At 66.6% G+C, this 56,538-nt stretch carries 50 protein-coding genes (1 of these 50 only partly in view); 31 read left to right on the forward strand and 19 right to left on the reverse strand.

All coding sequences use genetic code 11. The features are described 5' to 3' along the window. Positions 1-278: 278 nt before the first annotated feature. A complete protein-coding gene (gene tyrS, locus ACGFZ3_RS17835) occupies positions 279-1,490 on the reverse strand; it encodes a tyrosine--tRNA ligase (protein WP_392924279.1) in 1,212 nt (403 codons plus the stop codon). 167 nt (positions 1,491-1,657) lie between these two features. Between tyrS and ACGFZ3_RS17840 the strand changes: the two genes are divergently transcribed. Both ACGFZ3_RS17840 and ACGFZ3_RS17845 read left to right on the forward strand, forming a co-directional pair. Continuing rightward, the gene (locus ACGFZ3_RS17840) at positions 1,658-3,121 is read left to right on the forward strand and encodes a peptidoglycan DD-metalloendopeptidase family protein (protein ID WP_392924282.1); all 1,464 of its coding nucleotides are present in this window, start codon (positions 1,658-1,660) and stop codon (positions 3,119-3,121) included. A gap of 83 nt (positions 3,122-3,204) precedes the next feature. Continuing rightward, on the forward strand, positions 3,205-4,329 hold the full coding sequence (locus tag ACGFZ3_RS17845) for an anhydro-N-acetylmuramic acid kinase (RefSeq protein ID WP_392924285.1): 1,125 nt from the start codon (positions 3,205-3,207) through the stop codon (positions 4,327-4,329). 31 nt (positions 4,330-4,360) lie between these two features. Here the strand turns inward: ACGFZ3_RS17845 and ACGFZ3_RS17850 are convergent, their stop codons facing one another. The 3 genes from ACGFZ3_RS17850 to ACGFZ3_RS17860 all read right to left on the reverse strand — a co-directional run bounded on the left by ACGFZ3_RS17850 (position 4,361) and on the right by ACGFZ3_RS17860 (position 6,845). Further along, the gene (locus tag ACGFZ3_RS17850) at positions 4,361-4,588 is read right to left on the reverse strand and encodes a hypothetical protein (RefSeq protein WP_392924288.1); all 228 of its coding nucleotides are present in this window, start codon (positions 4,586-4,588) and stop codon (positions 4,361-4,363) included. 86 nt (positions 4,589-4,674) lie between these two features. Beyond that, positions 4,675-6,048 carry an AmpG family muropeptide MFS transporter gene (locus tag ACGFZ3_RS17855; protein ID WP_392924291.1) on the reverse strand — a complete coding sequence of 458 codons (1,374 nt, stop codon included), beginning with the start codon at positions 6,046-6,048 and terminating at the stop codon, positions 4,675-4,677. Further along, positions 6,045-6,845 (reverse strand): exodeoxyribonuclease III, encoded by an 801-nt coding sequence (locus ACGFZ3_RS17860; RefSeq protein WP_392924293.1) that lies wholly within the window; start codon positions 6,843-6,845, stop codon positions 6,045-6,047. The genes ACGFZ3_RS17855 and ACGFZ3_RS17860 overlap by 4 nt, the downstream gene beginning before the upstream one ends. A 163-nt stretch (positions 6,846-7,008) precedes the next feature. On the opposite strand from ACGFZ3_RS17860, the gene pyrE reads away from it, so the two are divergent. The 8 genes from pyrE (at position 7,009) to ACGFZ3_RS17900 (ending at position 16,413) form a co-directional block, all read left to right on the forward strand. Beyond that, on the forward strand, positions 7,009-7,668 hold the full coding sequence (gene pyrE / locus ACGFZ3_RS17865; RefSeq protein WP_392924295.1) for an orotate phosphoribosyltransferase: 660 nt from the start codon (positions 7,009-7,011) through the stop codon (positions 7,666-7,668). A 15-nt stretch (positions 7,669-7,683) separates the two neighbouring features. Further along, a complete protein-coding gene (locus ACGFZ3_RS17870; RefSeq protein WP_392924298.1) occupies positions 7,684-8,352 on the forward strand; it encodes a hypothetical protein in 669 nt (222 codons plus the stop codon). A gap of 170 nt (positions 8,353-8,522) precedes the next feature. Beyond that, a complete protein-coding gene (locus ACGFZ3_RS17875; RefSeq protein WP_068848713.1) occupies positions 8,523-8,615 on the forward strand; it encodes a potassium-transporting ATPase subunit F in 93 nt (30 codons plus the stop codon). A 12-nt stretch (positions 8,616-8,627) separates the two neighbouring features. Further along, the gene (gene kdpA / locus ACGFZ3_RS17880; protein ID WP_392924301.1) at positions 8,628-10,340 is read left to right on the forward strand and encodes a potassium-transporting ATPase subunit KdpA; all 1,713 of its coding nucleotides are present in this window, start codon (positions 8,628-8,630) and stop codon (positions 10,338-10,340) included. Positions 10,341-10,351: 11 nt separating this feature from the next. Further along, the gene (gene kdpB / locus ACGFZ3_RS17885) at positions 10,352-12,403 is read left to right on the forward strand and encodes a potassium-transporting ATPase subunit KdpB (protein WP_392924303.1); all 2,052 of its coding nucleotides are present in this window, start codon (positions 10,352-10,354) and stop codon (positions 12,401-12,403) included. Then, positions 12,400-13,056: a potassium-transporting ATPase subunit KdpC gene (kdpC, locus tag ACGFZ3_RS17890; protein ID WP_392924306.1), complete on the forward strand. Its 657-nt coding sequence runs from the start codon at positions 12,400-12,402 to the stop codon at positions 13,054-13,056. The genes kdpB and kdpC overlap by 4 nt, the downstream gene beginning before the upstream one ends. Further along, entirely contained in the window at positions 13,053-15,713 is a 2,661-nt protein-coding gene (locus tag ACGFZ3_RS17895) for an ATP-binding protein (protein WP_392924309.1), read from the forward strand. Before kdpC ends, ACGFZ3_RS17895 begins: the two co-directional genes overlap by 4 nt. After that, complete coding sequence (locus tag ACGFZ3_RS17900; RefSeq protein ID WP_392924311.1) at positions 15,694-16,413, forward strand: response regulator transcription factor; 720 nt, start codon at positions 15,694-15,696, stop codon at positions 16,411-16,413. The genes ACGFZ3_RS17895 and ACGFZ3_RS17900 overlap by 20 nt, the downstream gene beginning before the upstream one ends. Positions 16,414-16,629: 216 nt before the next feature. Here ACGFZ3_RS17900 and ACGFZ3_RS17905 read toward each other — a convergent pair whose 3' ends face one another. Genes ACGFZ3_RS17905 through coaBC form a run of 3 tightly spaced genes read right to left on the reverse strand, consistent with a single transcriptional unit; the run spans position 16,630 to position 20,716 of the window. After that, entirely contained in the window at positions 16,630-18,975 is a 2,346-nt protein-coding gene (locus ACGFZ3_RS17905; RefSeq protein ID WP_392924314.1) for a phosphomannomutase/phosphoglucomutase, read from the reverse strand. A gap of 14 nt (positions 18,976-18,989) precedes the next feature. Continuing rightward, positions 18,990-19,463, reverse strand: coding sequence for a dUTP diphosphatase (gene dut / locus ACGFZ3_RS17910; protein WP_392924317.1), 474 nt, complete (start codon positions 19,461-19,463; stop codon positions 18,990-18,992). Then, entirely contained in the window at positions 19,460-20,716 is a 1,257-nt protein-coding gene (coaBC, locus tag ACGFZ3_RS17915) for a bifunctional phosphopantothenoylcysteine decarboxylase/phosphopantothenate--cysteine ligase CoaBC (RefSeq protein WP_392924320.1), read from the reverse strand. The genes dut and coaBC overlap by 4 nt, the downstream gene beginning before the upstream one ends. Positions 20,717-21,098: 382 nt before the next feature. Here coaBC and ACGFZ3_RS17920 point away from each other — a divergent pair, with 382 nt between their 5' ends. The 3 genes from ACGFZ3_RS17920 to ACGFZ3_RS17930 all read left to right on the forward strand — a co-directional run bounded on the left by ACGFZ3_RS17920 (position 21,099) and on the right by ACGFZ3_RS17930 (position 23,623). After that, complete coding sequence (locus tag ACGFZ3_RS17920; RefSeq protein ID WP_392924322.1) at positions 21,099-21,662, forward strand: hypothetical protein; 564 nt, start codon at positions 21,099-21,101, stop codon at positions 21,660-21,662. A gap of 25 nt (positions 21,663-21,687) precedes the next feature. Beyond that, entirely contained in the window at positions 21,688-22,092 is a 405-nt protein-coding gene (locus ACGFZ3_RS17925; RefSeq protein ID WP_392924325.1) for a hypothetical protein, read from the forward strand. Between the two features lie 106 nt (positions 22,093-22,198). After that, entirely contained in the window at positions 22,199-23,623 is a 1,425-nt protein-coding gene (locus ACGFZ3_RS17930) for an ankyrin repeat domain-containing protein (protein ID WP_392924328.1), read from the forward strand. A 143-nt stretch (positions 23,624-23,766) separates the two neighbouring features. On the opposite strand, the gene ACGFZ3_RS17935 is transcribed toward ACGFZ3_RS17930, so the two are convergent. After that, positions 23,767-24,015 carry a hypothetical protein gene (locus ACGFZ3_RS17935; protein ID WP_392924331.1) on the reverse strand — a complete coding sequence of 83 codons (249 nt, stop codon included), beginning with the start codon at positions 24,013-24,015 and terminating at the stop codon, positions 23,767-23,769. Between the two features lie 115 nt (positions 24,016-24,130). On the opposite strand from ACGFZ3_RS17935, the gene radC reads away from it, so the two are divergent. The 6 genes from radC (at position 24,131) to ACGFZ3_RS17965 (ending at position 29,694) form a co-directional block, all read left to right on the forward strand. Continuing rightward, complete coding sequence (radC, locus tag ACGFZ3_RS17940; RefSeq protein ID WP_392924334.1) at positions 24,131-24,829, forward strand: DNA repair protein RadC; 699 nt, start codon at positions 24,131-24,133, stop codon at positions 24,827-24,829. 151 nt (positions 24,830-24,980) lie between these two features. Continuing rightward, positions 24,981-26,669, forward strand: coding sequence for an arginine--tRNA ligase (gene argS / locus ACGFZ3_RS17945; RefSeq protein ID WP_392924337.1), 1,689 nt, complete (start codon positions 24,981-24,983; stop codon positions 26,667-26,669). An 18-nt stretch (positions 26,670-26,687) separates the two neighbouring features. Further along, entirely contained in the window at positions 26,688-27,551 is an 864-nt protein-coding gene (locus tag ACGFZ3_RS17950) for an SPOR domain-containing protein (protein ID WP_392924340.1), read from the forward strand. Positions 27,552-27,710: 159 nt separating this feature from the next. Then, positions 27,711-28,607 carry a hypothetical protein gene (locus tag ACGFZ3_RS17955; protein ID WP_392924342.1) on the forward strand — a complete coding sequence of 299 codons (897 nt, stop codon included), beginning with the start codon at positions 27,711-27,713 and terminating at the stop codon, positions 28,605-28,607. 149 nt (positions 28,608-28,756) lie between these two features. Continuing rightward, the gene (locus ACGFZ3_RS17960; protein WP_392924345.1) at positions 28,757-29,098 is read left to right on the forward strand and encodes a hypothetical protein; all 342 of its coding nucleotides are present in this window, start codon (positions 28,757-28,759) and stop codon (positions 29,096-29,098) included. A 239-nt stretch (positions 29,099-29,337) separates the two neighbouring features. Further along, positions 29,338-29,694: a VOC family protein gene (locus ACGFZ3_RS17965; RefSeq protein WP_392924348.1), complete on the forward strand. Its 357-nt coding sequence runs from the start codon at positions 29,338-29,340 to the stop codon at positions 29,692-29,694. Here the strand turns inward: ACGFZ3_RS17965 and ACGFZ3_RS17970 are convergent, their stop codons facing one another. Beyond that, positions 29,695-30,444 (reverse strand): SDR family NAD(P)-dependent oxidoreductase, encoded by a 750-nt coding sequence (locus ACGFZ3_RS17970; protein WP_392924351.1) that lies wholly within the window; start codon positions 30,442-30,444, stop codon positions 29,695-29,697. A gap of 71 nt (positions 30,445-30,515) precedes the next feature. Further along, the gene (locus tag ACGFZ3_RS17975; RefSeq protein WP_392924354.1) at positions 30,516-31,010 is read right to left on the reverse strand and encodes a hypothetical protein; all 495 of its coding nucleotides are present in this window, start codon (positions 31,008-31,010) and stop codon (positions 30,516-30,518) included. Positions 31,011-31,167: 157 nt separating this feature from the next. On the opposite strand from ACGFZ3_RS17975, the gene ACGFZ3_RS17980 reads away from it, so the two are divergent. After that, complete coding sequence (locus ACGFZ3_RS17980; protein ID WP_392924357.1) at positions 31,168-31,638, forward strand: DUF1456 family protein; 471 nt, start codon at positions 31,168-31,170, stop codon at positions 31,636-31,638. A gap of 252 nt (positions 31,639-31,890) precedes the next feature. On the opposite strand, the gene ACGFZ3_RS17985 is transcribed toward ACGFZ3_RS17980, so the two are convergent. Next, the gene (locus ACGFZ3_RS17985; protein ID WP_392924680.1) at positions 31,891-32,565 is read right to left on the reverse strand and encodes a TorF family putative porin; all 675 of its coding nucleotides are present in this window, start codon (positions 32,563-32,565) and stop codon (positions 31,891-31,893) included. A gap of 207 nt (positions 32,566-32,772) precedes the next feature. Between ACGFZ3_RS17985 and ACGFZ3_RS17990 the strand changes: the two genes are divergently transcribed. Next, positions 32,773-33,162: a DUF6165 family protein gene (locus tag ACGFZ3_RS17990; RefSeq protein ID WP_392924359.1), complete on the forward strand. Its 390-nt coding sequence runs from the start codon at positions 32,773-32,775 to the stop codon at positions 33,160-33,162. Positions 33,163-33,195: 33 nt separating this feature from the next. On the opposite strand, the gene ACGFZ3_RS17995 is transcribed toward ACGFZ3_RS17990, so the two are convergent. Together ACGFZ3_RS17995 and ACGFZ3_RS18000 are read right to left on the reverse strand one after the other, a co-directional pair. Then, positions 33,196-33,939, reverse strand: a complete 744-nt coding sequence (locus ACGFZ3_RS17995) for a FadR/GntR family transcriptional regulator (RefSeq protein WP_068854509.1) — start codon at positions 33,937-33,939, stop codon at positions 33,196-33,198. A gap of 43 nt (positions 33,940-33,982) precedes the next feature. Next, positions 33,983-36,871 carry a TonB-dependent receptor gene (locus tag ACGFZ3_RS18000; protein ID WP_392924363.1) on the reverse strand — a complete coding sequence of 963 codons (2,889 nt, stop codon included), beginning with the start codon at positions 36,869-36,871 and terminating at the stop codon, positions 33,983-33,985. Between the two features lie 433 nt (positions 36,872-37,304). On the opposite strand from ACGFZ3_RS18000, the gene ACGFZ3_RS18005 reads away from it, so the two are divergent. From ACGFZ3_RS18005 to ACGFZ3_RS18030, 6 genes are read left to right on the forward strand one after another with little or no spacing between them, the layout of a single operon-like run. Next, positions 37,305-39,470: a chondroitinase-B domain-containing protein gene (locus tag ACGFZ3_RS18005; protein WP_392924365.1), complete on the forward strand. Its 2,166-nt coding sequence runs from the start codon at positions 37,305-37,307 to the stop codon at positions 39,468-39,470. Next, entirely contained in the window at positions 39,467-41,704 is a 2,238-nt protein-coding gene (locus ACGFZ3_RS18010) for an oligoalginate lyase (protein ID WP_392924368.1), read from the forward strand. Before ACGFZ3_RS18005 ends, ACGFZ3_RS18010 begins: the two co-directional genes overlap by 4 nt. Then, positions 41,701-42,990 carry an MFS transporter gene (locus ACGFZ3_RS18015; protein WP_392924370.1) on the forward strand — a complete coding sequence of 430 codons (1,290 nt, stop codon included), beginning with the start codon at positions 41,701-41,703 and terminating at the stop codon, positions 42,988-42,990. The genes ACGFZ3_RS18010 and ACGFZ3_RS18015 overlap by 4 nt, the downstream gene beginning before the upstream one ends. A gap of 39 nt (positions 42,991-43,029) precedes the next feature. Beyond that, entirely contained in the window at positions 43,030-43,785 is a 756-nt protein-coding gene (locus tag ACGFZ3_RS18020; protein ID WP_392924373.1) for an SDR family NAD(P)-dependent oxidoreductase, read from the forward strand. 29 nt (positions 43,786-43,814) lie between these two features. Further along, positions 43,815-44,996 carry a GDSL-type esterase/lipase family protein gene (locus tag ACGFZ3_RS18025; protein WP_392924375.1) on the forward strand — a complete coding sequence of 394 codons (1,182 nt, stop codon included), beginning with the start codon at positions 43,815-43,817 and terminating at the stop codon, positions 44,994-44,996. Then, the gene (locus tag ACGFZ3_RS18030) at positions 44,993-46,096 is read left to right on the forward strand and encodes a sugar kinase (protein WP_392924378.1); all 1,104 of its coding nucleotides are present in this window, start codon (positions 44,993-44,995) and stop codon (positions 46,094-46,096) included. The genes ACGFZ3_RS18025 and ACGFZ3_RS18030 overlap by 4 nt, the downstream gene beginning before the upstream one ends. Here the strand turns inward: ACGFZ3_RS18030 and ACGFZ3_RS18035 are convergent. Further along, positions 46,093-46,506 carry an NUDIX domain-containing protein gene (locus ACGFZ3_RS18035; protein WP_392924381.1) on the reverse strand — a complete coding sequence of 138 codons (414 nt, stop codon included), beginning with the start codon at positions 46,504-46,506 and terminating at the stop codon, positions 46,093-46,095. The two genes, ACGFZ3_RS18030 and ACGFZ3_RS18035, sit on opposite strands and share 4 nt — an antisense overlap. Positions 46,507-46,700: 194 nt before the next feature. Continuing rightward, positions 46,701-47,273: an Ax21 family protein gene (locus ACGFZ3_RS18040; RefSeq protein ID WP_392924384.1), complete on the reverse strand. Its 573-nt coding sequence runs from the start codon at positions 47,271-47,273 to the stop codon at positions 46,701-46,703. Positions 47,274-48,126: 853 nt separating this feature from the next. Between ACGFZ3_RS18040 and ACGFZ3_RS18045 the strand changes: the two genes are divergently transcribed. After that, on the forward strand, positions 48,127-48,486 hold the full coding sequence (locus tag ACGFZ3_RS18045) for a DUF1428 domain-containing protein (protein WP_392924387.1): 360 nt from the start codon (positions 48,127-48,129) through the stop codon (positions 48,484-48,486). 48 nt (positions 48,487-48,534) lie between these two features. On the opposite strand, the gene ACGFZ3_RS18050 is transcribed toward ACGFZ3_RS18045, so the two are convergent. From ACGFZ3_RS18050 to ACGFZ3_RS18065, 4 genes are all read right to left on the reverse strand, one after another. Beyond that, positions 48,535-49,212, reverse strand: coding sequence for a hypothetical protein (locus ACGFZ3_RS18050; RefSeq protein WP_392924389.1), 678 nt, complete (start codon positions 49,210-49,212; stop codon positions 48,535-48,537). Positions 49,213-49,222: 10 nt separating this feature from the next. Then, positions 49,223-49,930 (reverse strand): NrdJb, encoded by a 708-nt coding sequence (locus tag ACGFZ3_RS18055; RefSeq protein ID WP_392924392.1) that lies wholly within the window; start codon positions 49,928-49,930, stop codon positions 49,223-49,225. A 59-nt stretch (positions 49,931-49,989) separates the two neighbouring features. Then, positions 49,990-50,856, reverse strand: a complete 867-nt coding sequence (locus ACGFZ3_RS18060) for a histone (protein ID WP_392924394.1) — start codon at positions 50,854-50,856, stop codon at positions 49,990-49,992. 181 nt (positions 50,857-51,037) lie between these two features. Then, a complete protein-coding gene (locus tag ACGFZ3_RS18065) occupies positions 51,038-54,319 on the reverse strand; it encodes an LAGLIDADG family homing endonuclease (protein ID WP_392924397.1) in 3,282 nt (1,093 codons plus the stop codon). A gap of 257 nt (positions 54,320-54,576) precedes the next feature. Here ACGFZ3_RS18065 and ACGFZ3_RS18070 point away from each other — a divergent pair, with 257 nt between their 5' ends. The 3 genes from ACGFZ3_RS18070 to ACGFZ3_RS18080 form a co-directional block, all read left to right on the forward strand. After that, positions 54,577-56,004 carry a Do family serine endopeptidase gene (locus ACGFZ3_RS18070; protein ID WP_392924400.1) on the forward strand — a complete coding sequence of 476 codons (1,428 nt, stop codon included), beginning with the start codon at positions 54,577-54,579 and terminating at the stop codon, positions 56,002-56,004. Between the two features lie 111 nt (positions 56,005-56,115). Next, positions 56,116-56,478: a hypothetical protein gene (locus ACGFZ3_RS18075; RefSeq protein WP_068848632.1), complete on the forward strand. Its 363-nt coding sequence runs from the start codon at positions 56,116-56,118 to the stop codon at positions 56,476-56,478. Positions 56,479-56,484: 6 nt separating this feature from the next. Beyond that, positions 56,485-56,538 carry the start of a phage holin family protein gene (locus ACGFZ3_RS18080; protein WP_392924403.1) on the forward strand. It continues 453 nt past the right edge of the window, so 54 of the gene's 507 nt are visible here — the first part of the coding sequence; its start codon is at positions 56,485-56,487; the stop codon falls past the right edge of the window.

The raw sequence follows: 56,538 nt of genomic DNA on the forward strand, positions 1-56,538 counted from the left end.
GTTGTTGCCGATGCTGCTTCGTCGTGCGACCCGAAGGCCTTTTCGTCGAAGCGAGCCGCCTATTATGTCAGGCTTTTCGTTTCCGTCAACACCTTCTTTCGAAGAAGTTGACGTCCTGTTCCTTCGCGGCTGCCGCCTTGCGGTGGCCCCTGCGTCGGGGGAGGGAAAGTATGTCCCCAACCGCCTCGTTTGTGAAGGGGGTGCATGAACTTTTTTCACGGTTCTATGCATTCATTCATGCTGGGTCCACGCCCGAAGGCGCGAAACCCTTGCGCCGCTTAGGCGGCGACCAGCAGCACGCGTGCGAAGTTGCGCTTGCCGACCTGCAGCAGGCCTTCAAACCCGGGCACGAACAGCTGCTGGGCATCGTCCACCACTTCGCCGTCCACCTTCACCGCACGCTCCTTGAGCTTCCGCGAGGCCTCCGAGTTGCTCGGGGTGAGCCCTGCCGCAGTGAGCAGCGCACCAATACGCAGGCCTTCTGCGGGAATGGCCACTTCCTGCAGCGGCAACAGGGTCACATCGCCCTGCCCGGTCACGGCCGCGTTCCAGCCGGCAATGGCCAGTTCGGCCGCGTCGGCATCGTGGAAGCGGGTGGTCAACTCACGCGCCAGGCGCAGCTTCACCTCACGGGGGTTCAAGCTGCCGGCGGCGACCTGCTCGCGCAGGCTGACCGCTTCGGCCTGGCTGATCTCGAAGGAAAGCAGCTCGATCCAGCGCCACATCAGGTCATCACCGATCTTCATGGTCTTGGTCACCATGTCGATCGCCGGTTCGCTGATGCCGATGTAGTTGTTGAGCGACTTGGACATCTTGGCCACGCCGTCCAGGCCTTCCAGCAGCGGCATGGTCAGCACGATCTGCGGCTTCTGCCCGTAGTGCTCCTGCAGGCCACGGCCCATGAGCAGGTTGAACTTCTGGTCGGTACCGCCCAGTTCCACGTCCGCTTCCAGCGCCACCGAGTCGTAGCCCTGCACCAGCGGGTACAGGAACTCGTGCAGGGCGATGGACTGCTGGGCCGCATAGCGCTTGGCGAAGTCGTCGCGCTCGAGCATGCGCGCCACGGTGTGCTGGCCGGCCAGGCGGATCATGTCGGCCGCGCCCATCTTGCCGAACCACTCCGAATTGAAGCGCACTTCGGTCTTTTCACGGTCCAGTACCTTGAACACCTGCTCTTCGTAGGTGCGCGCATTGGCCAGCACGTCGTCCTTGCTGAGCGGCTTGCGGGTAGCGTTCTTGCCCGAGGGGTCGCCGATCATGCCGGTGAAGTCGCCGATCAGGAAGATGACCTGGTGGCCGAGGTCCTGGAACTGGCGCAGCTTGTTCAGCAGCACGGTATGGCCCAGGTGCAGGTCCGGGGCGGTGGGGTCGAAACCGGCCTTGACCCGCAGCGGACGACCGCATTCCAGCCGCTGGCGCAGCTCCTCGATCTTGAGGATTTCATCGGCGCCACGGCCGATCTGGGCAAGGGCTTGTTCAATCGAGGACACGTGCAACTCCCGGCGATGCCTTATTTACATGAATGACGTTAAGTACAAGTTAACCGCAAGCGCTTCACAAAAGCCAATAGGCACAAGGGTTTGACGCGATATTTATACCTGTCTATGTTACCGACGTTTGGGCCCGCGCTCCCGGGCCAGCCAGGAACACACCGACGATGCTGAATACCGATCAAGGCCGCGCGCGCAAGCAGCGCTTCAAGGAACGCCTTCACGTTCTCCACGACACCGCCCTGCATCGGAAGCTTCGACAGCATCTTCCCGCTGCCTTCAACGAGCGCTGGACCCGCCGCCACTGGATGCACGCCAGCCTGTTCGCCACCATCGGCGCGCTGGTGGCCACCATTGTCCCCGGCTTCTCGCACACCATCGAGTCTCCCTACTCGGTCAGCCACTCCACGCTGGCCCTGCCCTTGCCGCCGCTCTCCCAGGAACGCCTGCAGCAGGTGCCGGGCGACAGCTGGCAGGTCCTGCGCGTGCAGCGCGGCCAGACCCTGAGCAACCTGTTCGACGAGGCCGGCATTTCGCCCACGGTGATGCACCAGGTGCTGGAGCACCCCGGTGCGCGCGAGGCGCTGACCAAGCTGCGCCCCGGCGCGGAGATCGCCTTCGACCTGCCGCTGAGCGGGGAGCTGCGCACGATCCGCTTCGACCGCGATGCCGACAACCGGGTGGAGCTGTCGCTGAAGGGCGGGCAGATCACCGAGAAGGTCAGCAAGCGTGAGAGCTCCACCCGCCGGGTGGTGACCAGCGGCGAGATCACCAGTTCGCTGTACGCGGCGGCGCGAAAGGCCGGGCTGTCGCCGTCGGCCATCGCGACGATGACCGACGAGATCTTCAAGTACGACATCGACTTCTCCAAGGACCTGCAGCCGGGCGACCGCTTCAGCGTGGTGATGGATGAAACCTGGCGCGAAGGCGAGAAGGTGGACACCAGCAAGATCCTGGCGGCGACCTTCACCTCCGGCGGCAAGACCTACAGCGGCTTCCGCTTCGACCGTAACGGCAAGTCCGAGTACTTCGACGTGAGCGGGCGCCCGCTGAAGAAGAGCTTCATCCGCATGCCGATTCCGTTCGCCCGCCTGAGCTCCACCTTCGGGGCGCGCAAGCACCCGGTGCTGGGCAAGATGCGCATGCACAAGGGCGTGGACTACGCCGCGCGCACCGGCACCCCGATCATGGCCGCCGGCGACGCCCGCGTGCAGTTCGCCGGCGTGCAGCGCGGCTACGGCAACGTGGTGATCCTGGACCACGGCCGTGGCCACACCACCCTGTACGGGCACATGTCGCGCTTTGGCAAGATCAAGACCGGCCAGCGCGTGGCGCAGGGCACGGTGATCGGCTACGTGGGCTCGACCGGCCTGGCCACCGGCCCGCACCTGCACTACGAATTCCGCGTCAACGGTGTGCACCGCAACCCGCTGTCGGTGACGATGCCGCCGCCGGAGCCGCTGCAGGGCAGCGAGCTGGTCGCCTTCCGCGCGCAGACCGCCCCGGCGCTGGCCCGCATCCAGGGCATGGAGAAGCTGATCTACGCCGACGCCAGCCCGGCGCCGAACGCCGCCAAGGCCGCTACCACCACGGCCAGCGCGGCCAAGCCGGCCAAGGGCAGCCGTGGCTGAGTGCAGCGCGCGCACCCGCGCGCGCATTGACGGCGGCAACAGGTTGCGGAGAAGCTGCACGCACCCTGTTGAACCGCCTGGTCATGACTTCAGCTGATCTGCATACCCCGCTCTACCTCGGCCTGATGTCCGGCACCAGCGCCGATGGCATCGATGCCGCGCTGGTGCAGTTTCCCGCCGAGGGCGGCTGCCGTTTCGTCGATGGACTCACCCATGGCTGGGATCCGGCCCTCCGTGCCGTGCTGGTGGCGCTGGGCGAAGGCGGCGAGCTGGGCTCACTGGATACGCTGGGCCGGATCGATGCGCAGATCGGCATTGCCTTCGCGGCCGCCGCCAACCGATTGCTCGAACAGGCCGGGGTGAGCCCGGCGCAGGTGCGGGCGATCGGTTCGCACGGGCAGACCGTGCGGCACCGGCCGCTGGCCGACCCGGCCTTCACCTGCCAACTGGGTGATGCCAACCGGATTGCCGAGCTGACCGGCATCACCACGGTGGCCGACTTCCGCCGCCGCGATGTGGCCGCCGGGGGGCACGGGGCGCCGCTGATGCCGGCCTTCCACCTGGCAATGCTGGGCACGGCCGATGAGGACCGGGCGGTGTTGAACCTGGGCGGGATTGCCAACCTGACCCTGATTCCGCGCGTGGGCACGCCGCGTGGCTTCGATACCGGACCGGCCAATGCGCTGATGGATGCCTGGTGCGAGCGGCACACCGGCAGGCCGTTCGATGCCGATGGCGCGTTTGCGGCCAGCGGACAGGTGGATGAGGCGCTCCTGGAACGCTGGCGGGACGAACCGTGGTTCGCACTGCCACCGCCGAAGAGCACCGGGCGCGAGCAGTTCCACCTAGAGTGGGCCGAGGCCGCGCTGGGCGACCGCCAGCGCGAGGCGGCCGATGTGCAGGCCACGCTGCTGGAGTTGACTGCGGTGACGGTGGCAGATGCGCTGCTGGCCCATTTGCCAGGGGCGAAGCGGGTGCTGGTGTGCGGCGGCGGGGTGCGCAATGCGCAGCTGCTGCGGCGGCTCAGCGCGCGCTTGCCCGGGGTGGTGATCGAATCCAGTGCGGTGCACGGGCTGGACCCGGATTACCTGGAGGCGATGGGGTTTGCGTGGCTGGCGCAGCAAACGTTGAACGGGTTGCCGGGGAATCTGCCGAGTGTGACCGGGGCGCTGGGGCCGCGGATTCTTGGGGCGATTCACCTGGCGTGATGCGGTCAGGCGGAACTGTTTCCCGCCAGCCCTAGAAGGCTTTGACGTCCGGGAGGGCCTGGAGGGCGGCAATGGCGTCGGCCAGGGCGTTGACTTCCGGGTCGTGGAATCCGCTTCGGACTTCCAGTTCGCTGGCGAACAGGCCCTGCTCAAGCAGAACCAGGCAGGTGTGTTCACGGGTCCAGCCGCGCGCGACGGCAACCCGGCGGATCCGCTCGTTCAACAGCGGATCGATATCGCGCAGCACCAGATCAGCCATGTGTCTTCCCCCGTTGGCAACGCACCGCCCCCACGGCACAACGGGTTTGATGATGGCCCAGCCGGGGGGTGCGGGCAAGCACCCGGTCAGGTGGCCGCGCGCAGGTGCCGGCGCTGCTGCACGATCAACAGGGCGCACAGGATCACCACCGGGATGGCGATCAGCGCGGTGCCGACGAAGAACAGCGCGTAGCCCTCCAGCAGGGTGCGGCCCTGGGCCAACGACTGCACCGCCCAGCCGGAGAGACCCTTCAGTGCCTTGCCGGGCATGGCATAGAACGAGCTGAGCAGGGCGTACTGGGTGGCGGTGTAGCCGATGCTGGTCAGGCTGGACATGTAAGCGATCAGCGCGGTGCCGGCAAACCCGCCCGAAATGTTGTCGATCGCCATGGCGATGGCGAAGCTGGTCGGGTCCGGCCCGACGTAGGCCAGCCAGGCAAATGCCAGGTTGGATGCGGGGCCGAGCACGGCACCGACCAGCAACGTGGCCAGCACGCCCCAGCGCACAGAGACCAGGCCGGCGGCGGCAATGCCCACGAAGGTGGCGACCAGGCCCACCGAGCTGCGCACGGCGCCCACTGTTTCTTCGGTCAGGCCCAGGTCCACGTAGAAGGGGTTGGCCATCGGACCCATGATGAAATCGGCCATGCGGTACACGCTGATGGCCAGCAGGATCAGGATGGCGCCGCTGCGGTGCTCGCGCACGAAGGCGATGAACGGCCCCACCAGTGCATCGAACAGTCCGCGCGGGGTCCACAGCGGGGCGGCCTGGGTCTGCACGGCGATCTGCGCGCGCGCCGGTTCGCGCGCCATGACCACGGCGACCACGCCCAGGCCCATCAGGCCCGCCATGATTTCGTAGGACATCTCCCAGCCCACGCGGGCGGCGATCAGCAGAATCAGCGCATCGGTCACCAGCAGCGCGGTGCGATAGCCCAGCGCTGCAGTGGAGGTGAGCAGGCCCAGCTGCTCGCTGTTATCGGCGCTTTCAATGCGCCAGGCATCGATGACGATGTCCTGGGTGGCGGAGGCGAAGGCGACCACGGTGGCCATGATCCCGAACACCAGCATGTGTTCCCACGCGATGCCCAGGATCAGGATCTGGCCACCCTTGGGATGGACCACGGCCATGCCGACCAGGGCGGCCGCCACCACGGCCTGGGACAGCAGCATCCAGCCGCGACGGCGGCCGAAGCGACCCAGCAGCGGGGCGTCGACCTTGTCCACGATGGGCGCCCACAGGAACTTCATCGAATAAGCCAGGCCCACCCACGACAGGAAGCCGATGGTGTCCAGCTCGATGCCTTCCTTGCGCATCCAGAAGCCGAGCGTGTTGCCCACCAGGTAGATCGGCAGGCCGGAGCTGAAGCCCAGCAGCAGCATGGCCAGGACCTTGCGCTCGCGCAGGTTGGCCAGCACCCGCTGCCACGGGCGACGGGGCTTGGCGACCGCTTCGCTCATGGGGCGTAGTCCACCGTGAACGGGGCATGGTCGGAGAAGCGCTCATCGCGGTAGATGGAGCAGCCGCGCAGGCGTTCGCGCAGGCCGGGGCTGACGAACTGGTAATCGATGCGCCAGCCGACGTTGTTGGCACGCGCCGCGCCGCGGTTGCTCCACCAGGTGTAATCCTCGCCGGTGGGGTGCAGCAGACGGTAGGCGTCGGTCCAGCCCTGGCCGCCGGCCACGTCCATTGCCTGGCCGGCGTCCACGCACTGGCCATTGAGCCAATCGCGCTCGGGTGGCAGGCAGCCGGAGTTCTTCTGGTTGGATTTCCAGTTCTTGATGTCCAGCGCGGAGCGGACGATGTTCCAGTCCCCGCACAGCACGTAATCGCGGCCGCTGGCCAGCCACTGGGCCAGGATGGGGCGCAGCCACTCCATCACTTCATACTTGAAGCCCTGGCGCAGGTCGCCCGAGCTGCCCGAAGGAATATAGAAGGAGACCACGCTCAGGTTGCCATAGCGGGCCTCGATGTAGCGGCCTTCGTCGTCGAAGGGGGCCCAGCCCAGGGAGGTGATGACCTGGTCGGGCTCACGCTTGCTGTAGATGGCCACCCCGCTGTAGCCCTTCTTGGTGATCGCGTCACGGTAGAAGCAGTGGTGGCCATCCGGGCGGAACATGGGATCGGTCAGCTGGTCTTCCTGGGCCTTGGTTTCCTGGATGCAGAGCACGTCGGCATCCTGGACACGGAACCACTCGAGGAAACCCTTGGTGGCGGCGGAACGGATGCCATTGGCGTTGAAACTGATGATGCGCATGCTGACCCGGGTCTGGTACGTAACGGGCAAAGCATACCGGGTTGCCCGGCCCATCGGCTGGCCGGATCCGGCCATTGCAGGGTGCTGCGGCGGCCGGTCGCGAGCCTGAATTGCCGGTCATGCTTTAGGATCTGCGCTCCAAGAGAATTGTATAGAGCGTTAGATGAGCGACCACCGTCACCGTTTCCTGCAGTTGGCCCTGACCGCCGATGCCCTGCGTTTTGGCCAGTTCACCCTCAAGTCGGGCCGCCTGAGCCCTTATTTCTTCAATGCCGGCCGCTTCGATTCCGGCGCCAGCATGGTCCAGCTGGCCGCCTGCTACGCCGATGCCGTGGAAGCCACCGGGCTGAAGTTCGACGTGATGTTCGGCCCGGCCTACAAGGGCATTCCGCTGGCCACCGCCACCGCCTGCGAGTTCGCCCAGCGCGGCCGCGACCTGCCGCTGAGCTTCAACCGCAAGGAAGCCAAGACCCATGGTGAAGGCGGCAACCTGATCGGCGCGGACATGAACGGCAAGCGCGTGCTGATCGTGGACGATGTGATTACCGCCGGTACCGCCATCCGCGAGGCGCTGGGCATCATCAAGCAGGCCGGCGGCACCCCGGCGGGCATCGTAGTGGCGCTGGACCGACAGGAAATCGCCTCGGAAAACGACCGCCGTTCGGCCGCCCAGGCCGTGGCCGAAGAGGCCGGCATTCCGGTGCTGGCGGTGGCCACGCTGGCCGACCTGCTTGATTTTGCTTCCGGAAATCCGGAACTTGTCGGGTACCGGCAGCCGCTGGAGGACTATCGTTCCCGTTACGGCAGCCGTCCTACGCGTTGAGAGCAGGGGGCTCCCATGTCCAGGATTGCCACGTTCACCATCATCGGCCTGTTGCTGGCCGCGCCCTTGCTCACGGCCCAGGCCCAGAGCAAGCACAGCAACACGCCGGCAAAACCGAAGAAGCTGTTCTGCTGGAACGAAGGCAAGGAGCGGATCTGCAGCGATTCCCTGCCGCAGGACGCGGTGAACAGCGCCCGTGAGGAGTTCAGCGTCAACAGCGGCCTGCGCAAGGGCGGGGTGGACCGCACCCTGACCGAGCAGGAGCGCGCCGATGCCGCCGTTGCCGCCGCGCAGCACCAGCTCGACCAGGCCGCCGAAGATACCCGTCAGCGCACCGAGCAGGCCATGCTGTCCACCTACCAGGACGAGGCCGACCTGCGCCGGGTGTTCGTGGAGCGCACCGGAATTCTGGACAACAACGTGCAGACGGCCAACTACAACGTGGCCAGCCTGCGCGGCACGCTGGTAACGCTGCTGGGAGCCGCTGGCGACCGCGAGCTGGCCGGCCTGCCGGTGCTGCCCAAGCAGGCCGAGGACATCCGCCAGCGGCATGCCGAGCTGGTGTCGCAGAGGCGCATGCAGGCCTCCTACCTGCAACAGCGCAAGGCACTGGACGTGGAGATCGAGGAGACCCTGCAGCGGTACCGGTTGTTGAAGGGTGTTTCCACCGACCCGCGCGGGTAAGGGTTCACGAGGGCCGGCCAACGGCCGGCGCCACCAGGGGTGTACCGACGTCCGTCGGTGCACCTTTTTTTATGCACTTTTTACGGGTTGGGCGCTGAGCGGGCGTGGAGCGTTTACGCCGATGGGGAACACGATGGCGACCTTCCTTCCCTACTTCTGAGAATGCCCCCATGCCTGCCTGGCTGTCCTTCGTGAGCGGCGTGCTGGTGCTCGTTGCCGCCGCCTACCTGCTGTATGTCGTGCTCGCGCCCGAAAAATTCTGACCGGAGCCGACCATGACCGAGATTCTGTTGATTCTGCTGGCCAGCATCGTGCTGGCCTTTCCGCTTGGACTGTACCTGGCCCGGGTGATGCGCGGCGGGCCGATGCACGGCGACGCGCTGTTCGGCTGGATTGAAAAGCCGCTGTACCGCGTGCTGGGCGTAAACCCGGCGCGCGGCATGTCCTGGCGCGGCTACGTGGGCGCGTTCGTGCTGAGCAACGTGGTGATCGCCGTGTTGGTGCAGGCGGTCTTCATGACCCAGGCCTGGCTGCCGTTCAACCCCGACCAGATTCCCAACATGCGCTGGGATACGGCGCTGCACACCATGGTCTCGTTCCTGACCAACACCAACCAGCAGCACTATTCCGGCCAGGCGCAGCTGTCCTACTTCGCGCAGATGACCGCGATCACCGGCCTGCAGGTAGTCACCCCGATGATGGGGCTGGCACTGGTGGTGGCCACGCTGCGTGCGCTGTTCGGCACGGTGCCGGAAGGCGATGCCGCCGAACCCGCGCTGCCGGCCGACCGCCGCATCGACGTGGGCAACTACTATGCCGACGTGGTGCGTTCCTGCGTGCGCTTCATGCTGCCGCTGTGCCTGCTGTGGGCGGTGCTGCTGACCAGCCAGGGCGTGCCGTCGACGCTGGCCGGTGGCCCGACCGCCACGCCGATCGATGCGGCTGCGGGCATGGACGCGCAGAAGCTGCCGCTGGGCCCGGTAGCGGCGATGGTGGCGGCCAAGCAGCTGGGTGCCAATGGCGGCGGCTGGTACGGCCCCAACAGCAGCATTCCGCTGGAAAACCCGACCCCGCTGTCCAACGCGCTGGAGCTGATCGGCATCCTGCTGATTCCCGTCGCGGTGGTGTTCATGCTGGGCGCCTTCACCGGGCGCAAGCGGCTGGCCGCGCTGGTGTTCGGCTGCATGCTGGCGATGTCCAGCGTGTCGATCGCCGCCACGGTGTGGCTGGAGGGCCATTCGGCCGCGGCCGCGAGCCCGCTGCTGATGGAAGGCAAGGAAGTGCGCTTCGGTGCGGACGGCACCGGACTATGGGCAGCGATCACGACCCAGGTTTCCAACGGTTCGGTCAACGGCATGCATGATTCGCTGAGCCCGCTGGCCGGTGCGGTGCCGATGGTGAACATGCTGATCAACGCGATCTGGGGCGGCATCGGCTGCGGCCTGCAGCAATTCATCGTGTACCTGCTGCTGGGCGTGTTCCTGGCGGGTCTGATGACCGGGCGTACCCCCGAGCTGCTGGGCCGCAAACTGGAAACCCCGCAGGTGAAGCTGCTGGCGCTGCTGGTGCTGCTGCAGCCGATCACCATCCTGGCGTTCACCGCGATCACCCTGGCCATTCCCTCGATCACCGGCACCTCCAATCCCGCGTTCCATGGGGTCAGCCAGGTGTTCTACGAATACGTATCGGCATTCGCCAACAACGGCTCGGGATTTGAAGGGCTGGGCGATGCCACCCCGTGGTGGAACCTGAGCTGCACCCTGGTGCTGCTGCTGGGTCGTTACCCGGTGCTGGTGATCCCGCTGATCGTCTGCGCCCAGCTGGCGGCCAAGCGGCGCGCGCCGGAATCGGCCGGCACGCTGCAGATTGAAACCCCGACCTTCGCGCTGACCCTGATCGCGCTGATCGTCATCCTGACCGTATTGCAGTTCATGCCGGCGCTGGTGCTGGGCCCGGTTGCCGACCACCTGTCGCTGACGCTGCGCTGAGACGTGAAACCATGAGTACCTATCCCTTGAATGCAGCTCCTTCCCGCCGCCCACGCCTGCTTGATGCAGCCGGCCTGCGCCGGGCATTGCGCGATGCAGTGATCAAACTGTCGCCGCGCCACCTGGTGCACAGCCCGGTAATGGCGGTGGTGATGGTGGGCACGCTGGTGAGCCTGCTGGTCACGCTGACCGGCAACGCGCCGCTGGGCTTCGGCCTGACGGTGACCGCGATCCTGCTGTTGACCGTACTGTTCGGCAACTTCGCCGAAGCAGTGGCCGAGGCCCGCGGCCGCGGCCAGGCCGCCTCGCTGCGGCGTGCCCGCCAGGACCTCAGCGCGCGCCGGCTGGCCGCCGCCCATGCCGGGGCCACCGAAACCCAGGTGCCGGCGGCCGAGCTGCGCCCGGGCGACCATGTGATCGTCAGTGCCGGCGAGCTGGTGCCGGCCGACGGCGAAATCGTGCAGGGCCTGGCCACCATCAACGAAGCGGCGGTGACCGGTGAATCGGCACCGGTGCTGCGCGAGGCCGGTACCGACCGCAGCGGCGTGATCGGCGGTACCAAGGTGCTGTCGGACCAGATCATCGTGAAGATCACTGCCGAGCCGGGCCACAGCTTCCTGGACCGGATGATCGCGCTGGTGGAGGGCGCCAACCGGCAGAAGACGCCGAACGAGGTGGCGCTGACCCTGCTGCTGGCCGCGATGACGCTGACCTTCCTGGTGGTGGTGGCAACACTGCCTGCCATCGGCGCCTTCGTCGGGGTGAAGGTCGACCCGCTGCTGCTGATCGCGCTGCTGGTGTGCCTGATTCCGACCACCATCGGTGGGCTGCTGCCGGCCATCGGCATCGCCGGCATGAACCGTGCGCTGGCCGCCAACATCCTGGCCAAATCGGGCAAGGCAGTGGAAGTGGCCGGCGATGTGGACGTGCTGCTGCTGGACAAGACCGGCACCATCACCCACGGCGACCGCCAGGCGACCCAGTTCCATGCATTGGCCGGCATTGAAGCCTCGCAGCTGCGCGAAGCGGCGCTGTTGTCGTCGCTGGCCGACCCGACCCCGGAAGGCAAGTCGGTGGTGCGCCTGGCACGCGAACAAGGCTGCACCACGAGCGAACCTGACAAGGCGGAATACTTCGCCTTCAGCGCACAGACCCGCATGTCCGGCGTGGACCTGGATGGCGGGCGGCGCATCCGCAAGGGCGCGGCCGATGCGATCACCGCCCATGTGCGCGAACTGGGCGGCACCGTGCCGGCCGAGCTGGCCGGGAGGGTGGAACAGGTGGCGCGCAACGGCGCCACCCCACTGGTGGTGTGCGAAGGCCGCCACGTACTGGGCGTGATCGAGCTGAGTGACGTGGTCAAGCACGGCATGCGCGAGAAGTTCGCGCAGCTGCGCGCGATGGGCATCCGCACGGTGATGATCACCGGCGACAACCCGCTCACCGCTGCGGCCATTGCGGCCGAGGCCGGCGTGGACGACTACATTGCCGAGGCGCGCCCGGAAGACAAGCTGGCCCGCATCCGCGCCGAACAGGCGGGGGGCCGGCTGGTGGCGATGGTGGGGGATGGCACCAACGATGCCCCGGCGCTGGCCCAGGCCGACATCGGTCTGGCCATGAACTCGGGCACGCAGGCGGCCAAGGAGGCCGGCAACATGGTGGACCTGGATTCAGACCCCACCAAGCTGCTTGCAGTGGTGGAAGTGGGCAAGCAGCAGCTGATCACGCGCGGTGCGCTGACCACCTTTTCGCTGGCCAACGATGTTTCCAAGTATTTCGCGATCCTGCCGGCGCTGTTTGCCGGCACCCTGCCGGCCATGGCCACGTTGAACGTGATGCACCTGTCCAGCCCGCGCAACGCGGTGCTGGCTGCGCTGATCTTCAACGCACTGGTGATTCCGGCGCTGATTCCGCTTGCGCTGCGCGGCGTGCGTTTCCGCCCGGCCACGGCAACCGCCCTGCTGCGCCGGAACATGCTGGTGTACGGGCTGGGCGGCGTGCTGCTGCCGTTTGCGGCCATCAAGCTGATCGACCTCCTCCTCTTCCAGGTATTTGGCGCATGAACCGCTCCGCTGCTGCTTCGTTGTCCCGCCCGGCGCGTGCGCGCGCCGCCGCTGTCCTTTCGCTCCAGCACTCCGGCGCGCTGCGCCCGGCGATCGGGCTGGGCGTGGCCAGCCTGCTCGTGCTGGGCCTGGCCTATGCGCTGGCTGCCACCGGCGTTGGCGCGGCGCTGTTCCCGGCCCAGGCACAGGGCAGCCTGCTGCTGCACCACGGCCAGGTGCGCGGCTCGCAGCTGGTGGCGCAGCCGTTCGTGGGCGATGGCTACTTCCAGGCGCGGCCGTCGGCGGCCAGCTACGACCCGATGGCCGCCGCCGGCAGCAACCTGGCGCGCAGCAACCCGGCCCTGCAGGAACGCGTCACCGAGGCCACTCGCGCGGTGGCCCTGCGCGAAGGCATCGCCGTGGCCGACGTGCCGGGTGACCTGGTCACCCAGTCCGGCGCGGGCATGGACCCGGAGCTGTCGCCGGCAGCGGCGGCGGTCCAGGTGAAGCGCGTGGCGGCCACGCGCGGCCTGGGCGTGGAACAGGTGCAGGCTCTGGTCCAGGCGCACACGCAGGGCCCGCAGTGGGGCGTGTTCGGCCAGCCGCGGGTGAACGTGATGACGTTGAACATGGCCCTGGATGCAAGCCAGCCGGTGCACAATCCATCCCCATGACCGACTCCCGCACCCGACAGGCCGACGCATTGGTGGAAAGCCTGCAGCGCGAGGCCGGCGGCAAGCTCACCGTATTCCTGGGTGCCGCCCCTGGCGTGGGCAAGACCTACAGCATGCTCGGCCGCGCGCACGAGCAGCTGCGCCGCGGCGTGGACGTGGTGGTGGGGCTGGTGGAAACCCACGGCCGCGCCGAGACCTCGGCGCTGCTGGATGGCCTGCCGCAGGTGCCGCTGCTGCAGCGCGAGTACCAGCAGCATGCGCTGCAGGAAATGGACCTGGATGCGGTGCTGGCGCGCCGGCCGGCGCTGGTGCTGGTGGATGAGCTGGCCCACCGCAACGTGCCGGGCAGCCGCCACGAGCGGCGCTGGCAGGATGTGATGGAGCTGCTGGACGCGGGCATCGACGTCTGGACCACGCTCAACATCCAGCACCTGGAAAGCCTCAACGACGTGGTGATGCGCATCACCGGGGTGCGGGTCAGCGAAACCGTGCCCGATGCGGTGCTGGACCGCCTGCACGACATCGTGCTGGTGGACCTGCCGCCGCGCGAACTGATCGAGCGCCTGCAGCAGGGCAAGGTGTACGTGCCCGAACAGGCGGCGCAGGCGCTGCAGGCGTTCTTCTCGCCGGCCAACCTGACCGCGCTGCGTGAGCTGGCCATGCAGGAAGCGGCCGACCGGGTCGACAACAGCCTGCGCGAAACCCGCGCCGCACGCGGGGAAGGCAACCTGCCGCTGCGCCGACGGGTGCTGGTGGCGATCGATGGCGGTGGCCAGAGCGAGTATCTGGTGCGCGTGGGTCGGCGCATCGCCGAGCGCCGCGATGCACCGTGGACGGTGGTGACCGTGCAGCGCCGCCGTGAAGACGACAGCACCCGCCGCGAGATCGACGCGGCGTTCGCACTGGCGCGGCGGCTTGGCGGCGAGGCGGAGTTGCTGCACGGGCCCAGCATTGCAGATGCCCTGCTCGACCACGCCGCCCACAACGGGGTGTCCACCCTGGTGCTGGGCCGTACCCGCGAGCGCCCGTTCGCGCGCATGCTCAACCGCACGCTGACCCAGCAGCTGATCCAGCGCGGCGCGCATTTTGAAATCACCATCATCGGCACCCCGCAGGCGCGCGCGCGGGCGCGCCGCCATGGGCTGTCGATGCCGACGTTGAGCACGGGCCGCGATACCGTGCTGGCGCTGGTGGCCACCGCGCTGGCATGCCTGGTGGCGGTGGTCGCCGAGCGCTGGGTAGGCCTGTACGACCTGTCGATGGTGTTCATCGTCGCGGTGGTGGTGGTGGCCGCGCGCAGCCGCACCAGTGCGGCGGTGATAGCCGCGGCGTTGTGCTTCCTGGCCTACAACTTCTTCTTCATTGCACCCCGCTTCACCTTCGCGATCAGCGCGCGCCAGGGTGTGATCACCGTGTTCCTGTTCCTGGTGGCGGCGCTGGTGGCCGGGCGGCTGGCTTCGCGCCTGCGCATGCAGGTGGTGGCGTTGCGCGCGGCCAACCGCCACGCCAACGCACGCCAGGTGCTGGGCGGGCAGCTGACCCGCGCGGCGAGCAACGAGGACGTGGCACAGGCCGGCCGCGAAGCGCTGGAACAGGCGCTGGATGCACCGGCCTGGCTGCGCATCGGCGCCGACACCAGCACCAGCGGCAGCGCAGCACCGGGCGACACCGACCTGGCGGCGGCCGACTGGGCGCACCGCCACGGGCAGCCCAGCGGCCGCTTCACCGATACGCTGGCCGGTGCGGAATGGTGGTTCCTGCCCCTGCTGGATGGCGACGAGCGCAGCATCGGCGTGGCCGGCATGCGCTTCCCGCGCAGCGCGCCGCGCCTGACCCCTGAACAGCGCCAGCTGGCCGAAGCGATGGTGGATGACATCGCGCAGGCCGCGTTGCGCACGCGGCTGGTGGCCGACCTGGAAAAGGCGCACGTGAGCAACGAGACCGAGCGGCTGCGTTCGGCGCTGTTGTCATCGGTCTCGCACGACCTGCGTTCGCCGCTGGCAGCGATGATCGGCTCGGCCGACAGCCTCTCCAGCTATGCCGAGGCGATGGATGCCAGCGACCGCCGCGCGCTGCTCGATACCATCCTGGTGGAAGGCGAGCGGCTGGACCGCTACATCCAGAACCTGCTGGACATGACCCGGCTGGGCCACGAGGGGTTGCAGATCAACCGCGACTGGATCGGCGTGGACGAGCTGGTCGGATCGGCCGCGCGCCGCCTGCAGCGCTACCAGCCCGATGTGCGGCTGCAGCTGGATATCCCGAGCACGCTGGGCCCGATCTGGGTGCATCCGGCGCTGGTGGAACAGGCGGTGTTCAACGTGATGGAAAACGCGGCCAAGTTCTCCCCGCCCGGCGCGGCGGTGGACGTCCAGGCGCGGCTGGTGGACGGCGAACTGCGCATCGACGTGCTCGACGCCGGCCCTGGCATTCCCGATGACGAACGCGCGCGCATCTTCGACATGTTCTACAGCGTGGAGCGCGGCGACCGTGGCCGGCATGGCACCGGGCTGGGCCTGACCATCTGCCAGGGCATGATCGGCGCGCATGGCGGCAATGTGCAGGCGCTGCCGGGCCGCGATGGACGCGGTACCCTGATCCGCATCACGCTCCCCCTGCTGCAACCCCACCCGGCCGATGACCCCGACGATTCCTGAAAACTCCCCTGGCGTGCCGCCCGCGCGCGTGCTGGTGATCGACGATGAAGCGCAGATCCGCCGCTTCCTGGACATCAGCCTGCGCGCGCAGGGCTACCGTGTGCTGCAGGCTGCGACCGGGCAGGCCGGGCTGGAACAGCTGGTGGGCGAAGGCGCCGATCTGGTGATTCTGGATATCGGCCTGCCGGACATGGAAGGCCACCAGGTGCTGGCCGAGCTGCGCCAGTGGAGCCAGGCGCCGGTGATCATGCTGACGGTGCGTGCCAGCGAAACCGAGAAGGTGCTGGCGCTGGACAACGGCGCCAACGACTACGTGACCAAACCGTTCGGCACGCAGGAACTCATGGCACGGGTGCGTGCGCTGCTGCGCACGCGCACGGTATCGGCCGATGGAGTGCTGCCGCAGTTCGATGACGGCCACCTGCATATCGACCTGGTGCGCCGCGAGGTGCACCTGGACGGCGCGCCGGTGGCGCTGACCCGCAAGGAGTATGCGTTGCTGTCGCTGCTGCTGCGCAACGCCGGCCGGGTGGTGACCCAGCCGCAGATCCTGGCCGAGATCTGGGGCCCCACCCACCAGCACGACACCCACTACCTGCGCATCCTGGTGGGCAAGCTGCGCCACAAGCTGGGCGATTCCGCGCTGGATTCGCGTTACCTCTTCACCGAACCCGGCGTGGGTTTACGGTTCAAAGGCTGAAACCCCGACATCGCATCACGCGGTAGGGTCGGATCCCGATCGACCGCCGATGACGTTGATCGGCGCGGTGACGACGTGGATTCCGTCGAAACGCGTTCTTCGTTCCGGGTCATGCCATTACCGGACGTTGGCAATTTCATGGAAGTCGATCAGGATGCGACCCTACCAGCGACCTGCAGGTCGCCGGGAGGTACCGACCGTTGGTCGGTACTCCTTTTAGAACCCCAGTTCGACACCCGGCAGCAGCGGCTGCAGCTGTTCGCGGAACAGGGTCTTGATGCGCTCCAGCGCGGCGGTGTCATTGCCTTCGAAACGCAGCACCAGCACCGGGGTGGTGTTGGAGGCGCGCAGCAGGCCCCAGCCATCCGGGAAGTCCGCACGCAGGCCATCGATGGTGGACAGGCGCGCACCCGCGAACGGCGAATCCTCCACCTGTGCGGCCGACACGAACATCGACACCAGCGCATGCGGAGTGCCCGACTCCACCGGCACCTTCAGCTCCGGGGTGGACACGCTGTCGGGCAGCTCATCGAGCACTTCGGACGGCGTCTCGTCGCGCTGGGCCAGGATCTCCAGCAGGCGCGAGGCGGCATACAAGCCATCATCGAAACCGAACCAGCGCTCCTTGAAGAAGAAGTGCCCGCTCATCTCACCGGCCAGTTCGGCATCGGTTTCGCGCATCCTGGCCTTGATCAGCGAATGCCCGGTTTTCCACATCATCGGGCTGCCGCCGTTGCGCAGCACGTAGTCCGACAGCTTGCCGCTGCACTTCACGTCGTAGATCACCAGCGCGCCGGGATTGCGCTGCAGCACATCGGCCGCGAACAGCATCAGCAGGCGGTCGGCGTAGATGATTCTGCCTTCGCGGGTGACGACGCCCAGACGGTCGCCATCGCCATCGAAGGCCAGGCCGATATCCGCGTCGAAGCGCTTCACGGTCTGGATGAGGTCTTCCAGGTTTTCCGGGTCGCTCGGGTCGGGGTGGTGGTTGGGGAACGTACCATCCACATCGCAGTACAGCGGTATGACTTCGGCACCGATGGCCTCCAGCAGCGGCTGCGCCAGTTCGCCGGCCACGCCGTTGCCGGCATCGGCGACCACCTTGATCGGGCGGTCCAGCTGCACGTCATCGGCAATGCGCTGGATGTAATCGGCGTTGACATCGCGCTGCTGCAGGCTGCCCGGCGTGGCCGCCACATGCAGCTGGCCATCGCGGATACGCTGGTACAGCTCGGTGATGGCATCGCCGGAGAGCGTCTCGCCGCCGACCACGATCTTGAAGCCGTTGTAGTCGGGCGGGTTGTGGCTGCCGGTGACCGCCACGCAGCTGCCCGCGCGCAGGTGGTAGCTGGCGAAGTACACCACCGGAGTGGGGGCCAGGCCGATGTCGACGACATCGCAGCCGGCGCGGCGCAGGCCTTCAATCAGGCTGGCGCTCAGTTCCGGGCCGGACAGGCGGCCATCGCGACCGACCACGATGTCGCGCAGCCCCTGCACCTGCAGCACCGAGCCGATGGCCTGACCGATCAGCACCGCCACCTGCGGGGTGAGTTCGCGGCCGATCACGCCGCGGATGTCGTAAGCGCGGAAGATGCCGTCCGGCACCTCATGGCCGGGGCCGCTCGGCAGCGGCGGCGGCGGCGCCACGCCCGCACCTGACGCCACGGCGGGTTCCAGCAACGGTTCCTGCACCAGGCTTTCGCGCAGGGTGGGGCCATGGTCGGCCTCACTGGCGGTGGTACGGCGGCGCGGCAGCGGCACGCGGCCCTTGCCGAACTGCACCATGCCGGCAATGGCCAGCAACAGCACCGCCACGATGAGGGACGGAATCGCGCCCAGGCCCAGCGGGCCCGGCTCGATATCCGGCACGGCGGCGGCCAGGCGCAGGCCGCTCTTGCCGATCGGCCGGGCCAGGCCTTCCGCCGCCTCGGAAAGGCTGCTGTCGCCCTGCTCGATGATGTTGTGGCTGCCCTGGCGCAGTGCCAGGTAGCCCGCGGAGGGCACGCGCACCTGGTCGAAGGTGCCGGTCAGGCGCAGCAACGGCTGGCGTACGTAGATCACGGCCGGGCCCGCGCTGCCCAGCTGCACCGGCACGGCAAGGCCAAGACGCTGGCCACCGGCGTCGCGCACCACGCGCGCGACCACGGTGTCGCCGGCGATGGCAGCTTCCAGCAGGCCCAGACGGGCATACCCAAAGGCCTTCGGATCGGCATAGGCCTGGTCCAGGTCTGCGCTGAGCACCTGCACGTCTTCGGTGCCCGGCCAGCCTTCACGCACGGCCAGCGCGGTGGCATCGGCATCGCCGGCAGCCAGGGCGGTAGTGACCCGTTCGCTCTTCACCAGGTTGCGCAGCTGGGTGCCCTGCCCCTTCAGCGCGGCATCCACGCCCTGCACGATCTCGTCGCGGGACTGTTCCAGCGCCTGCCCTACCGAGGCCTGCCGCCATTGCCGCACCCCGCTCCAGGCAAACCACGCTGCAAGCAGGGTCAACAACCCCACCAGCAACAGACCATTACGCTTGCTTGTCAATCGCGGCTGTCCTTCCGCCGTTGCCTTGCTCATTGATGTTCCCCCTGTCAGCGCACCCCGGTATGGCCGAATCCACCCGTTCCCCTGGCGCTGTCGGTGAAAGTATCCACTACCTGCAGGCCGACGCGTGCAATGGGCAGCACAACCAGCTGTGCGATGCGGTCACCCGGTTGCAGCGTGAACGCCTCGCGACCGCGGTTCCAGGCGCTGATCAGCAGCGGGCCCTGATAATCGGCATCGATCAGGCCGGTGCCGTTGCCCAGCACGATGCCGTGGCGGTGGCCCAGCCCGGAGCGCGGCAGCACCACCGCGCACAGGTGGGGGTCTTCGATATGGATGGCGATACCGCTGGGAATCAGCGCCGTATCCCCCGGCTGCAGGGTCAGCTCGGTTTCCAGCGCGGCGCGCAGGTCCATGCCGGCGCTGGCTTCGGTGGCGTAGGCCGGCAGGGGCCAGGTATCGCCGAACCGGGGATCGAGCAGCTTCACCTGCAGTGCGTGCAGGGACGGGGCTTGGGTCATGCGTGCAACCTCTGGGCAATCAGGGACAACAGTTGTTCGGCCAACAGCGCCTTGGTGGTACCGGGGAACGCCTGCTCTCCGCCCTGCCAATAGGCGGTGGCTGCATTTTCGTCGCTTTCGAAGCCGCCGTTTGTGATGCCCACCTGATTGGCGATCACCAGATCCAGCCGCTTGTCGACCAGCTTGCCGCGCGCGTACTTCTCCACATCGTGGGTTTCGGCGGCAAAGCCGACTACGAGCTTCAGTGCGTTGGTCTGCTGGGCCACTTCGGCCAGGATGTCCTGGGTACGCACCAGCTCCAGGGTGAGGGTCTGGGTGCCGGCGGTCTTCTTCAGCTTCTGCGGGGCCACCTGGCGCGGGGTGTAGTCGGAGACGGCGGCGGCACCTATGTAGATGTCGGCCGGCAGCGCATCCAGCACGGCGCTGCGCATCTGCGCGGCCGAGCGCACATCCACCCGCTGCACCCCGGGCGGGGTGGCCAGGTGCACCGGGCCGCTGACCAGCACCACCTGCGCACCCTGGCGCACGGCGGCGGCGGCCAGCGCATAGCCCATCTTGCCGCTGCTGCGATTGCCCACGTAGCGCACCGGGTCCAGGTCTTCATAGGTGGGGCCGGCGCTGATCACCACGCGCAGGCCTTTCAGCTCCTGGGGGGATTCGGCCGCGTCGACCGGGCCCTGCACGGCGGCCAGCGCGGCCACGATGGCGTGCGGTTCGCTCAGCCGGCCCGGGCCGGATTCGCCTTCGGCCAGCGGGCCGTCTTCCGGGCCGACCACCTGGGCGCCGCGTTCGCGCAGCAGGCTGATGTTGGCCTGGGTGGCCGGGTGCAGCCACATGCGGTGATTCATGGCCGGGCACACGGTGAGCGGCGCGGTGGTGGCCAGGCACAGGGTGGTGACCAGGTCATCGGCATGGCCGTTGGCCAGCCGGGCCAGCAGGTCGGCCGTAGCCGGGGCGACGATGATGCGGTCGGCCCAGCGGGCCAGCTCGATATGCCCCATGGCCTGTTCGGCCGCGCTGTCCCACAAAGTGGTGCGGGTGGGCTGGCCGGACAGGGCCTGGAAGCTCAGCGGGGTGACGAACTGCTGGGCCCCGGCGGTCATGGCAACCTGCACCTGGGCCCCGGCGTCGCGCAGGCGGCGCACCAGTTCCAGCGACTTGTAGGCCGCGATGCCGCCACCCACGCACAACAACAGCTTCTGGCCTGCCAGCGGGCGCGCCTGCGCCGGGGAAGCCTGGGGGGAGTCAGCCACCTGCGATTTTCCTGTCGAACCGAGGCGATTAGCTTACCCGATGGGGTGTGCGGGGCTGACGCCCCAGGGGCATAAGGAGTGGGTTTTTGGTCATGAAGGCGGGCGGGTGGCGCACCCATAGGTACCCGGACGCTCTCGATGCCCCCTTAGAGCAAGGATCCTTTGATAAGGCCCGCCGCTGGAAAAGACTTCTTTATCAACCACCCGGGCCTGGGAACTCCAAGATCAAGCCTCATCGGTTCTTGCGCTAACCCAATCTCGACTCCGAGCCAATCCCGCCATGTCGATTTGACTCGTTCTTAATCCGCACCTAAATTTCAAGGACACTTCCCGGCCGCCTGAAGCGCAAGTGGCCGTCACTACGGCAAAGGACTGACCCGTCATGCGTGTATCCCCCAGGCACCTGCTGCCTGCGCTGCTGTTGTGCAGCCCGCTGCTCGCCCATGCAACAACGCAGCAGAGTGGCGACTATTGGATGATCTACAAACAGGGTGGTGCCAACATTCACGAGATCGTCGTTGTGGATGGCGACCCGGCGCACATGGCCAAAGCGGACAACGGTTCTGTCTCGCTGGTGGTGCATCGCCTTTACGAGGGCATCGACAAGCCTGTCATGACCACTTATGACGCCCAGATCGATTGCACCGGCAATCGCATTCGCGTTCAGCAGGCCAGCGACCTTCAGTGGGACATGAGGACAACGACGCCTGTCAAATTCTCTTCGGCTTGGCAGACGGCGCCTGAAGCGTGGTTGGCGAAGAGTCGGGATTTCGTCTGCAAGCCAAGCGAGCGCGCTGGAAAAGAGATGACGTCGCTGGGCACGATGCATGTGTTCGGCATGGTCGACAAGGTCAACGGTCAGTTCAAGCTGCTGCAGCGGGAACAGAGCTGGATACCGGTATTGAAGTTGATCGACAACGCGTTCGAACGCATGCCCCAGAATTGAAACCGCGACCCAAGGAAACGTACAAATGAAAAGGATGTTCGCGCCAGCCATGATGATGGCCCTTCTGGGCGCCTGCTCCAGCATGCCCAACATGCCAGACATGCTTGCCAGCTCTGCGTGGGAAGGTCGACCCGTCACCGAAGCCATTGATCAGTTTGGCAGCCCAGATCGGATCGACAGCCTGGTTGATAAGCAATGGGTGGTACTTGTTTACTACAAGAGCACCTCCTACAAGCGACGGGAGGCGCTTGGCACCTACACCGGCCCACAGAACGGCCAGCTCGTTCATGTCGAGTCGTGGGGGGATGTGACGTACGATTCCGGGTGCGAGATCCATGTCGCCATCAACAGGGCAAGGCAGGTGAGCAAAGTGTCCACCAAGGGGGGCTACTGCGGGTCCGTAGACGTCAAGCCGCAGAAGCGGACATAGCGTTGGCAAATCCCGCTGTCATCCTTCAACTTGACGACTTGTCCAGTTCACAGTGAGCGTGCGTTGTTAGCATTGGCCGCAGTAGATCAAGGATCATGAACTGCCTGTGGCCACCTCGTCTTCCCCTGTTGTACTGGACACCTCCCTCACCTGCGAGGACGCGTTCGCGGAGATCGAACGACACGTTCGTGCCGGCGTGCATCCCGACCGCATCCGGCTGCGCCATAACGAGCGCGCCCTGTACTGGGTGTGCAACAACAGCCTGCTTCACCACGACGGTCCGGACGAGGCTACGATTGCGCGGCGCATTGATGCGCACCTGGCGCTGATCTCCCTGTTGCTGGCGGCGGGGGCAGACCCCAACAAGGCGGCCGGCCGTGGCGCCACGCCCCTTTCGATTACCTGCCGCGACTTGATCTTCAGCCCAGCCGCGTGGGCCCTGGAGAAACTGCGGCGGCTCCTCGCCGCCGGCGCGAACCCCCGCCTGACCAAGGATTCGCCGATCTGTACCGTGCTCGGCCTGCGCGACATGCGCGGCGAAGTGTGGAACTCCGCGTTCGATGCGGATGCGGATCCGGCGGAGATGGGCTGCATCTTCGACGCCATCGACGCGCTGCTGCAGGCCGGTGCCAGCATTGAAGCCATGGACCACCGGCAGATGTACACACCCGTGTTGATCGGCGCGTACCTGGGCAGTGCGCCGCTGCTGCGATTCCTGGCAGAGCGCGGCGCCAACGTGCACGTGGTCAATCCCGCCGGTTCCACTGCGCTGATGTATGCGGCCGGCGACGTGGACGGGCTTAAGGCCAGCCGCGGCGGCATCTCCACCACATGGCACCGGATGGGCGAGCCGGTAGCCGTTGCCCGGCTGTTGATTGAATGGGGCCTGGACCCGGCCGCTGCCAACGAGCGCGGCCGCACGCCGCTTACGCTGGCGTTGAACGCCGGCAGTGTCGACGTGGCGGCGGTGGTGGCCGAAGCGCTTGCCGATCAGGGCAGGCTCCTGAAAGCGGATGTACGACGATTCAAGGGCACGGAGTTCGAAGCACATGTCGCGGCACTGGCCACCAGCAGCCGCACCAGCAAGCCTCCCAGGAGGCAGGCCAAGCCGAAAGGTGCTGCGCAGGGCGCGTCGTGGGACCGCGCGCGCCAGGAGATGAACCACCCTGACGCATGGCAGCGCCCTGCCTGGTTCTGCGCATATAACAAAGCGTTGTTCGAACACCTGGCCAGCGGCAGCCACCCGGTCAATCCGGTAAACCTGCTGTACGCCGATTACACCGACGCGCTACGCACGCTGCGCCTGTCCAAGACCAAGGACTGGATCAGCCGCAGCGGGGTGGTGACGGTGCAGCCGGACATCGTGACCTGGGGGAGCCTGCGTGTCAGCTACGCGCAGCTTGATGGAGATGACCTTGTCTGCCGAGAGGAGATCGTCATGCCCATGTCTCCCGAGCAACAGCCCGGCATCGAGGCCGTGGCGGAAGCGGTGGGGGGCATGACTTCCCGCTATTTCAAGTTGTCCGCCTGATCCTTCCAGCGGGCTGGAAGCACTGATCGAAGCCGGCGGCCTGGAGGTGCAGCGGCAAAAGGAGCGCGATCATCCAGAGTGATCTGCAATAGATCTGTTGCAATCATTACCACCTTGCTGACCTCCCGCCCGGCGGGAAGCGATCACCTGTTCCAGATCGCTCCTACGACGGCGATGATCAGGACCTGTGAGACCAACACCATGATGGCGTCGTTCTTCCGGACCAACGCCGCCGCGACTGAGCCCGTGGCCAGTGCAAGCCCCGCAACTACAAGCAACATCAAGCCCAGATCCTCAGTGGAGGAGGGGCGCCCGTTCGCGGCGAGGGTGTAAAGCGTGAAGATCAGGAAGGTGCCGAACCATGCGAGGGCGAATCGCTTCAAGTAACCCATCAGAACTCCGCTGAAGGCAGTTGTTGAAGCGCAGGTTATAGCAGTTGTCCTTCCCCACCAGGTCACGCGGCAGTTTCCTATGCCCTCCGCTTGCCCGAAAGCCGACACTGGCCGAATGGCAATCAAACATTGGCCCGAGCACGACCGTCCGCGGGAGAAGCTGCTCAAGCTGGGCCCCAAGGCCCTATCCGATTCAGAATTGCTGGCTCTGTTCATAGGCAGCGGGTGTAATGGCCTGGATGCTGTGCAAAGTGCACGCCGCCTGCTCGAAGACAATGGTCCACTGCGCAGGCTGATGGACATGGATGCCAGCAAGCTGAGGAAGCTGCCTGCTCTAGGCCCCGCGCGCGCCTGCAAGCTGGTTGCCGCGCTGGAGCTGGCCAGCCGCCATCTGCTGTCCGACCTGGAGCGAGGCGACAGCGTGTGTGACCCCGGCTCGGCCGGGCGCTACTTCAAGCTGCGGTTGCGCGCGCGGCCGCAGGAAGTCTTCGCCGCGCTGTTCATGGACACCCGCAACCGCACCCTGGCGTATGAAGAGCTGTTCACCGGCACCATCGACACGGCCACCGTGTACCCACGGGAGGTGGTACGGCGAGCACTGCTGCACAACGCGGCGGCCGTCATTGTCAGCCACAACCACCCGTCCGGCCGGGCCGAGCCCTCGCCCTCCGACCGGGAGATCACCTACCACCTCTTCGAAGCCCTGGCGCTGGTCGGGGTCCGGCTGGTGGACCATGTCGTGGTCGGCGACGGCCCGCCGGTCTCCATGGCCGAACGGGGCTGGCTCAAGCGCGACCCCTTCGCCCGCACCTGAACGGCCCGGTCAGCCCATTCCTCCTGCCCCAAGGCCTCCCACCCCGCCCCACGCCCGGCTTCCCACCCCCGCTGTGCCCCGGTTCAATGGATCGGGGCGGCTTCTGGGCTAAAATTGCCGATTCCGCCGCTCCAGTCTCAAAGCAGGCCCTGTGAAAAATCTCCTCCGCGCCCTGATCAGCCAAGGCATCGAAGCCTTGCGCGCCAACGGCACTCTGCCGGCCGATACCCTGACCCCGGAATTCGTGGTGGAACGCCCGAAGACCCGTGAACACGGTGATTTCGCCACCAATGCCGCCATGCTGCTGGCCAAGCCGGCGCGCAGCAACCCGCGCGCCCTGGCGCAGGCGCTGCTGGATGCGCTGCCCAAGAGCGACGATGTGCTGCGCGTTGAAATCGCCGGCCCGGGCTTCATCAATTTTCACCTGGCCCCCAGTGCGTACCAGCGTGAAGCGGCCAGCGTGCTCAAGGAAGGCGCCGATTACGGTCGCAACCTGAGTGGTAACGGCCGTACCGTGGGCGTGGAGTACGTGTCGGCCAACCCGACCGGCCCGCTGCACGTGGGCCACGGCCGCGCCGCCGCCATCGGCGACTGCCTTGCCCGCCTGCTGGATGTGAACGGCTGGAACGCCAAGCGCGAGTTCTATTACAACGACGCCGGCGTGCAGATCGAGAACCTGGCCCTGTCCACCCAGGCGCGCGCCAAGGGCATCAAGCCCGACGACGCCGGCTGGCCGGAAGGCGGCTACCGCGGTGACTACATCGAAGACGTGGCCAAGGCCTACCTGGCCGGTGCCACCGTGGAGCTGGAAGGCCATTCGGTGGTGGGCGAGCGCGACCCGGACAACCTGGACGCGATCCGCCGCTTCGCCGTGGCCTACCTGCGCAACGAGCAGAACCAGGACCTGGCCGCGTTCGGGGTGGATTTCGACATCTACTTCCTGGAGAGCTCGCTCTACAAGGATGGCAAGGTCGAAGAGACCGTGGCCCAGCTCAAGGCGGCCGGCCACACCTATGAGGAAGGCGGCGCGCTGTGGCTGCGCTCCACCGACTTCGGTGACGACAAGGACCGCGTGATGCGCAAGTCCGACGGCACCTACACCTACTTCCTGCCGGACGTGGCCTACCACCTTAGCAAGTGGCAGCGCGGCTATGAGCGCGCGATCACCGAGCTGGGCGCGGACCACCACGGTTCGCTGGCACGCGTGCGCGCCGGCCTGCAGGCGCTGGACGTGGGCATTCCCAAGGGCTGGCCGGAATACGTGCTGCACCAGATGGTGACGGTGATGCGCGGCGGCGAGGAAGTGAAGCTGTCCAAGCGTGCCGGCAGCTACCTGACCCTGCGCGACCTGATCGAGGAAGCCGGCCGCGATGCGACCCGCTGGTTCCTGATTGCGCGCAAGCCCGATTCGCAGCTGACCTTCGATATCGACCTGGCCCGCCAGCAAAGCAATGACAACCCGGTGTTCTACGTGCAGTATGCGCACGCCCGCGTGTGCAGCCTGCTGCGCCAGGCACAGGAGAAGGGTCTGTCGTACACCCCGGCCGAAGGCCTGACCGGGCTGGCGTCGCTGAACGACGAACCCTCGCTGTGGCTGATGGTGGAAATGTCGCGCTTCCCGGAAGTGGTGGAAGCGGCCGGCATTGCCCTGGAACCGCACCTGATCGCGCAGTACCTGCGTGAATTGGCGCACGCCTTCCACACGTGGTATCACGGCACGCAGGTGCTGGTGGCTGACGATGCCGAGCGCAATGCCAAGCTGACGCTGGCCTGCGCGGCACGCCAGGTGCTGGCCAATGGTCTGAACGTCCTGGGCGTTTCCGCCCCGGAAAAAATGTAAGCAGTGGAGAAGCAGTAAATGGCAGCACGACGCGGCAAGACCCAGGCGCGACGCAACACCAGCCAAGGCACGCCGGGATGGGTGTGGCTGGTGGCCGGTGTGGCGATTGCGGCCGTGGTGTTCCTGGCGGCACCGAACCTGTTCAAGAACGATGGGGACGGCTTCCTGCGGGTAGGCCCGCAGCCGGACCCGAACGCGCAGCCGGCCCCGGTCAGCGACGCGGACACCGACGTGGGCGCTGAACTGCCCACCCCGGGTGCGGCCACCAAGCCTGCCGAACCGGCCAAGCCGGCCGCCACGCAGTACGACTTCTACACCCTGCTTCCGGGCAAGGAAGTGGAAATGTCCGATGCGGAGCTGGCCGCCAGCGCGCGCGCCGAAGACCAGCGCCGGGCCAAGGCTGAAGCGCAGCGCGCGCAGGCCGCGCTGGAAGGCCGCCCGGTTCCGGCAGCGGTGCCGGCTCCGACCACGGCAGCGGCTGCTGCAGCTTCCACCACCACGGCACCGGCTCCGCTTCCGGCGCCGGTGGCCGAGCGCCCGGCAGCCACGACTACACAGCCGAAGCCGGTGGCGGCTGCGGCGGCCGCGCCCAAGCCTGAAGCCACTGCTGCAGCAGCTCCGGCGACGGCGGCAGCAGAGCCGGCGAACAACGTGCGTTACATCCTGCAGGCCGGCGCCTTCGGGGCGTCGGGCGATGCCGAAGCCACCAAGGCCAAGCTGGCCATGATCGGCCTGGCGGCACGGGTGGAATCGGCGCAGATCAACGGCAAGACCGTATACCGCGTGCGCATGGGCCCGTACGGCACCGCCGGTGAGCTGGCCGAAGCCAAGCAGAAGCTGGACGGCACCGGTTTGCAGGCGATGGCGATCAAGGCGCAGTAGGGCCGACTGTCAGTCGACAGCGAGTTACCCCGAAAGCCCCGCATCGCGGGGCTTTTTTTATGTCGCAGGGCCTCGCTCATTGATGGTTTAACCGGTTTAACCTAAGCTTCCTGCATCCCCTTCCGGGGACCGGCACTGCAGTGGTTATCGGAGAGCCTCATGCGTATCGCCCATGACGTTTCCTATCTGGAACTGAGCGAATCCAATGGCGAGTTGACCTCGAGGATCGGCATCAAGCCGATGAAGGAGCTCACCCTCAAACTCGAGCGCGCCACGCAACGCGCGCATGAGGAAGTCATTCGCGTCATCGACCTCCGGGGCGAGACAGCGCACGACCATCTCCAAAGTGCCCTTCTGACGGCCTTCACGTCTTTGCACTACACCAAACATACCAATCGCCCTCTTCCTCACGAGGGCGAGCCGACGTATCACTACGTTCTGCTGGGCACGGACAGTACGGCCAGACATATGCACGGGACGTCGATCAAGGATTCGCTGAAAGCACTAGGGGGCAGCGCCGCGGATGATCACTTGCTGATCGACTTCTCGGGCGTTGCAGAGGCCAGGCTGTTCGCGATTGAAGAGCTCTATCGGCGAGTGTACGGCCAGCCTTCCGGACCCGCGGAACCGCAGCCGCTCGAACAGCGCGCGGCCGCGCGCCGGATCAAGCTCGCCAGTCAATGGCCAACTGCAGCGGAGGTGAGCCGCAACTTGGGCTCGTCCGCCGGGAACGCTAGCCATCTGGCAACCAAGCACCGTCGTGCTGGCAAACTGCTCGGTGTCTATCTTCCTGTGCCGGGTGGCAGCTGGCGCTTTCCGCAATGGCAGTTCCAACGTGATGGGCAGCCCGTCATGCACCTGGAAGCGATCCTGAAGGTGCTGCACGAGCAAGGTCCCTTCCTCGATATCGATCGCCGCAGTACCGGCTGGGGCGAAGTAGAGTGGTTTCAGTCCGGCCACGTGTTGCTTGATGGACACACGCCCGCCGAGGTGCTGGCCACCCAACCCCATCGCGTGCTGGCCGCAGCCAAAGCCGAGTTCAGCGAGGAGCCCTGATGCCGGGTGGCACACCTTGGTTGACCGACGAACCGGTTTGGTTCGAGCCCCCTACCGGGGAGCTGTATCGGGTTCACCCGGGTGTGTTTGATGCAGCCACGCCTAATCCTGCAAGCAGGGCTCGCTTCGCGCTGCCCGGGACCCATGCCATGTTCTACGCGGCTGATTCGCTTGAAGGCGCACTATGGGAAGCACTGCTGCGTTACACGGCGATCGGACGCAGAGGGCAATGCGAGTTCACTACCGCCAAGCTCAAGGGTCAGGTTGTATCGCGGGTTCGCCTCACGGCGGTCCACTCCAAGCTGCTGCCGCTCAGCCGCCCCGGCTTGCAGCACCTGTTTCCTGACGGAGACAGCGCGGCTGTGCAGGCGGTCAAGGTCCTGACCACCACACCTGATCACAGTTGCACGCATGTGGAGGCCGCTGAACTGCATGCCTGCCTGATGAACCTGACGCCGCCGATCAAGGACATGCCGATGCTGAGCTGGTAGTCCCGACAGTTCGAAGATTCGACGGTGTATCTGTCCTACCACCGGCACGGCGCTCCGTCTGGCTGGGAAAAGGTTGGCGCATCCCAGCCATTGGATACACCGGCGGGAATGGCGCTCATCCAGGCCGCCTTGGGCAGGCACAAGTTCGAGTGGACACCGCTCAATACACTTTCGCCCCGTGCCATCAATGACAGCGCAGTTTGATACGTTAGGCGCCTAACCCTCAGCACGGAGCAGGCATGGGCAGTTCAGACGGCAACAACCACCGCATCGACAACATCGAGTTCAACGTGTCCGACATCGCCCGCAGCAAGGCGTTCTATGGCGAGGTGTTCGGTTGGACCTTCACCGATTACGGCCCGGGCTACACGGAATTCAACGACGGCCGCCTGCGCGGTGGCTTCACCACCGATGGGCCGGTACGCGCTGGCGGCCCGCTGGTGATCCTGTACGCCGATGACCTGGAGGCTAGCCAAGCGCGGGTGGAAAAGGCCGGTGCAGCCATTTCCACGCCGGCCTTCGATTTCCCGGGCGGGCGCCGTTTCCATTTCCGCGACCCCGATGGGTACGAGCTCGCGGTATGGACGGCAGCCTGATCAGTCGCGCGCGACCTGGAAGCCGGCAAACGACTGGCTGACCGGCATCAGTTCAAGGCGGTTGATGTTCAGGTGTGCCGGCAGGTTGGCCACCCAGAAGATCTGCTCGGCGATGTCCTCGGCGGTCATCGGGTTGGCGCCGGTGTAGAGCGTGTCCGAGGCGGCCTGGTTGCCGTGGGTGCGCACCAAGGTGAATTCGGTTTCGGCCATGCCCGGTTCGATGGTGGTCACGCGCACGCCGGTGCCGTGCAGGTCCGAACGCAGGCCCAGCGAGAACTGGCTGACGAAGGCTTTGGTGCCGCCATACGCGTTGCCGCCCGGGTACGGGTACACGCCCGCCACCGAGCTGATGTTGATGATGGCGCCCTTGCGCGCCACCAGCTGCGGCAGCAGGCGATGGGTGAGCGTGACCAGCGCGGTGACGTTGGTGTCGATCATGGTGCGCCAGTCTTCCAGCGAGGCGCTCTGGGCCGGAGCGGTACCTTGGGCCAGGCCAGCGTTGTTGACCAGCAGGTCGATGTCGGCGAACGCGCCCGGCAGCGCGGCCAGGGCCGCTTCCATGGCGGCGCTGTCGCGCACGTCGAATACGGCAGCATGCACGCGCTCGGGGCCGTATGCTTCAACCAGGGGCTGCAGCCGTTCGGCGCGGCGCCCGGTGGCGATGACCCGCCAGCCGGCCTGGACGAAACGATGGACGGCGGCGGCGCCAAAGCCGGACGTGGCGCCAGTGATCAGAGCGGTACGGGTCATCGGGGGTCTCCGTGGAATTCCCGACCATTTTCGCACCCTGCGCCGCGCTGTGTTGGCGGGGGCTGGCGGAATCAGCGGATGCGGAACACCCGGGCCTTGGGCAGGTCTTCATCCACCTGCAGGAACCAGCGCCCGGCAATGCCCGGCACCACCACGATGGGCGGATTGCTGCGGCCGGGCTTGAGCTTCATCTCGCCCTTGAGCACCTGCCACTGCTGGCCGTTGTCGAGGGTGAACACGGTGCCCGGCTGCCAGCCATCGACCTGGCCGGTGACGCTGGCATGGATGGGGCCATCGTCCAGGCCGGGGAACATCGGGGCCGGGGTGGGCGCGCCGGGCAGCGCGGCCGGGGCGACTGCGGCGGCCACCGGGGCCGGCGCCGGGGCGCGGGCCTCGGCCTCGCGCAGCAGGCGGTTCAGGGACTGCAGCTGGGCGGGGGTGAGCCCCACTTCGGCCAACTGCTGCGGGTCCACGCGCTGTTCAATCGCCACATACGGTGCCTGGGCCGAGGCCGTTGCGGCCAGCCAGATCATGCCCACACCCGCCAGAACCTGCCACCTGCGCATTGCCTGCTCCACTGCCTGTTGATGCCCGAGGAGCGCACTGTGCTTCACTTTCATGGCAGCCAGATGACAGCCCGAACGGGCCTTTTCGGGGTCCGGCGGCTGGTGGGGGTAAAATGGCGGCCAGCCACGCAGCCGCGTAGGCGGTATTGGACGTCTCATGATCAACAACGATGTACTGCGCAGCATCCGTTACATGCTCGACCTGAGCGACGGAAAGATTGCGGAAATCTGTGCCCTGGCCGACCCGGCATTCGTGGTGGACAAGGCCGATGTGCCCGGTTGGCTGCGCAAGGAAGACGAGGAAGGGTTCGTGGCCTGCGACGACCGCACGCTGGCGCACTTCCTGGATGGGCTGATCGTGCAGTTCCGCGGCCGCGATGAAACCCAGCCGCTGCGCCCGGTGGAAAAGCGCATCACCAACAACCTGGTGCTGAAGAAGCTGCGCGTGGCGTTCGAACTGAAGGATGTGGACATGCATTCGATCTTCGAGAGCGCGGGGTTCCCGGTGTCTAAGCCGGAGCTGTCGGCGTTGTTCCGGCAGCCGGATCACAAGAATTTCCGCGCGTGCGGCTATCAGCTGCTGCGTAATTTCCTGAAGGGTTTGACGCTGCGCGTTCGCGGGGCGTAAGGCGGTGCTTCGTTTTCGGTCCATGCGTTAAAGGGCCGATTGACCGTATCGGCGGTCGTTTGGGACCCGACCCTACCCTTCCGGCGCGCCGACGTGCAGGTTTTTGCGCACCGGCTCTGGTCGGTGCGCATTGGCGATGCGGCATGGGCGACGCCGGTAGGGTCGCATCCCTATCGACCGCACGCGCGGGTGGGTACCCCGGTAAGGCATGACCGTTGGCGAAGAGGCGCGGTTTCAATCACCGCCCGCACCTCAGAACGTGGTCTGCACCGCGAATTCCACCCGGGAGCCGGCGTTGCTGCCGAACAGGCGCTTGGCGGCGCGATCGGTGTCGTGCGCGGTCAGGCGCAGCTCCCAGGGGCCGTGCACCTTCCAGATGGCGCTGAGCTGGCCGTGCAGGTAATCGTCGGCGTACGCGCTGTCGAGCCAGTACTGGCCGAGCGCGCCCTCGATGCGCCACTGCTCGCCCAGCGGTACGCGTGCGCCCAGCTGGGCGTAGGTGCCGGTGCGGCCGCTGGCCAGGGCATCATCGGAAGCACCGACGCTCACCCAGTAGCGCTCCTTCCAGGTCAGCGTGCTGTTGAGCTCGGTCCAGTCCAGGTCCACGTCGGTGGACGGGTACCGGTAATGGGTGAGATTGACGTCCAGCGCCCAATCCGGTGCCAGCGCACCGCTCCAGCCGGCGACGATGTCGAACTCGCTGCGTGCACCGGCATCCGGTTCGAACGACACGCCCGAGCCCCAGACCGAGGCATACCAGCCCGATTCGCTGCTGAGCTTGACCCCGGCCTGCACGGTGGGATCTTCCGTCGTCTGCGAGCTGCCGCGCCAGACATAGTCGGAGGTCAACGTGGCGTTGCCATCCACGCCTGCCAGCGCCGAACCACTGAGCGCCAGGCCAAGTACCACGCCGCTCACCCGGCGCACTGCGCGCCCTGTTTCCTGCTTTGCCACCACGTGCACCACTCCAGAATACGGCCGCGCCGTTGAAGCGCACAGTGTGGTGAGCGCGCCCGTAAAGGCGCCATGCGGCGTAGCGGCGTGGCGCGCAAATTCGGCGTAAAAGCTGCCCACCAGACCTTCAGGCGGCCCGCGCTATCATGGCGCCCCTGACTGACCTGCAGCGAGAATGGCGTGGACGCGATCCTGACCCCGGTATCGATTGGCGAGCTGATCGACAAGATCACCATCCTGGAAATCAAGGCCGAGCGCATCACCGATGCGGGCAAGGTCGCCAACGTGCGTACCGAGCTGGAGGGACTTCTGCCGCTGTGGCAGGAACAGCTGGCCGCGCAGCCAGGCCTGGATGCGTTGAAAACCCAGCTCAAGGAAATCAACGTGCGGATGTGGGACATCCAGGACCAGCTGCGCGACAAGGAAGCGGCGCAGGTGTTCGACGATGAGTTCATCCAGCTGGCGCGCGGTGTTTATGGCACCAATGGCGAGCGGGTGAAGGTAAAGAACGAGATCAACCGCATTGCCGGGTCGCAGTTGGTGGAAGAGAAGCAGTACCAGGGGGAGTGATTGCGCCAGCCACGCAGGGCGTGGCTGGATCCCTCAACGGGCGGTAGCCGCCAGGAATCGTTCCCGGTCCTGCTGGGTGCGCCGGCGGATCTCTGCCAGCGCCTCATTTTCCGTAGCTTCCAGCATCGATTCAAACAGCCGCTGGAAGTGATTGCGCATCGCCGTGCGCGCCGCGCCCGGGTCACGCAGGCGCAGGCCATCGAGGATGGCGGTGTGTTCGTCGTTGCGGGTGTCGCCGTCGTTGTGGCACACGTTGGCATACACCTGGCGCACCCGCGGCAATTCGTTGCGCATGCGCCAGATCAGCTGCACGCAGTGCTCTACCACCGGGTTGCCGGCAATGCGTGCAATGGCCAGGTGGAACTGGCGGTCAGCCTCGCTGGCCGCCGCCTCGCTCGAGGCCGGGTCGGTCATTGCCGCAATCAGCCCTTCCAGCATCTCAACTTCCGCATCGGTGATGCGGCTGGCGGCCATGGCCGCCGCCTCGGCTTCGATCACCGCGCGGGCGGCGGTGAGGTCGAAGGCCGATACATCCGGCAGCGCGCCAGGGGCGGCCGCCGGACGTGCCTTCACGTAGACGCCCGAGCCGGTCTTGATGGTGATCAGGCCCTGCGCCTCCAGGGCAATTTCCGCTTCACGAACCGTTACCCGGCTCACCCCCAGCCGTTCGGCCAGGTCGCGTTCGCCGGGCAGGCGCGAGCCGGGCGGGAATTCGCCCTTCTCGATCAGCGCGACGATTTCAGCGGCAATGGACTGGTAAAGGCGGGGTTCGGACATCTTCAAGGCCTGGCTGTACGGTGGCTGGGAACCGGAGTTGCGCTTAGAAACGGTAGCGTACCCCCAGATAATACCGCCGGCCGTAGGTGGTGTACTCGCGGAAGCTGCCCAGGATGGGCATATCCGACACCCGCGGCTCGTCCGTGAGGTTGCTGGCCGACAGCGATACCGACAGGTGCTTGTTCACCTTGTAGGTGGCGCGGAAGTCCAGCGCGCCATTGTCGCGCACGTAGCGGTTCTGCGCCGGGTCGCCGACGAACTGCTGGTAGTAATCGGAGCGGTACTTGTAGATGGCCTGCAGGTCCAGCTTGCCCAGGCCCCAGTACACCTGCGCCGAGGCCACGTGCTTGGACAGGCCGAAGATGTTGGCCGGCTCCACGATGCCGGGGGTGACGATGCCGGTACCCGGGTCGGTGGACTCGCCCAGGCGCAGGTCTTCGGTCTTGAAGTTGGAATGGGCGTAGTTGTAGCTGGCCTTCACGCCCAGCCCGGCGAAGATGCCCGGCAGGTAAGAGAAGCTGTGCGACCCGGTAAGCTCGAAGCCGATCAGGTCGCTCTTCTGGTCGCTGGTGGCCAGCTGCTCAACGGGCACGGTGACGCTCACCCCGTCGATATCGAAGTTCTCGCCCACCACCACCGGCACCGAGCCGCCGTTGAACTGCTTGTAGTACACGGCGGTGGACAGCATGGAATCGGCGTTGGCGTACCACTCCAGCGAGACATCGGCATTCCACGACATCAGCGGCGTGGCGCGCGGGTTGCCGGTGGCGGTGATGTTGCCCAGCGCATCGGCCACGCTGCCGAACTCGGCATCTACTTCATCCAGGTTGAAGCTGCGGCCGTAGCCGAGCGCGGCCAGGTCCGGCCGCGACATCGCGCGGTAGGCACCCACGCGCAGCAGCAGGTCCGGCCGCAGTTCGAAGGCGGCGTTGAAGCTGGGCAGCCATTCGTTGTTGCTGGCCTTGAGCACCTGCCGGGTGAAATCGCCGGTGGGCCGCAGCGTTACGGTGCCGTCGGGATTGTTGACCACGTCCAGCCCGCTGCGCAGGCCCATCGAACGCACGTCGGTGTGCACCCAGCGCACGCCGATGTTGCCGGTGACCGGCACGCCGAACCACTCGCTGCTGTAGTCGCCCATCAGGTAGATGGCGCTGGTCTTCTCGGTCACATCATTGTTGGCCGGGTCGCGCACGTCCGCGCTCAGGCCGGTGTCGTCCACCCCGGTGAAAGCCTTGAACAGGCAGCGGCTGTCGAAGGTGGCCCACTGGTCGATGGTGTTGCCGCTGGCGTTGGCCAGGAAATCATCCTGCGGGAAGGCCTGGCGGCAGGCCTGGTTGGCGGCGCGGATCGCGGCGACATTGGTGGTGGTAACGTCCACGGTGTCGGTGAAGTCGGTGTAGGTCGCTTCGGAACGGCGCAGGCCACCCTTGAGCGCGGTGAAGAAGCCGCTTTCGGGGGTGAACGCGGCATCGAAGCGGCCGGCGCGGATGGTGTGCTCGCGGTCCTGCTGGCGGCGGCGGATCAGCGCCGAATCGGTGAAGTTGTCCGGGTTGTTCACGTCGAACGCCGGATCCAGGTAGATGCTGGGCACGTCGCCGCTGTAGTCGTAGGTGTAATCGACATAGCGGGTGTTCTTGATGCCGGCCACCGGCTTGCCGTTGACGTCTGTGCGGCCGGCGCGCAGGCGGGTGGAGCGTTCGATCTGCGAACGCTGGGTGTTGGAGTACGACAGATCCGTGGAGAACATCCACGCCGCGCTGGGCCGCACGATCACATTGAACCCGCCGCCGGTGTATTCCTCCTTGCGTTCAAGGAAATTGCCCGTGGAATCGATGGTGGTGCTGCCGGTGTGGCTGAGCAGCGCGCCGTCGTCGCTGACCACGCGGTTGTTGAGGTTGCGCATCATCGATGACAACGTCAGGTCTGAGCGGTCTTCGGTGTAGTCGCGCTTGGAGTGCTGGTAGTCCAGGTTCACTTCCACCGCGTCATTGGGCCGCCACTGCAGCGCGCCGAACTGCGAATCGCGCTTGTCGTGTTCGATGAACTGGCGGTACAGGCGGCTGCCGGGCACCAGGTAGTACGGCACGCCATTGGCCACGTCGTTGCCGTTGACCTGGGTGCAGTTGCGGGTGGCGCCGACCACTTCGCGGCCATCGCAGGCCGCCCAGGTGGTGCTGCTGGAAAACATTTCCTCCGGGTTGCTGCCTTCCAGCGCCTGCAGGCCAAGCGAGACGCCAAGCTTGCCGCCGCCGCTGAAGTCGAACTGATCGATGTAGCTGGCGGTACCGCGCCAACCCACGCCGTCGCCGTCCTTGAGGCGGTCGTCGTATTCCTGCCAGGTGCCGCGCCCATCCAGCTGGAAGGTCCGCTTCCCGTACTCGAGCGGCTTGACGGTTTCCATGTTGACGGTGCCGGCGGTGCCGCCTTCGACGAAGTCGGCGCGCTGGGTCTTGTAGATGGCCACGGTGTTGATCAGCTCCGAGGGGAACTGGTTGAAGTTCACCGAGCGGTCGCCGCTGCCGTTGGTCGCCTCGCGGCCGTTGAAGGTGGATGAGCCCAGGAACGGGCCCAGCCCGCGGATCGAGATTTCCGAGGCGCCGCCCTTCTCGCGATGGGTGGACGCGCCGGTGATGGTTTCGATGGCTTCGCCGATGGACAGCGCCGGCAGGTCGCCGATGTCTTCGGCCGAGAGCACGTCGGATACCACGGTCTCATCGCGCTTCTTGTCGATCGAGGTCTGGATGGTGCCGCGGGTGCCGGTCACCTGGACCTGGTCCAGGGTGGTGGCCTGCGCCGGGGCGGTAGCCGGGGCAGCGTCCTGGGCGTGGGCCAGCGGCAGGGCCGCGGTCGCGCACAGGGCATAGAACAGCGCGCTGTGCAGCGCGGTGTGGCGGAAGCCTCGTGGCGAGGCCGTACGGCGGTCATGCAACATCGTGATCTCCCTCCCAGGATGGATCGTCCGAATACACGGATTCGATCCGGAAGATTCACGGTTGAAGGACCAATGTCAATCAATTGGTACTAAAGTCTACCCCGCACATCCTCCTATACCAGTTTCCGTCACTTTTATGTGCGGGTGCAGCAGATATTTGCGCAAATGGCTTACCAGCTACGGCTAAAGTGGTATGTGATTTTGGTTGACGTTGTCGCGCCTGAGGCTGTTACCATCCGGACTCGCGTTGGGGTCTACGGTGATCTGGGAGGGTTAGCCTGTGGCACAGCAACAAGATGTGGGTGTGAGTGAGGCGGTACGGCGTTGGTTTGGGTGGGGTCCGCGCCCCATGAAAGGCGGGCGTCATTGCGTTGAGCGCGTCGCCACGCGCCCGGGACCCGCCGCCCGACACGGGAAATGGTTTTCAACGAGGTTGGCACTGGCGCTGCTGCCTGGCGCTGCCTGGTCGGCTGACCATCTGGTGCATGACGCTGCTGGGTACGCTGCTGTTGCCAAGGGCTTGAAGGCCGGTGACACCGTGATCCTGGCGGATGGTGTGTGGCGGGACGTGGATCTGCTGCTGACGGGGACCGGCACAATTGGTCAACCAATTCGACTGACCGCGCAGACACCGGGGAAGGTGATCCTGAGCGGGCAGTCGCAGCTGCGGCTGGCCGGGGCCTATCTGGAAGTCTCCCACCTGGTGTTCCGCGATGGCTGGGCGCCGGGCGGCGAGGTGGTGAGCTTCCGCAGTTCCTCCAAGGCATGGGCCGAGCACAGCCGGGTCACCGGCATCGTGATTGATGGCTACAACAAGCCCGACCGCGCCCAGTCCGACAACTGGGTGGCGATGTACGGCAGATTCAATCGCTTCGACCACAACCAGCTGGTGGGCAAGACCAACGCCGGCACCACCCTGGTGGTGGTGCGCAATGCCACCAGCGGGTTGGACAACCGCCACCGCATCGACCACAACTGGTTCGGGCCGCGCCCCAACCTGGGCAGCAACGGGGGCGAAACCATCCGCGTAGGCACCAGCCACGATTCGCAATCGGCCTCCAACACGGTGGTGGAGAACAACTGGTTCGAGCACTGCGATGGCGAGGTGGAGATTGTCTCCAACAAGTCCGGCGGCAACCTGTACCGCGGCAACGTGTTCAGGGAATCGCGCGGCTCGATGGTGCTGCGCCACGGCCACGGCAACGTGGTGGAGCGCAACATCTTCTTGGGCAACGGCAAGCCACATACCGGTGGGGTGCGGGTAATCAACCGCGACCAGATCGTGCGCGACAACTATTTCGAAGGCGTGGCCGGCGATGGCTTTGCCTCGGCGCTGGCAGTAATGGCCGGCACCCGCGATGCCCCACTGAACCGCTATGAGCAGGTCGACAACGGGTTGATCAGCCACAACAGCTTCGTGCAGGCGCGTTACCTGTTCCTGGGCGCGGGCCTGGACGACGAGCGCAACGCGATGCCCGTGCGCAGCAAGATCGCCGACAACCTGTTCGTCGGCGATGGCAGCGGCGAGCTGCTGCGCACGCAGGGCGATCTTTCCGGCATTGCCTTCAGCGGCAACGTGCAGAGCCCAACGGCCTCGCCCGGTTTCCCGAACGGGGTGGAGGGACGCAGCCTCACCCTGCAGCGCGCGGCCAATGGCCTGCTGTATCCGCCGGCCGGCATCGAGGTGGGCGCGCCACGCGACCTGGCGCCGGTAGCGCGCGATCAGGTCGGCGTGAGCTGGTATCCCAAGCAGGTCACCCGGACCGCGCTGGACAGCGGCCGCGCGCACCGCGTCACGCCGGGCGAAGACACCCTGGTGACGGCGGTGGCGGCGAGCGCAGCGGGCGACCGCCTGCAACTGCAAGCCGGCGACTACCGCATCAGCCAAGTGCTGGCGGTGAACCACCCGCTGAGCGTGATCGGCCCGGCCAAGGGCAAGGCCACGCTGCGCTTTTCGCGGCCCTCGCTGTTCGAGATCCGCCCCGGCGGCTCGCTGCGCCTGTCCGGGCTGGAGATCGACGGCAGCCTGGCGCCGGATGCTGCCGGCAATGCGGTGATCCGCGTACCCCCGGGCAGCCAGGCCTTCGATTACGCGCTGGAGATCGCCAACAGCCGCATCCACGACCTGACCAGCAACAAGGCCTTCGATGTGATCAACACCGGCAAGGGCACGTTCGCCGCGGCGATCCGGCTGCAGGGCGTGACGGTGAGCGACATCAGCGGCAGCGTGATCGCCGCCGCCGCCGAAACCGACGACCTGGGCACCTACAACGCCGAAACGGTGGAGGTCGTCGATTCGATCTTCCAGCGCATCGGTGGCCCGCTGGTGAACCTCTACCGTGGCGGCACCGATGAAAGCACCTTCGGGCCGGCCTTCGTGCTCCGCGGCAGCCACCTGGAACAGGTGGGCAGCGCGGGCGACACCAGCCTGCGCCTGCATGGCGTGCAGCAGGCCCACCTGAGCGATACCACCTGGCTGCGCAGCGGCCGGGTGCGTTTCACCCATCAGACAGGCGAGCCACGCCTGCGCCTGCGCAACACCACGTTCACCGCTACGGCGGCGCTGCAGTCCGATATCCCAGCCGAGACTTTGCCATGACGCGTTCCACGTCCCTGATGCTGCTGCTGGCGGCCACTTTCAGCGCCGTCGCGCTGCCCGCCGCGCAGGCCCAGGCGCCCAACGCGGCCACGCGCGGTGCCGAAGCGGGCAGCGCACCGGTGCTGGTCACCGCCGCCCAGTGGGAGCAGATGCGCCGCGATGGCGCCGGCTACCCGGTGTTCGCCAAGGAACAGGCGCGTGCCGAGAAGCTGGTGCGCGCGATGATGAAAGCCGGCATCGACGTGCCGGTGCCCAGGGACAAGGGCGGCGGCTACACCCACGAACAGCACAAGCGCAATTACCAGGCCATCCAGGCCGCGGGCGCGCTGTACCGGTTGACCGGCGACAAGGCGTATGCGGACTTCGCGCGCGATGTGCTGCTTGGCTACGCCAAGCTGTACCCCGGTCTGGGCGCCCACCCGGAAGGACGCGGGCAGATTCCCGGGCGTCTGTTCTGGCAGACCCTCAATGATTCGGTGTGGCTGGTCAAAGCGGTGCAGGGCTACGACGCGATCCGCGACAGCCTCCCCGCCGACGAACGCCGCACCATCGACGACAACGTGTTCCGGCCGATGGCGCAGTTCCTGAGCGGCAACCCGGAGAACTTCGACAAGATCCACAACCACGCGACCTGGGCAGTGGCCGCCACCGGCATGACCGGCTACGTGCTGCGCGACCCGGTGCTGGTGGACCAGGCGCTGAAGGGCAGCAGGCGCGATGGCAACGCCGGCTTCCTCAAGCAGGTGGACCAGCTGTTCTCGCCGGATGGCTATTACGAGGAAGGCCCCTACTACCAGCGCTATGCGCTGGCGCCCTTCATCCTGTTCGCCAACGCGGTACAGCGCAACGAACCCGAACGCGGCATCTTCAAGCGCCGCGACGGGGTGCTGCTCAAGGCAGTGGATGCACTGGTACAGAGCAGCTACGGCGGCTACTTCATCCCGATCAACGACGCGATCCTGGACAAGGGCCTGGACACCGAAGAGCTGGTGGCGGGCATCGACATCGCCTACGCCAACACCGGCGATGCGCGCCTGTTGTCGGTGGCCCAGTCGCAGAAGCGCGTGCTGCTCTCGCCCGAAGGCCTGCAGGTGGCCAAGGCGCTGGCTGAAAACAAGGCCAGGCCCTACGCCTTCGTACCCACGCTGCTGCGCGACGGCCCGGACGGCACCGAAGGCGCGCTGGCCATCCTGCGCATGGGCGGCGAAGACGGACAGGCACTGGTGATGAAGAACACCAAGCAGGGCATGGGCCACGGCCACTTCGACAAGCTCAACTGGCTGTTCTATGACAACGGCCAGCGCGTGGTCACCGATTACGGCGCGGCCCGCTTCCTCAACATCGAAGCGAAGGCGGGCGGCATCTACCTGCCCGAGAACACCAGCTGGGCGCGGCAGACGCTGGCGCACAACACGCTGGTGGTGAACGAACAGAGCCACTTCGGCGGCGACTGGAAGCAGGGCCAGCCGCTGGCCCCTGCCCCGCTGCTGTTCGCGGTGACCGACGACACCCAGATTGTGTCGGCGCGCATGGACGGTGCCTACGACGGCGTGAGCTTCACCCGCACCCAGGCACTGCTTTCGCACCCGTCGCTGGGCCAGCCGGTGGTGCTGGACCTGCTGCGCGTGGATGGCAGCAAGCCAGCCCGCTACGACCTGCCGCTGCATTTCAACGGCCACATCATGGACGTGGGCTTCAAGGCGCAGTCGGCGGTGGCCACGCGCCCGGTGCTGGGCAAGGCCAACGGCTACCAGCACGTGTGGGTGGATGCCTCCAGCGAACCGGGCACCGAGGCGCGCAGCCTGACCTGGCTGCTGGATGGGCGCTTCTATACCTACCGCTTCGGCAGTACCGCGCCGGCTCGGGCGCTGATCGGCGAAAGCGGTGCAAACGATCCCTCCTTCAACCTGCGCCGCGAACCACTGCTGCTGCAGCGCGTGGATGGGCAGGCGTCCACCACCTTCTACGGGGTGCTCGAACCGCATGGCCAGTACGACGGCACCGCCGAGACCGTACGCGGCGCCAACAGCCGCATCGACCGCCTGGCCCACTACCGTGGCAAGGACGCCAGCGTGCTGGTGCTGGACCTGGCCGGTGGCCAGCGCGTGGCGCTGGGCATCGCCGATGACCCGTCCAAGGGCGCCAGCCATGAGGTGAGCGCCGACGGCCAACGCTGGAACTGGAGTGGTGGCTGGAAGCGCTTCGATACCGCCACCGGCAAGGACGGCAAATGAACCTGACTACCCGAACCCGTTCCTACGTGCGTTGGCTGATCGTAGCGCTGATCGCGGTGGCGACGGTGATCAACTACATCGACCGAAACGCACTGGCGGTGATGTGGCCGCAGATTTCCAAGGACGTGGGCGCCACCAAGGAAGACTACGCGCTGCTGGTCACGGTGTTCATGCTGTTCTACGCCGCCGGCCAGTTCGTGTTCGGCCGGCTGTTCGACATCATCGGCACCCGCATGGGCTTTGCGTTGTCGATTGCGGTGTGGTCGATCTCGATCGCGCTGCATTCGGTGACCCACTCGATCCTGTCCTTCAGCATCGTGCGCGCCATGCTCGGCATCAGTGAGGCCGGCGCATGGCCCGGTGCAGTGAAGGCCAATGCCGAATGGTTCCCGGCGCGGGAGCGGGCGCTGGCCCAGGGCGTGTTCAATGCCGGCGCCTCCATCGGCGCCATCATCTCCGCGCCGCTGATCGCGGTGCTGTTCCTGTGGCTGGGCTGGCGCGGCACGTTCATCCTCATCGGCGCCATCGGCTTCGTCTGGCTGCTGCCCTGGCTGATCATCTATCGCGCCGGCCCGGACAAGCACCCGTGGGTGAGCGCGGCAGAACGCGCGTTGATCCTGGATGCGCCGGCCGAACAGCCCGCCGTGCCCAAGGTCGAGTACGTGCCGAACGTGCGCCAGCTGCTGGGCCACCGGCAGACCTGGGGCATCCTCACCACGCGCTTCTTCATTGATCCGATCTGGTGGCTGTTCGTGTCCTGGCTGCCGATCTACCTGGCCGACACCTTCGGCTTCGACATCAAGCAGATCGGCATCTTTGCCTGGGTGCCGTACGTGGGCGCGATGATCGGCAGCCTCGGCGGCGGCTGGTTGTCCGGGCGGCTGATCGGGGCCGGCTGGAGCGTGGACCGCGCACGCAAATGGGTGATCACCCTGGGCGGGGCGATCATGGCCCCGGCCCTGCTGGGCGCGGTGCTGGCCACCGACCCGGTGTGGGCGGTGGTGACCATTGCCTTCGTGTTGTTCGGTTTCCAGATCGCCATCGGCAACATCCAGACCCTGCCCGGCGACATTTTCAACGGCAAGTCCGTGGGTTCGCTGGCCGGGCTGGGCGGCATGGCCGCCGTGGCCGGCACGCTGATCACCACCTGGCTGGTGCCGGTGATGACCCGCGACTCCTATGCACCCATTTTCATCCTGGTGGCGGCGCTGGTGCCCGCTTCCCTGCTCGCCCTGTGGCTGGTGACCGGACGCGTCGAGAAGCTCGATGCGCCGCCCACCCGCTGACCTTTTCCCTTTTTCCCCCTCGCATCACTGGAGTACCAAATGAATCAGTTCAAGGACAAGGTGGCGATCGTCACCGGTGGCGGCCGCGATATCGGTCGTGAGATTTCGCTGAAGCTGGCCGCGGCCGGCGCCAAGGTGTGCATCAACTACGCCAACGACGAAGCCAGCGCGCAGGACACCCTGCAGCAGGTGCAGGCTGCCGGCGGCACCGCCATCGTGCACCGCGCCGATGTGACCGATGCGCAGGCCGTGGCCGGCATGGTTGCCGCCACCCAGGCCGCGTTCGGGCCGCAGATCGATGTGCTGGTGAACGTGGCCGGCGGCATGGTGCAGCGCCGCCCGCTGGCCGAGATCGACCCGGCGTTCTTCCACAAGGTGATGGACCTCAACATGAGCTCGGTCTACCTGACCACCCACGCGGTGGTGCCGCACATGCCCGAAGGCGGCGCGATCGTGAACTTCGCCTCGCAGGCCGGCCGCGATGGCGGTGGCCCGGGCGCGTCGATCTACGCCACCGCCAAGGCCGCGGTGATGACCTTCACCCGCGCCATGGCCAAGGAACTGGGCCCGCGTGGCATCCGGGTCAACGCGCTGTGCTGCGGCATGATCGCTACCCGTTTCCATGACGAGTTCACCAAGCCGGAAGTGCGCACCGCCGTGGCCGGCAACACCCCGCTGCGCCGCCAGGGCCGCCCGCAGGAAGCTGCCGACACCGCCGTGTACCTGGCCTCGGACGCGGCCGGCTTCATCACCGGTGCCAACGTCGACGTCAACGGCGGCACCTACTTCTCCTGATAGACCGCTGACCGCCTGGGAGGGCCGCCATGCTGCGCTGGATCACTGCACTTTCATTTGCACTTGCCACCAGCGCTGCGGCGCTGCCCACCCAGGCCCAGGTATGGGTACCGGCCTGGACCGCCTCGCCGGCGCCCGACCGCCAGGACGGCACGCCGGAAGCACCGGTGCAGTTCGCCAACCAGACCGTACGCCAGGACATGCGCCTGGCCAGCTCGGCCACCGCGCTGCGCTTCCGCATCACCAATGAGCTGGGCGTGGCGCCGCTGCATATCGGCGGCGCCACCGCACAACGCACCGGCACGGCCACACCGGCCAGGTTGGTGACCTTCAACGGGCGCAGCGAGGTCACCGTGCCGGTGGGCGCGGTGCTGCTCAGCGACCCGGTGCCGATGGCGGTGCCGGCGCTGGCCGATGTCTCCCTCACCGTGTATTTCCCCGAACCGACGCAACCGGCGGTGCGGCGCACCGCGCTGCGCATTGCCGACGGCCGCCAGGCCGAGGTCGCCGACACCGTGAAGCTGGCCTACCGGCAGAACGTGGTGTCGGCAGTGCTGGCCGAGCGCAGCACCACGCCGATCGTGGTGGTCGCGCTGGGCGATTCGATCACTGAAGGTGCCACTGCCACGCGCGGCAGCAATGGTGATTGGCCCTCGCTGCTGGCCACCCGCCTCCAGCAGGCATGCCCGGACCAGGTGGTGCTGGTCAACGCCGGCATCAGCGGCAACAAGGTGATGGACCATGGCCGCAGCCACAGCGCGCTGGCCCGGCTGGACCGCGATGTGATCGCGCTGCCGCACGTGGACCGGGTGATCCTGTTCGAAGGCATCAACGATATCCGCCATGACGGCGGCACTCCGCCGGTGGCTGGACGCAACGCCGATGACATGGTGCTGGGCTACCGCCAGGTGGCCGAGCGCCTGCACAGCAATGGTATCCGCGCGATTGCCGCAACGATGACGCCGTTCGGCGGCTCGGACCGCTACGAACCCGTATCGGCCGGCACCCGCACCACCCTCAACACCTGGATGCGCGGAGGCCGCAGTGGCTTCGATGCGCTGATCGACTTCGACAAGATCCTGCGTGATCCGGCCAAGCCGGAATTCCTGCCGGAAGCCATTACCCGCGATTTCCTGCACCCCAACGATGAAGGCTACCGACGCATGGCCGATGGCGTGGACCTGGCCCTGCTGGGGTGCAAGGCACGATGAGCACGCAGCAGTTCCGGCTGGCCCAGCACGCCAGCCCACGCTGGGCCGCGATGGCGCTGGGTGAAGTGATGCTGCGGTTCGACCCGGGCGAAGGCCGGGTACGCAACGCGCGCCAGTTCCAGGTATGGGAAGGGGGCGGCGAGTACAACGTGGCACGCGGGTTGAGCAGCACCTTCGGCCATGCCACGGCGGTACTCACCGCATTGCCGCGCAACGAGCTGGGCCTGCTGGCCCAGCAGCTGATCCAGACCGGCGGCGTGGACAGCAGCCAGATCGTCTGGCGCGGGTACGACGGCATTGGACGCAACACACGGATGGGACTGAACTTCACCGAGCGTGGCTTCGGCGTGCGCGCGCCGCTGGGGGTGTCCGACCGGGCTTGCTCGGCCGCCTCACAGCTGCAAGCCGACGAGTACGACTGGGACGCGCTGTTCGGCGTGCACGGGGTGCGCTGGCTGCATACCGGTGGCATCTTTGCGGCGTTGTCCGAGCACAGCGCTCAGACGGCCATTGCTGCCGTGCGCGCCGCGCGCCGGCATGGCGTGGCGGTGTCCTACGACCTCAACTACCGCGCCAGCCTGTGGAACAGCCACCCGGATCCCGATGCGGCACGGCATGCCAACTGCGCGATCGCTGCCGAGTGCGACCTGCTCGTGGGCGATGAGTACTCGTTCGCGGCCTGCCTGGGCATGGACCTGGCCGACCTGGGCAAGCGCGAAACGCCGATGGATGTGGGCCCGGCCGATGCGGCCGCGCTGCGGGCGATGGAGCGGTTTCCGAACCTGCAGGCGGTGGCCTTCACCCTGCGCGATGCCAGCAATGCTGCACGCAACGGGTGGGCCGGGGCGCTGCGCAACCGCGAGGCGTTGTTCGTCTCCGCCGCGCGTGAAGTGGATCTGCTGGATCGCGTGGGCGGTGGCGACGCGTTCGTCGCCGGTGTGGTGCATGCCCTGCTGGAGGGCCTGGGCGAGCAGGCGGCGGTGGAGCTGGGCGCGGCGCACGGCGCCTTGGCGATGTCCACGCCAGGCGATGCTGCGTGTACCAGCCGCGAGGAAGTGGAAGCAGTGGCGCGCGGGGACGGGGCGGCGGCGCGGCGCTAGAGCCGGGCCAGGCCTTCGATGGCCGAGCGGGTGAGCGGTACGGGCAACGCATCCAGCGCGAACCAGTCCAGCGCGAGGATGGCCTCGGGTTCCAGCCGCGTGGCCTGATCACCTTCCAGCGTGCGCGCCAGGTAGACCGGGGCCACCCAGTGCTGCTGCAGTACCGGCTCGAAGTGGTCCACCACGCACAGCAGGCGCTCCACCGCCACGCGCAGGCCGGTTTCTTCCAGCACTTCGCGCACCACGGTGTCTTCGAGTTTCTCCATCCAGTCCACCTTTCCGCCGGGCAGGCCCCAATGGCCCTGCTCCGGCTGGCGGCCGCGCTTGACCAGCAACACCGCACCATCGGCACGCTGGATGACGGCACCGCAGCCTACGCGAGGCTGTTGCAATGGATTGGAGTCGGGCATGGGGTTCTCCGTAACCTGACGCATTATCGCCTGCAATCGCGCGACCACCAAAGGTGGTCGCCTACCGCGCACCTCGGGCGGTAGGTACCGACCGTTGGTCGGTACGCCCTACGCGCGCATGAAAAAGGCCCGGCAAACTGCCGGGCCCTTACCGCTACGCCGATACCGCGCGCAGCGAAGCGATCAGACGCCGCTTACCAGCTGAAGCGCGGGCCGACCGACCATTCCTTGTCACCGTGGCGATCCATCTTGATATCGCCGTTGATGCCCCAGTTCTGGTTCAACTTCACCTGGCCACCCAGGCGGCCGTAGAACTGGCCATCCGGATTGATGCCGTGCTTCTTGCTGTAATCCTCGTAACCGGCCATCGCGTAGACCTCGGCGTGCTGGCCGAACGCGGTGCGGATACCGGCTTCAGCGCTGTAGCCGTTGAAGTCCAGGCCTTCCTTCGGGTCGAACTTGTTGTAGGCAACGCGGCCCACGAAGTCGGTGCTGGTGGCAATCTCGTGGTTGTAGCCGACGCCGACGCGCCACTGGTCAATCTTGAAGTCGCCGATGTCGGTCTTCTGCTGGTTGTACTCGCCAAACGCGTGGAAGTTCGGCAGGAAGCCGTACGAACCCTTCACACCCCAACCATCGGCCTTGCCACCATCGGCATCGGTCTTGACGTAGTCGCCTTCGGCGTAGTTGTAGGACAGGCCTTCAGCAGCCGAAGCGCCAAACGGCAGAGCGGCGGCGAGTGCCAGAGCAATCAGGGAAGTCTTCATGGGGGTACACCTTTTCTGTTCTACGTTCGTGCAGTGGCAAAGCGGCTGCTGCATCGGGAATGTAAATTCTCCGTTATTCGACACAACGCGCCCTGAAGTGAGCCGCTTTCGGCAACGCGAATTTTTGGCAACCATTCAGACGCGCCGTGTCATATACGCGCGCGCTGCATTTTTGAGGTGTGTCGTGTGTGTTCGCGCTGCACGATGAACAGCGTGTTTACGACACGCTCGTGCAGGAAATACTGGCGCTGGCAGGGTGGGTTCCGCCGATCGGCACGGTGACGCGTCGCATCCGCGGAAGACGCTGCTTCGATGCTGGTCATGCGTTACCGGATGTGGGATCGCTATCGGCAGTCGTTTGGGAACCGACTCTACCGTTCCCAGCGCCGCGTGGGGTTCGTTGCGCCGCATGCGTGATGCCGGCTGAAGGTCCGGCAGGACGAAGGGAATCCGGTCACGACGATACCCTTGCAGGGCGTCACGCGTTGGGGAAGCCGCTCTTGGGGAGTAGTCGGCTAACGCGTCCATCTTCCGTATTGCACCGGCTGACGCAGCTCTGGCGTCGAACCGCAGGGCTCTTGGGGTGCCCTGCCCGGCGCTTGAATAGTGAGGCGCATAGCGGCGCGCGAGTATCAGGATGTTCCTCATCGTCGTTAAGGGTTTTCTTACCCTGCTTCGCTGCAGCGCAGCGCATTCCCGCCTTAACTCCTTGATTATCCAGCTGGACATGCCGGATTAACGGCATCATCACCCCCCTCAGCCTTAGCTACCGGCGTTGTCGATTTTCCCCACTCCCACGCGTCGTATCCATTGAAGGTGCCCGCCCTGGTGCACCGGTTACCGGAGGCTGCAGATGTCCTATATCGACGGTTTCGTATTGGCCGTACCCACCGCCAACAAAGACAAGTTCATCAAACACGCCAACGAAGGCGATTCGGTCTTCATGGAATTCGGCGCACTGCGCGTAGTGGAATGCTGGGGTGATGACGTCACCCACGGCAAGCAGACCGACTTCTTCCGCTCCGTTGAAGCCAAGGACGATGAAACGGTTGTGTTCTCCTGGATCGAATGGCCGGACAAGGCTACCCGCGATGCGGGGATGGAGAAAATGATGAAGGACCCGCGCATGGATCCGTCCAACAATCCCATGCCGTTCGACGGCAAGCGGATGATCTATGGCGGCTTCGTACCGATCGTGGAACTCAAGAAGTAGCAGGCGATGCAGCGGTCGAACCGACGGCCTGGGCAGCCACCGCCAAGCTCAGCGCGCGTGGCTGCCGTCGTCATCCGGGCCATGGCCCATGCCCATCCCGGCGCCACCGCCGCCCATGCCGCCCATGCCACCGCCGCCGCCCTTGCCCCCCGCGCGGTCGCCGGCCTCGGCCTTGCCCCGCGCACCACCGGCCGCAGGCCGGGCCGGACCTTGGCGCGGAATCGCCACGTTGACAGGAATGGGCGCCAGGTCCAGCGCCTCGCGGATGAAGTCGCGCAGCGATACCACCAGCTCGGCAGTAGGCACCGCACGCCCGGCGGCCAGTTCGTTGGCCGCGTGCGCGGCCAGCCGCACCTGTTCGTCGGTGCCCAGCAGCACGATGTCCGAGAGCGCCGCTTCCACCGCATCGCGGATCCGGCGTGCGCGGTCGCTACCGGTGCTGTGTGGCAGGCTCAACGTCTCGTCGCCCTCGCCCGGTGCCTGGCGCAGGTCACGCAGGTGGCGCGGATCGACATGCAGCGCGCCCGTGAACGACCCACCCAGGGTCTTGTAGGCGGCAATGAGCGTGCGCAGCCGCTCGTTGATCTGGCGGTTCTCCCGCTCGCGGCGCTGCTGCAGGGTCTGCATGAACACCAGGCGGATGCCCACGCCGACCAGGGTGATGACCGCCAGCCCGACCAAGGTGGAAAGCATGGCCTGCCAGGAGCTGAAGTCCAGGTTGCGCATCGGCGTCAGCTCACCCGCACTTGGAGTACCCGCAATTGAGGCACGTGGCGCAGCCGTCCATGAACACCTGCGCCTTGGTGAAGCACTTCTCGCACATGCTGGCGCTGGGCGGGAAACTGGCGCCGTCGCCGGTGATGGCCAGGTCTTCGCTCTCCCGCGCTTCGTACTCGCGGCGCTTTTCGGCGATCATCGCGCGTTGCGCGGCGCTCATCTCCGGGTCGTGCAGCAACCCGATCGACTTGAGGTGGTGTTCGACGATGCTGCCCAGTTCGGCCACCAGCGAGGGCATGTAGGCGCCGCCGATCTTGTAGTAGCCACCGCGCGGGTCGAACACGGCCTTCATTTCCTCGACCAGGAAGGTCACGTCACCCCCCTTGCGGAACACGGCGGACATGATCCGGGTGAGCGCCACGATCCACTGGAAGTGCTCCATCGACTTGGAGTTGATGAACACCTCGAAGGGGCGGCGCAGCTCGTGCTCGGTGCCCGGGTTGAGCACGATGTCGTTGATGGTCACGTAGAAGGCGTGCTCCACCATCGGCGATTTGATCTTGTAGGTGTTGCCGACCAGGACGTCGGGGCGCTCGATGCGCTCGTGCATCTGCACGATGTCGTTGGCGGCGTCCGGGAGCGGCGCGGCGGTGGCCGCTGCCTGGCGCGTCTCCTCGGGGGTGACGACGGCATACCCGGTGATCTTCTGATCGATCCTGACAGCCATGGTGCGTTTCCTCGGTGTTCACGGCGCCCGCCCAGGGGTGGGCGCCGTGCATTACCTGCTTACTTGCGAGCGCGCTTGGCCGGGGCCTTGCGGGCCACGGTCTTGGCGGCGCGCTTGGCCGGTGCAGCCTTGCGGGCGACTGACTTGCGGGCAACGGCGGTCTTCCTGGCGACAGCCTTCTTGGTGGCGGCCGACTTGCGGGCCACGGTCTTCCTGGCAACAGCGACCTTCTTGCCAACCGTCTTGCGGGCGGGAGCGGTCTTCTTGGTCACGGCCTTCTTGGTGGCGGCCGACTTGCGGGCGACGGCCTTCTTGGCGGTAGCAACCTTCTTGCCAACGACCTTCTTGGCGGCCACGGTCTTCTTGCCAGCGACCTTACGGGCAGTGGCCGACTTCCTGGCGACAGCCTTCTTGGCGGTGGCGGTCTTCTTGGCGACAACCTTCTTGGCGGCGGCGGTCTTCTTGCCCACGACCTTCTTGGCGGCGGCGGTCTTCTTGGTCACGGCCTTCTTGGCAGCAACGGACTTCTTGGCGACAGCCTTCTTGGCGGCCTTGGTGGTCTTGGTCACGGCCTTTTCAGCAGCGACCTTCTTCTTGGCAACCTTCCTGGTCAGCGCGGCGGCCTCGGCCTTGGCGTTGCTCTTGGCGGCTTCCAGCTTCTTCTTGGCGGTGGCCAGGGTCTTGCCGACCGACTTGGCGGCCTTGTCAGCCTTCTTGGCGACGGTCTTCTCGGCGTTCTTGACGGCCTTTTTGACCTTGGCGACCTGGGTGGTGGCAGCCTTGCGCGCGCGCTTGGCGGTCTTCTGCACCGAGGCGACCACTTCTTCAGCGGTGTGGGCGATGGTCTCGCCCACGTTGCCGGCGGTTTCTTTTACGGTTTCCACACCCTGCGACAGGGTCGCGGTGACGCCATTTCCGTTGCTCATGTTTTGCCTCCTGAGGGGCCAGTCAGTGATTTCGCTGGCGATGCTATACCGGCGCGGACGATCGTGGAACGGTCTTGTCGCAGCCCGTGAGCCGCCCTTGTGCTTGCCCGGGCGGCGCCATGAATCTGACGCGGCTCGCCATCCTGCTCGAAACCGCTTGAAAACAGCTTCCGCTGCGCAATCAGAACTTGCCGTAGTAGCCCTCCTTGAGCGCGTCGAACAGGTTCGCGGCGCTGTGCACTTCGCCGTCATACTCGATCTGTTCGTTGCCCTTTACCTCCACAACTGCGCCGTCCTGGAGTTCGAAACGGTAGGTGGTGTTCTCCAGATCGGCTTCCTTGACCAGTACGCCCTGGAACGCGGCGGGGTTGAAGCGGAAGGTGGTGCAGCCCTTCAATCCCTGCGCGTGGGCGTAGCGGTAGATGTCCTTGAACTGATCAAAGGGGTAGTCGGTGGGAACGTTGGCGGTCTTGGAAATGGAGCTGTCCACCCACTTCTGCGCGGCGGCCTGGACGTCAACGTGGGCCTTGGGGGAGATGTCGTCGGCGGCAACGAAGTAGTCCGGCAGGCGGGCGTCATCCCCGTCGGCGAAGGGCATGGCCTGCGGGTTGACGAGGTGCCGGTAGGCCAGCAGCTCGTAGGAAAACACGTCCACCTTTTCCTTGCTCTTGCGCCCCTCGCGGATCACGTTGCGGCTGTAATGGTGGGCAAACGAGGGTTCGATGCCGTTGGAGGCGTTGTTGGCCAGCGACAGGCTGATGGTGCCCGTGGGGGCGATCGAGCTGTGGTGGGTGAAGCGGGCGCCGATCTCGGCCAGTTCCTCCACCAGCTCCGGGGCCACGCTGGCGATGCGCTGCATGTAGCGGCTGTAGCGGGCATGCAGCACCTTGCCCTCGATCTGCTGGCCGGCGCGCCAGCCATCGGTGGCCATTTCCGGGCGCTGCCGCAGCATGGCGGCGGTAACCTCGAAGGTCTCCTGCATGATCGGCGCCGGCCCTTTCTCGCGGGCCAGGCCGAGCCCGGTTTCCCAGCCCGCCACGGCCATCTCGCGCGCGACGGCCTCGGTGAATTCGCAGGCGTCAGGCGCACCATAGGTCATGCGCAACATGGTCAGGGTCGAGCCCAGGCCCAGGAAACCCATGCCGTGCCGACGCTTGCGCAGGATCTCCTGGCGCTGCTGCTCCAGCGGCAGGCCGTTGACCTCCACCACGTTGTCGAGCATGCGGGTGAACACCCGCACCACCTCTTTGTATTCGTCCCAGTCGAACCGGGCCTGGGCGGTGAACGGCTGGCGCACGAAGCGGGTGAGGTTGACCGAGCCGAGCAGGCACGCGCCATACGGGGGCAAGGGCTGTTCGCCGCAGTTATGGGCATGCAGGCCGTTGCCGTCGAAGCAGTGGATGCCGGGTACCTGGACGTCGTAGACGTCTTCCACCCCGTCCGGGACCACGCCTTCAACGGTGGCAAAGAAGCGGCTGCGGTTGAGCGTGCGGCGGTAGGCGGCCAGTGTCCGGGTAAGGCGCGCGGCCTTGTCGGTGTCGGCGAACCCGATCAGCGCGTCGTAGCGGGCTACGCCTTCGCCGCTGATCACCAGTTCGTACTGCGCCAGCGTGGGGTAGGCACGCTGGCCACCGCGACCATCGGGCAGCACCGAACGCCCTGCTTCGCGGCGCGCATGGAGGGTGCTGGGGATGCCCAGCCGCAGCAGCATGCGCTGCACTGCCTCCAGCCGCGGTCGATCAGACTGCGCCAATCGGACCGATACGCCCTTGCTCTGGTTGCCCTGCACACTGCCGTCGGCGTCGAACAGGCCGCGCAGGAAGCCACGGCAGGCATCGCTGGAGAGCTTTTCCAGCGCCGGGGTGATCGGTTGGTCGCCCGGGGACATGCCCAGCTGCTTGGCAAGATCGCGCAATGCGGCTGACTTCAGGCGCCATTCGCTTCGACCGCCCACCTCGGACCACCCGCTGAAATCGGCACGGTGCGGCAGCGTCTTCGCGCAGCGCAGCGCTTCGTCCATCAGCGCGCGCACCCCCGCCGCCGGTGACGCCTGCACACCATTGGCCACCGCTACCTGGCTCCACACCGAGAGCACGGCCCCTTCTTCATTGAGCGCGCCGTCGCCAACCAGAAGCCCCAGCAGGTAACCCTGCTCATGCGCCAGCGCGCCCGGCCAGTGCGGCGCAGCACGATGGTCCTGCAGCAGCACCTCATCCCCCGCCTGCAGCTGGCCCGCCTCGCACCATTCGCTCTGCACCTGCCAGCGGGTGCGGGAGGTTACCCGGCGAACCCGATGGTCCGCAGTCATCCGCAGCCGATGGCCTTCGCGGGTCTGCAGGGCGAGCACCGGCTTGCGCGCCGTGCGGAAGAATCCGGCATCGGTAGTAGCATGGTCCTGCCCCTCCACGCGCACGTGGAACCCCTGCCCGACCAGCTCCGCTACCTGGCGCGGCCCGGCGGCGGTGTGCACCCAGGTATCGGCGGTGACGCAGGGATTGGTGGCGCGGATGTCCTCGCACCACCAGGTGTTGTTCATTTCGTTGACCCGGTCGATCAGGATGAAGCCGGGTTCGGCGTAATCGTAGGTGGACACCATGATCATGTCCCACAGGTGCCGGGCGCGGATCTGGCCGTAGATGCGGCAGGCGACCAGGCCGTCCTCGCGGACCACGTAGTCGCGGTGGGTGGGCCATTCGCGCCACTGCACGGCGGCCGCATCGGCCAGGTCGAACTCGCCGGCTTCGTGCCGGCTCAGCGGGAACACCAGCGGCCACTCGGCGTCATTGTCCACGGCCTGCATGAAGCCATCGGTGATCAGCAGCGACAGGTTGAACTGGCGCAGCCGGCCGTCTTCGCGCTTGGCCCGGATGAAATCGCGCACATCCGGATGCGAGACGTCGAAGGTGCCCATCTGCGCGCCACGTCGGCCACCGGCCGAGGAGATGGTGAAACACATCTTGTCGAAGATATCCATGAAGGACATCGGGCCGGAGGTGTGCGCGCCCGCCCCGGCCACGAACGCGCCACGCGGGCGCAGCGTACTGAACTCATAGCCGATGCCGCAGCCGGCCTTGAGGGTGAGCCCGGCTTCGTGGACCTTGCCCAAGATGCCGTCCATCGAATCTTCGAGCGTGCCGGAGACCGTGCAGTTGATGGTGCTGGTGGCCGGCTTGTGCGCCTGCGCGCCGGCATTGGAAATGATGCGGCCGGCAGGAATGGCGCCACGGCGCAGCGCCCAGGTGAAACGCTCACGCCAGTGCCGGCGCTTGTCCTCGGTGAGTTCGGCATCGGCCAGCGCGTGCGCCACGCGCAGGTAGGTGGCGTCGATGTCGGCATCCAGCGCTTGGCCCTGCTTGGTCTTGAGCCGGTACTTCTTGTCCCAGATATCCTCCGAGGCTGGCTGCAGCGGTACTTCGCCGGTGGCCAGCTCCGGGGGAACAACGTCCGTTTGCAACGTGCGCATTCGAGGCAGGCTCCATCGCGTGGTCACCGGGTGTGCCCACTGGCGAACCCAACGCCTTGGGGCACTCTGGGTCGGGGGCGCAACATCTAGTGGCCGACCTGGTTCCAGCTTACGCCGGCACGGGGGCGTGTCAACGGCACCGAAGGTCGCAGGCGCGGTGGCGGCCGGGGTCGATTTCATCGCCGGTTTAGCCGCCAGCGGACAGACTCGTTCAGCTTGATTTACCGTATACGTGTTTTCCAGCCCACCGGACTCCCATGCGACCGCTCCCGACCCTGCTTACGCTAGCGCTTGCCGCCGCCTTCGGAGGCTTTGTCGCTTCCGCCATCAACGCCCATCTGGACAATCGTGCCGAAGCGGCACCGGCCACGCTGGCAATTCCCGCCACGGCCGCGCTGCCTGCTTCAGTAGCCGGGCAGCCGGTGCCATCGCTGGCGCCGATGCTGGACCGGGTGATGCCAGCGGTGGTGAGCGTCAATACCAAACAGGTGGTACGGGTACGCAACCCCTACTTCAACGACCCGTTCTTCCGCCGCCTGTTCCCGGAAGTGCCGCAGGAGCGGATCAACGAGTCGCTCGGCTCGGGCGTCATCATCGATGCGGCTGAAGGCCTGGTGCTGACCAACCACCATGTGATCGAGAACGCCGACGATGTGCAGGTGACGCTGTCGGACGGGCGCACGGTCAAGGCCGAGTTCCTCGGTTCTGACCGCGACACCGACGTGGCGCTGATCCGCATTCCGGCCGACAAGCTCACCGCGCTGCCGCTGGGCGACAGTGCGCAGCTGCGCGTGGGCGACTTCGTAGTGGCCATCGGCAACCCGTTCGGCTTCAGCCAGACAGTCACCTCGGGCATCGTCTCGGCGGTTGGCCGTACCGGCATCCGCGGGCTGGGCTACCAGAACTTCATCCAGACCGATGCCTCGATCAACCCGGGCAACTCCGGCGGTGCGCTGGTCAACCTGCAAGGCCAGCTGGTGGGCATCAACACCGCGAGCTTCAACCCGCAGGGCAGCATGGCCGGCAACATCGGGCTGGGCCTGGCCATACCGACCAACCTTGCACGCGATGTGGTGGACCAGCTGATCAAGCACGGCGTGGTGGTGCGCGGCACGCTGGGCATCGAAGCGCAGAACCTCACCCAGGCCCTGGCGCAGAACCTGGGGCTGAGCGAAGCACGCGGCGCGCTTGTCACCCGCGTGCTGGCAGGTTCGGGGGCCGCGGCCGCCGGCCTGAAGCCGGGCGACGTGGTGGTGGCGGCCAACGGCCAACGGGTCGACGGCGCGGTGGCGCTGCACAACGTGGAGGGCCTGCAGCCGGTAGGCAGCGCGCTGACGCTGGACGTGCGCCGCGATGGCAAGCCGCTGCAGCTCAAGGCCACGTTGAAGGAACAGCCACGTGCCGTGGCCGGCGAATCGCTGGACCCGCGACTGAGCGGCGCCACCTTCGTCGATCTGCCCGAGACGTTGCGCCAGGCCGGCAGCAGCGGGGTCATGGTCAGCGACGTCAAGCGCGGCAGCCGCGCAGCCAATTCAGGCCTGGCCGCCGGCGACCTGATCATCCAGGCCAGCGTGGGTGAATTCGCCGACCTGGCCAGCTGGCGCGCCAACTTCCAGCAGCGCCCGCAGCAACTGGTGCTGCGCGTGGTACGCGGCAATGCGCGTGGCGAGCTGGAAATGCGATGAATCCTTCAGGGGGTCGTAACGTGCCTTACACCCCCCCGGTGCTATTACCTTCAGTTCGCTTCGACCGGCATGGCCTGCGGTCACCCCCATCGCCTACAACGGAGATACACGATGAGCCCCACCAATACCGAGAACCTCAAGGAACACCTGGGTGAAGCCGGTTCGCACCTGAAGTCGGCCGCGACCGCTGCCGGCGGTGCGATCAAGGGCGCCACCGGCGCAGCCACCGACGAACTGCGTATCGGCAAGGCCAATGTCAAGGCCGAACTTTCCGATACCGCGCTGTCCGGCCTGGCCGCTGCTGAATTCGGCGGCGCCGCTGCGAAAGAGCAGGTTGATGCGCTGATGGACAAGGGCAAGGACCTGGTCGACAGCGCCGCCGAGCTGATCCGCGAGCGCCCGCTGGCCTCGTTCGGCGTGGCATTTGCCGCCGGCTGGATCATCGCCAAGCTTGCCCGCAGCGGCGACAAGTAAGTCGGCGTGAGCGATCAAGCACAGTCGACGCCCGACGGTGGAGCGGCAACGCCTCCACCC

Source organism: Stenotrophomonas sp. NPDC047960, from assembly GCF_043204395.1.
Taxonomy (GTDB): Bacteria; Pseudomonadota; Gammaproteobacteria; order Xanthomonadales; family Xanthomonadaceae; genus Stenotrophomonas.

Bases quoted from the DNA above. Each gene is read 5' to 3' on its own strand.
- ACGFZ3_RS17895 (WP_392924309.1), top strand. From the start codon at position 13,053: ATGACCGACTCCCGCACCCGACAGGCCGACGCATTGGTGGAAAGCCTG.
- ACGFZ3_RS17875 (WP_068848713.1), top strand. From the start codon at position 8,523: ATGCCTGCCTGGCTGTCCTTCGTGAGCGGCGTGCTGGTGCTCGTTGCC.
- ACGFZ3_RS18010 (WP_392924368.1), top strand. From the start codon at position 39,467: ATGACGCGTTCCACGTCCCTGATGCTGCTGCTGGCGGCCACTTTCAGC.
- ACGFZ3_RS17845 (WP_392924285.1), top strand. From the start codon at position 3,205: ATGACTTCAGCTGATCTGCATACCCCGCTCTACCTCGGCCTGATGTCC.
- ACGFZ3_RS17840 (WP_392924282.1), top strand. From the start codon at position 1,658: ATGCTGAATACCGATCAAGGCCGCGCGCGCAAGCAGCGCTTCAAGGAA.
- kdpC (WP_392924306.1), top strand. From the start codon at position 12,400: ATGAACCGCTCCGCTGCTGCTTCGTTGTCCCGCCCGGCGCGTGCGCGC.
- ACGFZ3_RS17860 (WP_392924293.1), bottom strand. From the start codon at position 6,845: ATGCGCATCATCAGTTTCAACGCCAATGGCATCCGTTCCGCCGCCACC.
- kdpA (WP_392924301.1), top strand. From the start codon at position 8,628: ATGACCGAGATTCTGTTGATTCTGCTGGCCAGCATCGTGCTGGCCTTT.
- radC (WP_392924334.1), top strand. From the start codon at position 24,131: ATGGCAATCAAACATTGGCCCGAGCACGACCGTCCGCGGGAGAAGCTG.
- ACGFZ3_RS18065 (WP_392924397.1), bottom strand. From the start codon at position 54,319: ATGCGCACGTTGCAAACGGACGTTGTTCCCCCGGAGCTGGCCACCGGC.
- ACGFZ3_RS18050 (WP_392924389.1), bottom strand. From the start codon at position 49,212: ATGCGCAACCTGGACTTCAGCTCCTGGCAGGCCATGCTTTCCACCTTG.
- ACGFZ3_RS17975 (WP_392924354.1), bottom strand. From the start codon at position 31,010: ATGCGCAGGTGGCAGGTTCTGGCGGGTGTGGGCATGATCTGGCTGGCC.
- ACGFZ3_RS17995 (WP_068854509.1), bottom strand. From the start codon at position 33,939: ATGTCCGAACCCCGCCTTTACCAGTCCATTGCCGCTGAAATCGTCGCG.
- ACGFZ3_RS17980 (WP_392924357.1), top strand. From the start codon at position 31,168: ATGATCAACAACGATGTACTGCGCAGCATCCGTTACATGCTCGACCTG.
- ACGFZ3_RS17950 (WP_392924340.1), top strand. From the start codon at position 26,688: ATGGCAGCACGACGCGGCAAGACCCAGGCGCGACGCAACACCAGCCAA.
- ACGFZ3_RS17925 (WP_392924325.1), top strand. From the start codon at position 21,688: ATGAAAAGGATGTTCGCGCCAGCCATGATGATGGCCCTTCTGGGCGCC.
- ACGFZ3_RS18040 (WP_392924384.1), bottom strand. From the start codon at position 47,273: ATGAAGACTTCCCTGATTGCTCTGGCACTCGCCGCCGCTCTGCCGTTT.
- ACGFZ3_RS17955 (WP_392924342.1), top strand. From the start codon at position 27,711: ATGCGTATCGCCCATGACGTTTCCTATCTGGAACTGAGCGAATCCAAT.
- ACGFZ3_RS17920 (WP_392924322.1), top strand. From the start codon at position 21,099: ATGCGTGTATCCCCCAGGCACCTGCTGCCTGCGCTGCTGTTGTGCAGC.
- ACGFZ3_RS17870 (WP_392924298.1), top strand. From the start codon at position 7,684: ATGTCCAGGATTGCCACGTTCACCATCATCGGCCTGTTGCTGGCCGCG.
- ACGFZ3_RS18055 (WP_392924392.1), bottom strand. From the start codon at position 49,930: ATGGCTGTCAGGATCGATCAGAAGATCACCGGGTATGCCGTCGTCACC.
- kdpB (WP_392924303.1), top strand. From the start codon at position 10,352: ATGAGTACCTATCCCTTGAATGCAGCTCCTTCCCGCCGCCCACGCCTG.
- ACGFZ3_RS18045 (WP_392924387.1), top strand. From the start codon at position 48,127: ATGTCCTATATCGACGGTTTCGTATTGGCCGTACCCACCGCCAACAAA.
- ACGFZ3_RS18070 (WP_392924400.1), top strand. From the start codon at position 54,577: ATGCGACCGCTCCCGACCCTGCTTACGCTAGCGCTTGCCGCCGCCTTC.
- ACGFZ3_RS18025 (WP_392924375.1), top strand. From the start codon at position 43,815: ATGCTGCGCTGGATCACTGCACTTTCATTTGCACTTGCCACCAGCGCT.
- pyrE (WP_392924295.1), top strand. From the start codon at position 7,009: ATGAGCGACCACCGTCACCGTTTCCTGCAGTTGGCCCTGACCGCCGAT.
- ACGFZ3_RS17850 (WP_392924288.1), bottom strand. From the start codon at position 4,588: ATGGCTGATCTGGTGCTGCGCGATATCGATCCGCTGTTGAACGAGCGG.
- ACGFZ3_RS17970 (WP_392924351.1), bottom strand. From the start codon at position 30,444: ATGACCCGTACCGCTCTGATCACTGGCGCCACGTCCGGCTTTGGCGCC.
- ACGFZ3_RS18015 (WP_392924370.1), top strand. From the start codon at position 41,701: ATGAACCTGACTACCCGAACCCGTTCCTACGTGCGTTGGCTGATCGTA.
- ACGFZ3_RS18020 (WP_392924373.1), top strand. From the start codon at position 43,030: ATGAATCAGTTCAAGGACAAGGTGGCGATCGTCACCGGTGGCGGCCGC.
- ACGFZ3_RS18035 (WP_392924381.1), bottom strand. From the start codon at position 46,506: ATGCCCGACTCCAATCCATTGCAACAGCCTCGCGTAGGCTGCGGTGCC.
- ACGFZ3_RS18030 (WP_392924378.1), top strand. From the start codon at position 44,993: ATGAGCACGCAGCAGTTCCGGCTGGCCCAGCACGCCAGCCCACGCTGG.
- ACGFZ3_RS17960 (WP_392924345.1), top strand. From the start codon at position 28,757: ATGTTCTACGCGGCTGATTCGCTTGAAGGCGCACTATGGGAAGCACTG.
- ACGFZ3_RS18075 (WP_068848632.1), top strand. From the start codon at position 56,116: ATGAGCCCCACCAATACCGAGAACCTCAAGGAACACCTGGGTGAAGCC.
- ACGFZ3_RS17965 (WP_392924348.1), top strand. From the start codon at position 29,338: ATGGGCAGTTCAGACGGCAACAACCACCGCATCGACAACATCGAGTTC.
- ACGFZ3_RS17935 (WP_392924331.1), bottom strand. From the start codon at position 24,015: ATGGGTTACTTGAAGCGATTCGCCCTCGCATGGTTCGGCACCTTCCTG.
- ACGFZ3_RS17905 (WP_392924314.1), bottom strand. From the start codon at position 18,975: ATGAGCAAGGCAACGGCGGAAGGACAGCCGCGATTGACAAGCAAGCGT.
- dut (WP_392924317.1), bottom strand. From the start codon at position 19,463: ATGACCCAAGCCCCGTCCCTGCACGCACTGCAGGTGAAGCTGCTCGAT.
- ACGFZ3_RS18000 (WP_392924363.1), bottom strand. From the start codon at position 36,871: ATGTTGCATGACCGCCGTACGGCCTCGCCACGAGGCTTCCGCCACACC.
- ACGFZ3_RS18060 (WP_392924394.1), bottom strand. From the start codon at position 50,856: ATGAGCAACGGAAATGGCGTCACCGCGACCCTGTCGCAGGGTGTGGAA.
- ACGFZ3_RS17855 (WP_392924291.1), bottom strand. From the start codon at position 6,048: ATGAGCGAAGCGGTCGCCAAGCCCCGTCGCCCGTGGCAGCGGGTGCTG.
- ACGFZ3_RS17900 (WP_392924311.1), top strand. From the start codon at position 15,694: ATGACCCCGACGATTCCTGAAAACTCCCCTGGCGTGCCGCCCGCGCGC.